This window comes from Affinundibacterium flavidum (assembly GCF_014284175.1).
Lineage (GTDB): Bacteria > Pseudomonadota > Gammaproteobacteria > Burkholderiales > Burkholderiaceae_D > Undibacterium > Undibacterium flavidum.
The window spans coordinates 1-57,671 of sequence record NZ_JACOGA010000002.1 but is presented as its reverse complement, the minus strand read 5'-3'; the positions used below and the strand labels follow the sequence as shown (position 1 = coordinate 57,671).

Annotated in this window: 40 protein-coding genes and 1 tRNA gene (1 of these 41 running past the window's edge); 25 read left to right on the top strand and 16 right to left on the bottom strand. The window is 46.4% G+C overall.

The window, feature by feature from the left end; translation table 11 throughout:
* Window positions 1-135, bottom strand: the 5' portion of a protein-coding gene (locus tag H8K55_RS02130; protein WP_230408455.1) for a chitinase C-terminal domain-containing protein. Its footprint begins 2,259 nt before the window's first position; only the first 135 of its 2,394 coding nucleotides appear in the window; its start codon is at window positions 133-135; its stop codon lies off the left edge, out of view.
* Window positions 136-699: 564 nt separating this feature from the next.
* Between H8K55_RS02130 and H8K55_RS02125 the strand changes: the two genes are divergently transcribed.
* Both H8K55_RS02125 and H8K55_RS02120 read left to right on the top strand, forming a co-directional pair.
* Entirely contained in the window at window positions 700-1,743 is a 1,044-nt protein-coding gene (locus H8K55_RS02125; RefSeq protein ID WP_186940383.1) for an isopenicillin N synthase family dioxygenase, read from the top strand.
* Complete coding sequence (locus tag H8K55_RS02120; protein WP_186940382.1) at window positions 1,731-2,390, top strand: LysE family translocator; 660 nt, start codon at window positions 1,731-1,733, stop codon at window positions 2,388-2,390. The genes H8K55_RS02125 and H8K55_RS02120 overlap by 13 nt, the downstream gene beginning before the upstream one ends.
* Window positions 2,391-2,501: 111 nt before the next feature.
* Here the strand turns inward: H8K55_RS02120 and H8K55_RS02115 are convergent, their stop codons facing one another.
* Both H8K55_RS02115 and H8K55_RS02110 read right to left on the bottom strand, forming a co-directional pair.
* A complete protein-coding gene (locus tag H8K55_RS02115; protein ID WP_186940381.1) occupies window positions 2,502-2,867 on the bottom strand; it encodes a VOC family protein in 366 nt (121 codons plus the stop codon).
* A 112-nt stretch (window positions 2,868-2,979) separates the two neighbouring features.
* A complete protein-coding gene (locus tag H8K55_RS02110; RefSeq protein WP_186940380.1) occupies window positions 2,980-3,471 on the bottom strand; it encodes a response regulator in 492 nt (163 codons plus the stop codon).
* A gap of 265 nt (window positions 3,472-3,736) precedes the next feature.
* On the opposite strand from H8K55_RS02110, the gene ybiB reads away from it, so the two are divergent.
* From ybiB to H8K55_RS02075, 7 genes are all read left to right on the top strand, one after another.
* Entirely contained in the window at window positions 3,737-4,726 is a 990-nt protein-coding gene (gene ybiB / locus H8K55_RS02105; protein WP_186940379.1) for a DNA-binding protein YbiB, read from the top strand.
* A 129-nt stretch (window positions 4,727-4,855) separates the two neighbouring features.
* On the top strand, window positions 4,856-6,076 hold the full coding sequence (locus H8K55_RS02100; protein ID WP_186940378.1) for a BaiN/RdsA family NAD(P)/FAD-dependent oxidoreductase: 1,221 nt from the start codon (window positions 4,856-4,858) through the stop codon (window positions 6,074-6,076).
* Window positions 6,077-6,285: 209 nt separating this feature from the next.
* Complete coding sequence (rpsU, locus tag H8K55_RS02095) at window positions 6,286-6,498, top strand: 30S ribosomal protein S21 (RefSeq protein ID WP_186891961.1); 213 nt, start codon at window positions 6,286-6,288, stop codon at window positions 6,496-6,498.
* Window positions 6,499-6,663: 165 nt separating this feature from the next.
* Window positions 6,664-7,110 carry a GatB/YqeY domain-containing protein gene (locus tag H8K55_RS02090; RefSeq protein ID WP_186940377.1) on the top strand — a complete coding sequence of 149 codons (447 nt, stop codon included), beginning with the start codon at window positions 6,664-6,666 and terminating at the stop codon, window positions 7,108-7,110.
* Window positions 7,111-7,195: 85 nt separating this feature from the next.
* Complete coding sequence (dnaG, locus tag H8K55_RS02085) at window positions 7,196-8,992, top strand: DNA primase (RefSeq protein ID WP_186940376.1); 1,797 nt, start codon at window positions 7,196-7,198, stop codon at window positions 8,990-8,992.
* 1,329 nt (window positions 8,993-10,321) lie between these two features.
* The gene (gene rpoD, locus H8K55_RS02080; protein WP_408057948.1) at window positions 10,322-12,490 is read left to right on the top strand and encodes an RNA polymerase sigma factor RpoD; all 2,169 of its coding nucleotides are present in this window, start codon (window positions 10,322-10,324) and stop codon (window positions 12,488-12,490) included.
* Between the two features lie 238 nt (window positions 12,491-12,728).
* Window positions 12,729-12,806: transfer RNA gene (locus tag H8K55_RS02075), tRNA-Ile, on the top strand.
* Window positions 12,807-13,115: 309 nt separating this feature from the next.
* Here H8K55_RS02075 and H8K55_RS02070 read toward each other — a convergent pair.
* Window positions 13,116-14,057, bottom strand: coding sequence for a phytanoyl-CoA dioxygenase family protein (locus H8K55_RS02070; protein ID WP_186940375.1), 942 nt, complete (start codon window positions 14,055-14,057; stop codon window positions 13,116-13,118).
* A 421-nt stretch (window positions 14,058-14,478) separates the two neighbouring features.
* Between H8K55_RS02070 and H8K55_RS02065 the strand changes: the two genes are divergently transcribed.
* Window positions 14,479-15,936: a DEAD/DEAH box helicase gene (locus tag H8K55_RS02065; RefSeq protein ID WP_230408470.1), complete on the top strand. Its 1,458-nt coding sequence runs from the start codon at window positions 14,479-14,481 to the stop codon at window positions 15,934-15,936.
* An 87-nt stretch (window positions 15,937-16,023) separates the two neighbouring features.
* Here H8K55_RS02065 and gluQRS read toward each other — a convergent pair whose 3' ends face one another.
* Complete coding sequence (gluQRS, locus tag H8K55_RS02060) at window positions 16,024-16,908, bottom strand: tRNA glutamyl-Q(34) synthetase GluQRS (protein ID WP_186940373.1); 885 nt, start codon at window positions 16,906-16,908, stop codon at window positions 16,024-16,026.
* A gap of 40 nt (window positions 16,909-16,948) precedes the next feature.
* Window positions 16,949-17,872, bottom strand: a complete 924-nt coding sequence (locus H8K55_RS02055; RefSeq protein WP_186940372.1) for a sulfurtransferase — start codon at window positions 17,870-17,872, stop codon at window positions 16,949-16,951.
* Window positions 17,873-18,424: 552 nt separating this feature from the next.
* On the opposite strand from H8K55_RS02055, the gene H8K55_RS02050 reads away from it, so the two are divergent.
* The 9 genes from H8K55_RS02050 (at window position 18,425) to H8K55_RS02010 (ending at window position 31,342) form a co-directional block, all read left to right on the top strand.
* Window positions 18,425-20,599, top strand: coding sequence for a serine/threonine-protein kinase (locus H8K55_RS02050; RefSeq protein ID WP_186940371.1), 2,175 nt, complete (start codon window positions 18,425-18,427; stop codon window positions 20,597-20,599).
* Between the two features lie 39 nt (window positions 20,600-20,638).
* Window positions 20,639-21,982, top strand: coding sequence for a hypothetical protein (locus tag H8K55_RS02045; protein WP_186940370.1), 1,344 nt, complete (start codon window positions 20,639-20,641; stop codon window positions 21,980-21,982).
* Window positions 21,983-22,077: 95 nt separating this feature from the next.
* On the top strand, window positions 22,078-22,500 hold the full coding sequence (locus H8K55_RS02040) for a hypothetical protein (RefSeq protein WP_186940369.1): 423 nt from the start codon (window positions 22,078-22,080) through the stop codon (window positions 22,498-22,500).
* A 121-nt stretch (window positions 22,501-22,621) separates the two neighbouring features.
* Entirely contained in the window at window positions 22,622-23,731 is a 1,110-nt protein-coding gene (locus H8K55_RS02035) for a phosphotransferase (protein WP_186940368.1), read from the top strand.
* A complete protein-coding gene (locus tag H8K55_RS02030) occupies window positions 23,728-24,771 on the top strand; it encodes a T3SS effector HopA1 family protein (protein ID WP_186940367.1) in 1,044 nt (347 codons plus the stop codon). Before H8K55_RS02035 ends, H8K55_RS02030 begins: the two co-directional genes overlap by 4 nt.
* Window positions 24,765-26,111 (top strand): lanthionine synthetase LanC family protein, encoded by a 1,347-nt coding sequence (locus H8K55_RS02025; RefSeq protein WP_186940366.1) that lies wholly within the window; start codon window positions 24,765-24,767, stop codon window positions 26,109-26,111. The genes H8K55_RS02030 and H8K55_RS02025 overlap by 7 nt, the downstream gene beginning before the upstream one ends.
* Before the next feature lie 138 nt (window positions 26,112-26,249).
* Complete coding sequence (locus H8K55_RS02020; protein WP_186940365.1) at window positions 26,250-28,436, top strand: protein kinase domain-containing protein; 2,187 nt, start codon at window positions 26,250-26,252, stop codon at window positions 28,434-28,436.
* Window positions 28,437-28,589: 153 nt separating this feature from the next.
* Window positions 28,590-30,779 (top strand): serine/threonine-protein kinase, encoded by a 2,190-nt coding sequence (locus H8K55_RS02015; protein ID WP_186940364.1) that lies wholly within the window; start codon window positions 28,590-28,592, stop codon window positions 30,777-30,779.
* A 113-nt stretch (window positions 30,780-30,892) separates the two neighbouring features.
* Window positions 30,893-31,342 (top strand): acyl-CoA thioesterase, encoded by a 450-nt coding sequence (locus H8K55_RS02010; RefSeq protein WP_186940363.1) that lies wholly within the window; start codon window positions 30,893-30,895, stop codon window positions 31,340-31,342.
* A gap of 137 nt (window positions 31,343-31,479) precedes the next feature.
* On the opposite strand, the gene H8K55_RS02005 is transcribed toward H8K55_RS02010, so the two are convergent.
* Window positions 31,480-33,078, bottom strand: coding sequence for a sigma 54-interacting transcriptional regulator (locus H8K55_RS02005; RefSeq protein ID WP_186940362.1), 1,599 nt, complete (start codon window positions 33,076-33,078; stop codon window positions 31,480-31,482).
* Between the two features lie 383 nt (window positions 33,079-33,461).
* Here H8K55_RS02005 and H8K55_RS02000 point away from each other — a divergent pair, with 383 nt between their 5' ends.
* From H8K55_RS02000 to H8K55_RS01980, 5 genes are all read left to right on the top strand, one after another.
* Complete coding sequence (locus tag H8K55_RS02000) at window positions 33,462-34,874, top strand: NAD(P)/FAD-dependent oxidoreductase (RefSeq protein WP_186940361.1); 1,413 nt, start codon at window positions 33,462-33,464, stop codon at window positions 34,872-34,874.
* 313 nt (window positions 34,875-35,187) lie between these two features.
* Window positions 35,188-38,619: a DNA polymerase III subunit alpha gene (gene dnaE / locus H8K55_RS01995; RefSeq protein ID WP_230408469.1), complete on the top strand. Its 3,432-nt coding sequence runs from the start codon at window positions 35,188-35,190 to the stop codon at window positions 38,617-38,619.
* 7 nt (window positions 38,620-38,626) lie between these two features.
* On the top strand, window positions 38,627-39,910 hold the full coding sequence (locus H8K55_RS01990; RefSeq protein ID WP_186940359.1) for an O-antigen ligase family protein: 1,284 nt from the start codon (window positions 38,627-38,629) through the stop codon (window positions 39,908-39,910).
* A 57-nt stretch (window positions 39,911-39,967) separates the two neighbouring features.
* On the top strand, window positions 39,968-41,728 hold the full coding sequence (gene msbA / locus H8K55_RS01985; RefSeq protein ID WP_186940358.1) for a lipid A export permease/ATP-binding protein MsbA: 1,761 nt from the start codon (window positions 39,968-39,970) through the stop codon (window positions 41,726-41,728).
* A 139-nt stretch (window positions 41,729-41,867) separates the two neighbouring features.
* Entirely contained in the window at window positions 41,868-42,884 is a 1,017-nt protein-coding gene (locus tag H8K55_RS01980) for a M28 family peptidase (protein WP_186940357.1), read from the top strand.
* Between the two features lie 20 nt (window positions 42,885-42,904).
* Here the strand turns inward: H8K55_RS01980 and H8K55_RS01975 are convergent, their stop codons facing one another.
* The 4 genes from H8K55_RS01975 to H8K55_RS01960 all read right to left on the bottom strand — a co-directional run bounded on the left by H8K55_RS01975 (window position 42,905) and on the right by H8K55_RS01960 (window position 48,871).
* On the bottom strand, window positions 42,905-43,723 hold the full coding sequence (locus tag H8K55_RS01975; protein WP_222612323.1) for a substrate-binding periplasmic protein: 819 nt from the start codon (window positions 43,721-43,723) through the stop codon (window positions 42,905-42,907).
* Between the two features lie 626 nt (window positions 43,724-44,349).
* Entirely contained in the window at window positions 44,350-45,864 is a 1,515-nt protein-coding gene (locus H8K55_RS01970) for a M61 family metallopeptidase (protein ID WP_186940355.1), read from the bottom strand.
* 179 nt (window positions 45,865-46,043) lie between these two features.
* Window positions 46,044-46,799, bottom strand: coding sequence for a substrate-binding periplasmic protein (locus H8K55_RS01965; RefSeq protein WP_186940354.1), 756 nt, complete (start codon window positions 46,797-46,799; stop codon window positions 46,044-46,046).
* Between the two features lie 242 nt (window positions 46,800-47,041).
* Window positions 47,042-48,871: a DUF885 domain-containing protein gene (locus H8K55_RS01960; protein WP_186940353.1), complete on the bottom strand. Its 1,830-nt coding sequence runs from the start codon at window positions 48,869-48,871 to the stop codon at window positions 47,042-47,044.
* A 320-nt stretch (window positions 48,872-49,191) separates the two neighbouring features.
* On the opposite strand from H8K55_RS01960, the gene H8K55_RS01955 reads away from it, so the two are divergent.
* Complete coding sequence (locus H8K55_RS01955; protein WP_222612322.1) at window positions 49,192-50,343, top strand: serine hydrolase; 1,152 nt, start codon at window positions 49,192-49,194, stop codon at window positions 50,341-50,343.
* A 32-nt stretch (window positions 50,344-50,375) separates the two neighbouring features.
* Here the strand turns inward: H8K55_RS01955 and H8K55_RS01950 are convergent, their stop codons facing one another.
* The 5 genes from H8K55_RS01950 to H8K55_RS01930 form a co-directional block, all read right to left on the bottom strand.
* Entirely contained in the window at window positions 50,376-51,833 is a 1,458-nt protein-coding gene (locus H8K55_RS01950; RefSeq protein ID WP_186940352.1) for an N-acyl-D-amino-acid deacylase family protein, read from the bottom strand.
* Between the two features lie 78 nt (window positions 51,834-51,911).
* Entirely contained in the window at window positions 51,912-53,216 is a 1,305-nt protein-coding gene (locus H8K55_RS01945) for an amino acid deaminase (RefSeq protein ID WP_186940351.1), read from the bottom strand.
* 146 nt (window positions 53,217-53,362) lie between these two features.
* Window positions 53,363-54,685, bottom strand: a complete 1,323-nt coding sequence (locus H8K55_RS01940; protein ID WP_186940350.1) for a sugar MFS transporter — start codon at window positions 54,683-54,685, stop codon at window positions 53,363-53,365.
* 729 nt (window positions 54,686-55,414) lie between these two features.
* Window positions 55,415-56,212, bottom strand: a complete 798-nt coding sequence (locus H8K55_RS01935; protein ID WP_222612321.1) for an SDR family oxidoreductase — start codon at window positions 56,210-56,212, stop codon at window positions 55,415-55,417.
* On the bottom strand, window positions 56,213-57,397 hold the full coding sequence (locus tag H8K55_RS01930) for a hypothetical protein (RefSeq protein ID WP_186940349.1): 1,185 nt from the start codon (window positions 57,395-57,397) through the stop codon (window positions 56,213-56,215).
* Window positions 57,398-57,671 lie beyond the last annotated feature (274 nt).

Below are 57,671 nucleotides of genomic sequence, written 5' to 3'. Positions count from 1 at the left end.
TTTGGTGACGTTAGCGCGACTTGTTTTGAATGGATTTTTAAGTGCGCTTGAAGCGGTATCTGTGGCTAGTGCCGAGATAGAGGTGCTGACGGCGAGCGTGAATAACGCCAGCCGGATTGTTGCTGTGTGTGTCATTTGTCTTCCCCATTTTTTGGATATATGCCTGAATTTTCGGTTCCAGACTTAACCTGAAAATTTCATCTATGACCTGTTGAATAGCTCAAGCTATTTCTATGTCCAGGCAGGATGAGAAATTTCCCTCCCCCTTTGTTGATCCCACTTTTACATTGGGTGTCACAAAGCTCTCAGGATTCACTATTTGCCTATCAATAACTTGTTGATGGCTTATTATGGTTTTGTAGTGGTATTAATTTGGTGTGAATCCAATGTGAGCCAGTTTATCGTCACACTTTCAATATGCAAGTGGTTTTTTGAAATTTGTTTATTGATTGAACTAGTAGCAACATTGTTACTATGTTTGGTTTTCATTTCCTATTTTGAAAAAGGAAAGTGGTATGGCGTACCTAATTTAGTCGCTAGGTGAAAATTGTTTTTATTCAGCTTGGATCAGGGATTTAATGCGCGGTGAATTGGGCGAAAATTGGCGCAAAGTAGAAGAACCGACTTGAATTTTTGAGCTTCCTATATGTTTTCTCTTTTTGATATCATGCTCTTTTTTCAATAAGAGAAGGGATGTATATGATTCCAGTCATTGATCTTTCTGAAGTCAGACGTTATCCAAATGATGCCACTTTGGTGAAATCCTTAGATACTGCGCTCACGCAGACTGGTTTTTGCTATTTGAAAAACCATGGCATCGCACCAGAAATGATTGCGGCTGCACAAGCCGCCGCTTTGCATTTCTTTTCGTTGTCGGAAAAATTTAAGAGTCAGTACGATATCGCGAAGGCGCCGCGACACTCGGGCTATGTCGGTTTTTCTGAGAATGGCATGTATGCCGATGAGGCAATGCGTTTATACGAAGCCTATGACATCGGCTTGGAATTGCCGGCGCAGGACAAGGATTTTTTAGAGGGAAATATTTTCTATGGCCCGAATACTTGGCCGGATTTATTGGGCTTTAAGAGAGCGGTATACAGCTATTACGAAGCGATCAGTTTCTTGGCAAAGTTATTGACGCATACGATCGAAGCCGCGCTCGATTTACGCTTCAACACCTTGACGAATATGATGCGTAAACCAACCGCACAGTTGCGTTTGATTCATTACCCAGAAAACCAAGTAGCCTGCCGTGAAGCCCATAGTCACAGCATGATGGGCGCCCATACCGATTACGAATTTTTTACCTTGCTATATCAAACCATGCCGGGTCTGCAGACGGTGAATGTGAAAGGGGAATGGCTGGACGCACCGCCGCTTCCTGATACCTTGGTGATGAATGTCGGCGACATGGCCGAAGTCATTTCTGGTGGTCGTTATCGCTCTAACCCGCACCGTGTTTTAAACACTGGTAAGGAGCGGTTCTCAATGCCATTTTTCGCTGCATTCGACTATCAGTCAGAGATACGTCCGATGGTGGCGACTTCAAGGCATGGACTGCCAAGTTTGATAGCGGGTGAGCATCTGTTGCAACAAGTGAGTCAAGACTTTTCTTACTTGCGCATGAATATCCAAGAGAAAGACACAGCCCAAGGGTTGGCCGTCCTGCCCGAAGCTGAATTGCTACAGGCAAAGCAAATGCGAAATCCATTTTTAAAAGGAAAAACGACATGGATCAACTAAGTGTAATGTTCACTGTGATCGCTGCAGGTTTATTATTGAGCGCATCACCCGGGCCTTCTATGGCCTATGTTTTATCCCGAAGCGTGCAGTTTGGTTCTGCCGGTGGTTTAGCATCATCTCTTGGCTTAGCGGTAGGGGGCATGCTGCACGCCTTATTTGCAGCCTTAGGATTGAGCTTGGTCGCCGTCAAATTTCCATGGCTATTGCAGGTGATTAAATACTTGGGCGCGGCTTATCTGGCTTATCTGGCCTACGATTCTTTGCGTGCTGCATTTGAATCGGAGACACAACAAGCGTCGACAGACGTGGAAAAAACTGAATCTCAGGCGTCAACAAATTTGATCGCACGCGAGGCCTATTGGCGCTTGTTTTTGAATGGTGTCTTGATTGAGTTGAGTAATCCAAAAACGATTATTTTTTTCTTGTCGTTCATGCCGCAATTTGTGCATCAACATTCGGCAATGGGAATGTTTTTCCTATCGTCTTTGATTCCCATTACGGCGATCCCGGCAGATTTGCTGGCGATCTTTGCGGGTGGAATTATTGCCAGTCGGGTGCGGTCACATTACTGGCTAGTGCGGGCTATTAATATTGCTGTTGCCGTCGTTTTATTGGGAATTGCGGCAATGGTACTTTTTCTGGATTGAACGTTAGAAATAGTAGCGAGGCAGGCGAACTAAACAGGTAAATCAACCAAACCAACCAAGCTAAATCAATCCGATCCATGTTGGTTGGTGGCGCAGCGGCGCGAGTAACATTCAACGCACTGCGCTAGGATCAAAATGGGGATTCTGGATAATCCCAAAACGATTGCCAAATGGATCCTGCACTGCTGCCACCAGAATTCCTCCACCTACGTCGGTGACTGCCTCTAGCGTCGTACCACCTAAACTAAGAAGGCGCTGCATCGCTTCATGTGCATCCGCCACTCCCCACAATGCTTGTGCTCCCTGTGTTCCGGCAACCGCATCCGGTATCAGTCCTAATTCGAAGCCACCGACATTGAACCCCACATAAAAAGCCTCGTCAAAATAGGGAGCTTGTCCTAATACTTCGGTGTACCAAGCTTTGCCAGCGGCGATGTCGTTGACCGGATAAATGACGGTGCGTAATCCTAATATCATGTTGTGGGTTCCTGGTTGATTTGATTTGCTGGCGCAGCCTTATTCACAACAGACGCATATTATTTCGTCATTTCGTCTATTGTGAAATAGGTAGTAGTGTCACTTCATAGTGTCACTTGACGACTGGTTTTGGTGCTTTTTCTGTCAGTACTAAGTCCAACATCTGAATGATTTTCTCGCGCGTAATTGGTTTTTCAAAACTCGCATGCACTTTGAGACCCTGAATTCGTGCAATCTTTTCCGCCAGATTTAAAATAGGCCCGTTGTAGTTGGATAGATTCCAATGCTTATCGACTGGTGGTACCAGATTGTGGCCAGAAATAATTAGAATATCAGCTTGGCATGCATCCAGCGCTAAATGGCTTAACAATTCCATTCCGCCTAATTGCGGCATACACAAGTCGCAAATGATCAAATTCGGGCGCGGATGAGCTTGTCTATAAGTATTGAGCCCCTCAAATCCATTCAGTGCGCGGGTAACAGAGCCAACACCCAAGTCACGGAGTGTTACTTGCATAAGCTCTAGCAAAAATTCGTCGTCATCAACTAAGAGCACATGCAATTTGGCATACTCGGCATTAGCATCGGGGTTTTGGGTCATCATGATCAGGCAGGTATTTGAGAAAGATGAAAACAAGTATAGCGAAAGATGACAATAAACGACAATTATTTGGGTAAATATGCGCTGCAATTTTGCCGCATGCACAGACTTCCTTTGCTAACGTTGGTTTTTGATCTTGTCTGTCGAGTTTAGGCGCGCGATGGAGGCACGGCTTATTTGAGTGGATGACAGATCCACACTTAATATTGTTCGACCTTGTCTGTTGGCGAGTCTGTTCCTAATTGCTGAGCCAGTGTAAGCTAGCGCTATGAAAAATACACAAGATAAATTGAGTGCAGAGCCCTTTCTCGCCGCTGCCTACATAAAAGAAATTGGTCGCGGCAAAGAGGGGGCGCGTAACTTGTCGCGAACCGATGCCTGTCAGCTGTACGCATCAATACTGGATGGTCGCGTATCTGATCTGGAGCTAGGTGCGATCTTAATAGCGATGCGGATCAAAAGTGAAACGATAGACGAGATTGCTGGTTTTATGGATGCAGTTGAACAGAGATTACCTCTATTGCATGCGCCACAAGAAAGTCCATTTGCGCCTATCGTGATTCCGAGCTACAACGGTGCCCGCAAGCGTCCGAATTTGACGCCTTTGTTGGCGATGTTATTGGCACGTGAGGGTGTTCCCGTATTGGTCCATGGTCTTGAACAAGATGCAGGTCGGGTCACTAGCGCAGCGATCTTCTCAGCTTTGGGAGTGGAACTGTCGTTGGATGCCAAGCATGCTGAGCAGCAGATGGCGAGTAAGCATTTGGCATTTATACCTCTGCTAGCGCTATCTCCCTCTATGCATAAGATTTTGATGTTGCGAAAAATTTTGGGTTTGCGCAATTCTACGCATACCTTGGTTAAAATTTTGCAACCATTTGAGCAAGCTGCAGTGCGCCTCAGTTCGTACACGCATCCCGAATATCAGGTGACGCTCGATGCCTATTTCAGACAATTAGCGCCAGTAGAGCGCGGTACGGCATTGTTAATGCGTGGCACAGAAGGTGAGGCTGTCGCCAGCACGGCACGCTCGCAACGTATCGATAAATACCATTCAGGCGTATGTGAAACTTTGGAAGAAACTGACACGCAATTGATTGCAGAGCCAGAAAGCCTACCCATAGATATCAGCGCGGACGCTACCGCGACGTGGATTGCCGATGTACTGGCCGGTAAGCACGCCATTCCAGTCAATATAGAAAGGCAAGTTGCACATTGCTTACGCCTTGCCAAGGAGCTCAAAGCAAGTGCAATTTAGGCTACTTTTAGGCTGCTAATAGCCCTTCGATGTCGTGTCGGTCTGAGTGATGCAGAGATATCTGCAGTTTTCTATTACAATGCGCGCCTTATTCAATTTTTATGCAATTTCCAGCATTGAAGGTACATGATGACGACAGAAAAGACCTCGCAATTTGATGTGGTCGTGATTGGTGCTGGTGCCGCGGGTATGATGTGTGCTGCGGTTGCTGGGCAAGCTGGTAAATCGGTATTGGTGATTGATCATGCCAGCAAATTAGCAGAAAAAATCCGTATTTCTGGTGGCGGGCGCTGCAACTTCACTAATATGCATGCGACCCCAAACAATTTTCTTTCTGATAATGCGCACTTTTGTAAAAGCGCATTGGCGCGCTATACACCACAAGATTTTTTGAGTTTAGTGAAGCGGTACAAAATCGCGTTTCATGAAAAGCATAAAGGGCAATTGTTTTGTGACGACAGCGCAGAAGATATTATCCGCATGTTGAAATCTGAATGCGACCTAGGGAAAGTGCAATGGCGCATGCCGTGCGCAGTCAGCGAGGTTCTTCAATCCGAGCAGGGCTTTGTCATTCATACTGACCGTGGGCCGGTGATTGCCTCAAATCTGGTCATTGCTACCGGTGGCTTATCGATTCCCAAAATTGGCGCAACGGATTTTTCCTATCGCATCGCAAAACAATTCGACTTAAAAATCGTCGAGCCCAGGCCCGCTCTGGTACCTTTGACATTTGATGCGCAGACTTGGGAGCCTTTCGTGCCTTTGTCAGGGATTTCTCTGGAAGTTGACATCGAGACTGGGGAGAAAAAGAACAAGATCGTATTTCGTGAAGATTTGCTATTTACGCATAGGGGTTTGTCAGGGCCCGCGATTTTGCAAATTTCTAGCTATTGGTCTTCAGGACAAAGCATACGTGTCAATTTATTGCCAGAGCTGGATATCGCGGAAGAGTTAATTGCTGCAAAAACAACGACAAAGAAAAATTTGGCGAATTTTCTCGCCGCTTATTTGCCTGCTCGTCTCGTGGATGGCTTATTGCTGGCCCACGGATTTGATGGCAATTTGAAGATAGCCGATATGCAGGATAAACGTTTGCGCCAACTCGGTGAAAAGTTGAATCGTTGGGAATTGGTACCTAACGGTTCAGAAGGCTATCGAAAAGCTGAAGTGACTCGTGGTGGCGTGAACACGCGTGAATTGTCTCAACAATCAATGATGGTAAATAAGGTGCCCGGTTTGTATTTTATTGGTGAGGCGGTGGATGTGACTGGTTGGCTAGGGGGATTTAATTTTCAGTGGGCTTGGGCATCTGGGGTAGCTGCAGGTAAAGCGATTGGTGAATTGAATTGAAGCTTAGTGCGCGACCTACCTATAATTACTCATAGAGCTCCTTTGCGCTCAGTAGTTAGAAAGAGTTGTCCTTTAATTCATCGAGGCATAATGCGCGTGTTCATTTGCCACACTTTTTTGCATAAGTTTTCATCAGTTGACTTCCCTATTTAGAAAAATCCTGTTATGATTTCGGTCTTCCTATAATTTTTAACTGGTTCCGAACTTACATGACCACAATTCGCCTTAAAGAAAACGAGCCGTTCGAAGTCGCCATGCGTCGCTTCAAGCGCACCATCGAAAAGACCGGTCTGTTGACCGAATTGCGCGCTCGCGAGTTTTATGAAAAACCAACTGCAGAACGCAAACGTCGTTTGGCAGCAGCTGTTAAACGTCACTACAAACGTATTCGTAGTCAGCAATTGCCTAAGAAGATGTATTAATTCTGTCTGGCATTGAGTGGTTTCATATCAACTTAATGCCTCACGGTTTTCATCTGCTTTAGGTTTGCATGCCCGCTCCGGTGTACCGCAGCGGGCTTTGTTATTTTCATTGTTTATTTCTTGTAGTTCGCTTGACTGTAAGAAAGCATAATTTCAGAGGGCATCATGAGCTTAAAAGATCAAATCACCGACGATATGAAGGCAGCAATGCGTGCCAAAGATACGGCGAAGTTGAGCGCAATTCGTTTAATCACGGCTGCGATGAAGCAAAAAGAAGTAGATGAGCGTGTTGAATTGAATGACACCATGGTGTTAGCAATCATCGAAAAGATGATCAAACAACGCAAAGATTCAATCACCCAATTTGAGGCCGGTGGACGCCAAGACTTGGCAGATATTGAAAAAGCCGAAATGGCGATTTTGTCAGCTTATATGCCAGCAGGTTTGAGTGAGGCTGAAATGCAAGCGGCAGTTAACGATGCAGTGGCAGAAGTCGGTGCAACTGGTCCACAGGATATGGGCAAACTAATGGCTGTATTGAAACCAAAATTGGCGGGGCGGGCAGATATGACCGTTGTTTCTGCTATGGTAAAGGCTGCATTAGCTAAGTAATTTCCCTTTTGTTGTTGTGTGATTGCGGCTTCGGGGTGAAATCTTTCCGAGGCCGTGTTCGTTTTTATTCCATGAGATTGTTTGCGTGATTCCACAAAGTTTTATTCAAGATTTGCTTGCCCGCGTTGATATAGTCGATGTGGTTGGTAAGTACGTGCAATTGAAAAAAGGTGGCGCTAACTACATGGGTTTGTGCCCGTTTCATAACGAAAAATCCCCTAGTTTTACGGTTAGTCCTACCAAGCAGTTTTATCATTGTTTTGGCTGTGGTGCGCATGGAACGTCCATCGGGTTCTTGATGGAGTATTCCGGTATGAATTTTGTCGATGCGGTCAAGGATTTGGCGCTCAATAGTGGCATGGTTGTGCCGGATGATGATCGCATGTTGCCAGCGCAAAGAGCGGAAGTCACTGCGAAAAGCCTGGCCTTGAGTGAAGTTATGACCAAGGCCTGTGATTATTATCGCCAACAATTACGTGGCGCGGATAAGGCAATACAGTATTTGAAAAAACGCGGGGTTACCGGCGAAATCGCTGCGCGTTTTGGTCTGGGCTATGCGCCAGATGGCTGGGATAGTTTGCGCTCGGTTTTTGTTGAATATAGTGCGCATGCGCTGGCAGAAGCTGGGATGGTGATTGATAAAAGTGATGACGAAGGTGCGCATCGTAAGCGTTATGATCGATTTCGTGATCGCATTATGTTCCCGATTCGCAATACCAAGGGGCAGGTTATCGGTTTCGGTGGGCGTATTCTGGATCAGGGTGAACCGAAGTATTTAAATTCTCCTGAGACGCCTCTCTATCAAAAAGGGCTCGAACTATACGGATTGTTCGAGGCGCGTCAGGCCATTCGTGATGCCGGTTATGTGTTGGTCACTGAAGGTTATATGGATGTGGTCGCACTGGCGCAACTTGGTTTTCCGCAAGCTGTCGCCACTTTAGGTACTGCATGTACGCCAACCCATGTGCAAAAATTATTGCGTCAGACCGATCATGTGGTGTTTAGTTTTGACGGCGATAGTGCCGGGCGGCGAGCCGCGCGGCGAGCATTGGATGCCTGCTTGGCGCATGTGAATGACAATAAGATCATAAAGTTTTTGTTTTTGCCAGTCGAGCATGATCCTGATAGTTTTGTGCGTGAATTTGGTGCTGAGGCGTTTGCTGCTGAAGTACAAAATGCCATGCCTTTGTCGCAATTTTTTATTAAGGAAGTTAGTGCTGAGAATGATTTGAGTACTGCTGAAGGGCGTGCAAAAACACAATTTGATGCTAAGCCTTTATTGCAACAAATGGCGCCGTCTGGATTGCGCTTGCAATTAGTGCGTAATTTAGCGCAGATTACGCAATCAACTGCGTCTGAAATTGAAAGCCTTTTTGAGTTAAGTCAGCCGGTTGCACGGGTAAAAATTGCTCCGCCGAAAAGTCGTCGTAGTGCACCTGTTGGTTTGGAGCGACAAGTCATGCGAATTTTGGTCGCACATCCCTCGCTGGCTGTCATGATGACTCCGGCAATGATGGAGTGTGCTGCCCGAATTGCGCCAGATGGTGCTGAAATGCTAAAACAATTAGTATTAATTGCACAGCCTATGGGCGATCAGGCGAATTTCGCGGCTTTGGCAGAAAATCTGCGGGCGACAAGTGCTGATTTTGATCCGCTAATTGCAGAAATCGCAGAGCAAACCGAGTCCGAAATTGACGTAGTTAGCATGGAGTTAGCAGGGGCTTTGCGGCAGATGCGTACACAAGTGCTAAAAATGGAAATGGAACAATTGGCGCAACGTGGTTTGCGCGATCCAGTGGATGTTGCGCGTTATCGAGAAATTATGCAATTGCAAGATGCAATTCGGCGCGAGGCTGAGGCGGAAGCGGCTGGTGGCCTGTAAGACAAAATTCGATAGAGTGTGTCGGAACTAGCCGGATTAGTTAGCCTTCAATTTAGCTGTTTGTTGGATTTGTTGTTCGGTTTTGCTCGGAAAGTGTAGAAATAGTATGACCGTTTTCTAATGGTAAGGCGTAGGCGGCTAGTGTTGATGTGCTAATTAAGGGCGCGCCGGATTGAGTAAAAGAGTGGCAAGTGATATAATTAAAGGCTTTCGATTCAAGGTCTTAGGTTGTTTTCATTCTTCGTTGTGGGCATCCAGATAATGCTTGTTAATGACAGGAATGTGTTGTTTAGGTGAGCATATGCTCCTCCGAGTAACCCAAAACACCGATGCAAAGAAAAGTTGCGTTTGAATTTAGGATAAATGCACTGTCCCGCAGTATTCACTGCTAACAAAGTGTAGTTTTATAGAATTCAAAATAGACTTCTTAGCTTCGGTTGGTTTGATTCAATGGCTAGTGCAATGAAGAAACCCGCGAAAAAACTGACATCCGTAGTTACGAAGAGCTCGACCCAAACTGCCGCCGCAAAAAAAACGGCCAGTACTTCAACGAAGGCAACTTCTAAAGTGCCCGCAAAATTAGCCAGTAAAGTGGCGACTAAAGTGGCGACTAAGTCTGCACCTAAGCCCGCAGTGAAGACAACAACTAAGCCAGCAGCGAAGGCAACAACAAAGCAAGCTGTTAAATCTCCGGTCAAAGCCGTGAATAAAGCACCAGCAAAGTCTGCAGTAAAGCCAGCCCTTAAATCTGTCGCAAAGCCAACTGGGAAAAGTGTTCCAGCAAAAGCCGCGGTAGCGAAGAAAACGGTGAAATCAGTTGCTAAAACTGCGACTAAAACAACCGTAAAATCAGTCGGCAAAAGTGCTGCTGTTGAAAAGAATCAAATCGCAACAAGTAAGTCCACTGCTACAAAATCTAAGACTGCAATTGAGGCTAGTGTGAAGCCAAAAGTCACTGAGAAAAAAGTCCTTGCGAAAGGCGCTAAACCGCCTAAAGTAGAACTGAAGCCAGCAAAATTGGCTGAGAGCAAGATTTCAAGTAAAGATGTAAAATCGACGGTCAGTAAAAAGGAAGTTGAAGTGCCAAAAACACGTGCCACAAAAAATGAACCTCAAGCGGAACCGAAGTTGAGCAAGGATGTCGAAAAGGCTGCAACGAAACAAGGGAAGCAAACTGAAACACCGTCAGCCGCAACAAAGAAAGCCTCTGTGATTACTAAAGCATCGAACGTCAGTAGCAAAGCCGAAAAGTCTGATAACGCTGAAAAAGAAGAATTAAAACCAGCAAAAAAATCGACGAAGGCGGCAAAATCCGAAAAAGCTCCAGAAGTGCAAGAGATCAAAACAGGATCTGCGCCTACTGTTAGCCAAACTACGGATGCCGCTCTGTTGGCAAGTATTGATACCTCTGGCTATGTATTGCCTGGAGTGAAGGTGCCTGGTCGTCGCGGTCGTAAGCCTAAAGAATATCAACCAGAAAATGAAGAAATGGCAGCACTCAATGCGGTAGAGCGCGCTGAGATGAAGGCGCTCGATAAAGCGAAAGCGAAAGATCGAAAAGCCAAAGAAAAAGCTTTATTGAAAGACGCTTTTTCCGCTGATCCTGAGGCTACCGCAGAGGAGTTAGAACGTCGTCGCCAACGTCTGAAAACCCTGATCAAAATGGGTAAAGATCGTGGCTACCTGACCTTCGCTGAAATCAATGATCACTTGCCAGAAAACGTCGTCGATCCAGAAGCGATTGAAGGCATCATCAGTACCTTCAATGATATGGGCGTTGCCGTCTATGAGCAGGCTCCTGATGCAGAAGCATTGCTGTTGTCAGATAATGTCGTCACCGTGGCGAGTGATGATGACGAAGTTGAGGCTGCTGCCGAAGCCGCATTGTCTACCGTTGATTCTGATTTTGGTCGCACGACCGATCCGGTTCGCATGTATATGCGTGAAATGGGTACGGTTGAGTTGTTGACGCGCGAAGGCGAAATCGTCATCGCGAAGAAAATTGAAGAAGGCCTGAAGGACATGATTCAGGCAATTTCCGCGTGCCCAACGACCATTGCAGAAATTTTAGCGCAAGCTGAACGTATCGCCAGTGATGAAATTAAAGTTGACGATATGGTTGATGGCTTGGTTGATCCAAACGCTGAAACCGAAGAAGAAAAAGCACCTATCGTCGTCGCCGAAAGTGACGAAGATGAAGAAGATGACGAAGATGAAGAAGACGAAGATGAAGAGGAAGAAGACAGCGCTGCTGTCGCCGCTGGCATCTCCGCAGAGCAATTGGAGCAATTGAAGCGCGACTCCCTCGCGAAATTTGCGACGATTTCTGAAAACTTCGACAAGATGCGTAAGTCTTTTGAAAAAGAAGGCTACAACTCTAAGAATTATATTAAAGCGCAAGAAGCAATTTCGAATGAATTATTAGGAATTCGCTTCACAGCAAAAGTTGTTGAAAAACTGTGTGACACTTTGCGTGGGCAAGTCGATGAAGTGCGTCACGTTGAGAAGCAAATTCTTGATGTGGTTGTGAATCGCTGCGGTATGCCGCGCTCACACTTCATCAAAGTTTTTCCGGGCAACGAAACCAATCTTGCATGGGTCGATGGTGAAGTGAATGCTGGGCACTCTTACAGCGCGATCTTGGGTCGTAATGTACCGACAGTGCAGCAGTTACAGCAAAAGCTGATTGACCTGCAGGCGCGTGTTGTTCTGCCATTACCTGATTTGCGTGGCATTAATAAGAAGATGTCCGCAGGTGAAATGAAAGCACGCAAAGCTAAACGTGAAATGACTGAGGCAAACTTGCGCCTGGTAATTTCTATCGCGAAAAAATACACCAATCGCGGTTTGCAATTCTTGGATTTGATCCAAGAAGGTAATATCGGTTTGATGAAGGCGGTGGATAAATTTGAATATCGTCGCGGCTATAAATTCTCAACCTATGCAACATGGTGGATTCGTCAAGCGATTACGCGCTCTATCGCGGATCAGGCGCGTACGATTCGTATTCCTGTACACATGATAGAAACGATCAATAAAATGAATCGTATTTCGCGTCAGATTTTGCAAGAAACAGGTGCAGAGCCAGATCCAGCAACTTTGGCGATCAAGATGGAAATGCCGGAAGATAAAATCCGCAAGATCATGAAAATCGCGAAAGAACCGATTTCGATGGAAACACCAATTGGTGACGACGATGATTCTCACTTAGGTGATTTTATTGAAGATAATCACACTTTGGCTCCAGCTGATGCCGCATTACATGCATCGATGCGTAATGTAGTGAAGGATGTATTGGATTCCTTAACACCGCGCGAAGCAAAAGTATTGCGTATGCGTTTTGGTGTTGAAATGTCGACCGATCATACTTTGGAAGAAGTTGGTAAGCAGTTCGACGTTACTCGCGAGCGGATACGCCAAATAGAAGCAAAAGCCTTGCGTAAGCTGCGTCACCCTTCACGTTCGGATAAGCTGAAGAGCTTCCTTGAAGGTAATTGATCAAAAGCGTGAATGCGCCAGTCGGTAGCTAACAAGCTTGTTTGTGATTGAATTTGATAAAACCGTGCAATTGAAGATTGTGCGGTTTTATTTTTTTGTGCATCTTTAAAATCGAAGTGAATCGACACTAAATAGCATGAAGAATCGCGCATTTATCCTCTGTAAGCCTTGTGTCGGTTACGTCTAATGTAATACAATGAGCGCTCATTTTCTGGGGCGCTTTGTGCTTTAGCAAATAGGGCCTCTAGCTCATGTTGGTTAGAGCAGCGGACTCATAATCCGTTGGTACCGTGTTCGACTCACGGGAGGCCCACCAAAAATACCTAATTAAAACAAGGGATTGCATTTATTTGCAGTCCCCTTTTTTTGTTTCCATGTTCTTGAACGGTGTAACGGAAGTTCAACAGGTATTGGGACGGACAGGTGGATTAAGATTGCAGGCCTATTGTAGGAATTTGGGAAGTCGTCATTCGTTTGTTGTCTTCCTCGTTTTGGAAGTTGAGTCCGACAAGAGCGTGATTAGAGTGTAGCAATAGAGTGTTATATAGTTGAAACTTCAAACGCCTTTCAATGTGACGAATCAATAATTGAAAATTGAAAGGCTGGATGGGAAATTGCAATCCACTTATTTGTGTGAATTATTCATGTGTAAAAAAGGCGTTGTATTAGGCGCTATTGCCATGGCGTTAGCGATCGCGGCAAGTTCGGGTGACAGCGGATACATGTGCTTGTATTGAAGTACTTGTTTCCCAATTAGATTCATGCGTTGTGCAAAATTGGGAATGGTGCCGGCTTGAATTAATGGCGAGTTCATAGGGGGAATATCTTTGCGTTGAAATTCAAAAGCAATACTTACACGGGCGGCTCCGCCACGCGGACTTGCGTGTGAACCCCAGTGTAAGACAGCTTGATTCCAAACGAAAAAATCACCAGGTACGGCGGGTAAAGCACGTACGTCTTGATACTCGAAACGCCAATCCTTATCGTTTGGTGTGCCATAGGTAGGATCTCTATCGGCTGGAACGACATACATACAACCATTTAAGGTGGTTGCAGCAGTTAACGGAATCCACAGAGTGACGCTTTTAGGCATGCCATCGGCTAACAATGAACCATAGCTTTTGTCACGATGTGGCTTCCAGCCGGACTCATCTTTTTGTGGATCTACATGCCACATCCAAAAATCTGGCAACATGTAGTATTCACCTCCTAGCAGCGTATTTACCACATTGCCTAGTTGGTGAGCCAGCAGCCAAAATTCCTCATAAGCCAAAGCGAATACAGGCATCAAGCCAGCGCCTTTTAACTTGACGACGACATTCACCATATCGGTCAAGGGGAGTTTCCATTGCCCGACAGATCCTTGTACATAACCTTCTTGTAAGATTAATTGGCGAATTGCGCTTTCCGATCCTGCATCCATCACCAACGGTTTAACCGCAGCATAGGGCGAGTTGCTCAAAGATAAAGACGGAGCCAGATTCTGCCACCATTCAGGACGTAAGATTGGGTTGGCGTCAACAGGATTCCCAGTCACGGAATTTTGTATCAAGGTGTCATCGTGCATTATTGTTCTTGTCCTAATATGTAAACTATTGACAGGTATCGACGTATTATAAGTGAAGTCGACTAGACTAAATACTTGAACATGCGTGATTAATAGATTATGCAATTCGTGCATTATTGAAGTGGACGTAATGTTTTTAATAAGATGCAGGTCGTCTGTCAGTGCAGCTGATGATAATTTTTGATGGCTAGTCCAATCATGGCATTTGCTGAAGAGATTGCCCTAGCAATCCATTTGAGTATTTGCTTCAAAAGTAATTTGGTGTGCGCGTGATTTCCCTTTGTTTTCAAGACTTTGCTGTGCATAGTGTTATAATGCGCGACTATTGAAATACACCCACGCCTTACTTTTGCTGACGCAACATCACGAATCCCTACACTTGATGCCGTGTTAGACGCACGGGAGGCTCACTATGCATACCATGACCGATACCCCCTTACCGACAGTCGCTGAATTAGCTGCTGATACTCTTCGCTTTGATTCCTTTGGTTTAGCGCCTGAAATTTTGCGTGCGCTGAACGATCAAGGCTATGTGCATCCGACGCCAATTCAAGCACAGGCGATTCCTGTGGTATTGCAAGGACGTGATGTGATGGGCGCGGCGCAGACAGGTACTGGCAAGACGGCGGGTTTTTCATTGCCGATTATTCAGCTCTTGATGGCACATGCGAACACCAGTGCATCGCCAGCACGTCATCCTGTGCGCGCCTTAATCTTGACGCCGACGCGCGAATTGGCGGATCAAGTCGCAGAAAATGTGAAAGCCTATTCTCGTCACACGCCTTTACGGGCGACGGTGGTGTTTGGCGGCGTTGATATGGCACCGCAGACAGCCATTTTGCGCAATGGCGTGGAGATCGTGATCGCGACACCTGGACGCCTGTTAGACCATGTGGCGCAAAAATCAGTCAATCTGTCACAGACGCAGATCTTGATTATGGACGAAGCGGATCGAATGCTGGATATGGGCTTCTTACCTGATCTGCAGCGCATCATTAATTTACTGCCTAAGCAGCGTCAAAATTTGATGTTCTCTGCAACGTTTTCGCCAGAGATCAAAAAATTATCTGCGAGCTTTTTGAATGATCCAGTGACGATAGAAGTGGCACGTAGCAATGCGACTTCAGAAAACGTCACGCAAGTTTTATACAAAGTGCAGGAAGACGAAAAGCGTGATGCGGTCGCCTTCATTATTCGTGAGCGTGGTTTAAAGCAGGTCATCGTCTTCTCTAATACTAAGATTGGTGCATCACGTGTTGCAGTCCATCTGGTCAAGCAAGGTATCAAAGCCACGGCGATTCACGGTGATAAATCGCAGCAAGAACGGATGGCAGCTTTAGAAGCCTTTAAGCGTGGCGAAGTGGAAATTCTGGTGGCTACTGACGTTGCCGCACGCGGTCTGGATATCTCTGAAATGCCATGTGTAATTAATTTTGACTTGCCGTATAACGCCGAAGATTACGTGCATCGCATAGGTCGCACTGGCCGCGCTGGTGCAAAAGGTGATGCGATTTCTTTGCATACTGATAAAGACGAGCGTCTGTTGGTCGATATCGAAAAATTGATTAAGCAAAAAATTGTACGCTTACAGTTGGCAGGATTTATTGCCACTTCTCTGCACTCTGAGCGTAAGCCAACTAGTTTTGCCGATCGCCAAGAACGCAGCCCAAGAACTTCAGATAGAACTGCCGACAGAAGCGAGCGCCCAACACGTAGTTATCAGCCACCGCGTGAAAAGGTAGATCCATGGTTCTTGAAACCTTACGAGCCTAGCGCTAGTCCCGCACCAAGTAAGCCTATGTTGAACAATGCTGCAACAGATGCCGCGAAGCCGCAAAAGAAAGCAGCTTTATTAGGTGGGTTTGTGAAAAGTAGTTAAACACAGCACAGATGCTGTGCAAGAAAAAAAGCAGAAAACAAATGTCGTTTTCTGCTTTTTTCATTTAGATGGCAATATTTTGTGAGTCTATCGTATCGCCAATTTACTAGCCCATAAGTCGGTAGCACCTGACCAAAATTCCGGGAGCGATCGCGGCATCGTAGAAAAGCTTAATCCTAAAAATTGAGCTGCGGGAATTAAGGCTTCTTGCAATAAATCATTGTCACCACGATCAAAGGCCAAAGCGCCAGTTTGCTTAGACAATTTTTCTCCTGCCTGATTCGTCACTACCGGCACATGCAAGTAACGTGGTGTGGGATAGCCTAGTAATGCTAGCAGATAAATTTGTCTAGCGCTGGAATCAAGCAAATCTGCACCGCGCACCACATCCGTGATTCCTTGCGCTGCATCGTCGACTACCACCGCTAATTGATATGCCCAAAATCCGTCGGCACGTTTTAAAACAAAATCACCGACGGCGCTACTCAAATCTTGTGTTTGGATGCCTAGCAAGCGATCTTCAAATGTGATGCAAGCCGCCACGCCATCCGGCACACGCAGGCGATAGGCGCGTGCTGCTTTGTTATTCACTATCCCTGTGCGACAAGTACCTGGATAAATCTGCGAATCAGAGAGGCCAGCACGCAAACGTGAATCGGCGATTTCTTTGCGCGAACAACTACAGGCAAACACGTGATCACCTAACTGATCGAGTGCCGTTTGATATAGTGCAGTGCGTTGACTTTGCCAGGCGACCTCTTCATCCCAATGCATGCCGCAACGCTGTAATGACTGCAAGATCGCGTGATCTGCACCCGCGATATTTCGGTCAAAGTCCACATCTTCAATGCGCACGAGCCAGCTACCGTGATGCGCTTTGGCATCCAAGTAGCTTGCCATCGCGGCCACTAGAGAACCAAAATGCAAAGGACCAGTAGGTGAGGGCGCGAAGCGACCGCGATAAGGTGACATGGCGTGATGAAGTAATCAGGCAGGCATGTTTACAACAGCTTTACTGGGATAGTGTCGCGGTGGAATGCGGTGAAGATTGAGCCGCCTCTTCGTTTGCATCTTGATCAACAGTCTCGCGCGACATCTTTTTGCAATGCGGGCAGGATTTGCCAGCGATATACCACGGTGATAATTGTTCGCGTGGTGTGACGACAGCGCGACACGCATAGCATTGGGTGGTGTCAGTTGCTTCTAATTGCGGATTTAAGGCAGTGCGATAATCGAATACAAAGCAGTCGCCATGATAATGATCGCCACCGACTTCCTCAAAGTATTTCAAAATCCCGCCTTCGAGCTGATAGACGCTTTCAAAGCCCACGTTTTGCATATGTATCGCCGCCTTTTCGCAGCGTATGCCACCGGTACAAAACGTCACGACCGTTTTGTCATTTAAGGCATCGCGATTCGCTTCGATGACAGCAGGGAATTCAGTAAACTTACTGATGCGATAATCAATCGTATTATCAAAACTACCGACATCGACTTCAAAGTCATTGCGCGTATCGACCATCACGACTGGTTTGCCATTGTCATCATGACCTTGGTCCAGCCAGCGTTTGAGAGTCTTCGCTTCGACCGCTGGTGCGCGCCCATCTTCAGGCTTAATCAAAGGCATGCGCATGGTGATGATTTCCGGTTTTATCTTTACCAGCAATTTTGTAAACGGTTGGCAATCAGAAAAACTTTCTTTAGCAATGATGTCGGCAAAACGTGGATCGCTGTGTAGCCAATCCATATACGCATCAATTTCGTGGCGCAGCCCAGCCAAAAACATATTAATCCCTTCGGGCGTCAGTAATACCGTGCCTTTGAGATTGAGCTCTTGGCACTTCGCGATAAATTCTGGGCGTTTCTCCGCAGTATCGTCGAAAGTAATAAATTTATAGGCGGAAATATTGACGTAAGGGGTAGCAGCGGCTTGCATAGGAAACTTTGTGAGGAAAAGGTGAGCTAAATAGATGAGCTGAAACTAAGCAAATGAATACATGGTTAATAGATAACTAGTCGATCATTAAGAGGACTTCAGGCGGTCTTGAATCTGAATTATGTTTGTTCGGTTTGACCGCCGTTATAGACTCAGAGGCGGTTCGCGAGGATAGCTTGATCGAGCACGATTAAGTCTTTGATTTTTCAGCATTATAAGATGAAATCATTCAATTCGTCATGATGGGAGAAGCACTTTTTGAGCGTTAGTGCTTACAACGATGTAGCTAGGCAGAGAAATACTGAGATTTTGTCAGACAGCTGAAGCGAGTCGAATGAAATTCTAGTCATAAATTTTACGTGTTAATTTAAAATTTTAATTTGTAAAAATTGTGGTTAACATGTAAAAATCTCAATTTATCTGAGATTCGATTGGAACTTTGATGGTAAAGTCGAAAACTAAGTTATAACCTAAGTTATGACTTAAGTTGCAGCCCAAGTTACACCTAAGTCACAACTCAAGCCACAAGAATAATAAGCGACAAACTTAACCATGAATTCCGCCAATTCTAAACTGCAAGCTGTGCCAGAAGGGAATGCCCCGATGCCGCAGGCGTTTAAGCACTATGAAATACGTGCTTGTCTGGATGAAAATCCCCTGGCGCCAGTTTATCAAGCTTGGGACACGAGTCTGCACAGAATGGTCGTCATTAAGCAATTGGCGAATCTCGGCAATGAATTTGAGACTCTACTCAAGCAAGCCCGCATCGCCGCAGCACTCACGCATTCTGCATTCGTCAAAATTCATGCGCTAGAAGAACACGAACAGGGCATTTATATCGTGATGGAGTTGATTAAGGGCGTTTCCTTACTCGACTGGATGCAAGAGCATCTAGGTCAAGAAAATCTGGCACTGATACACACCAAGCAAGCTGCAATGGCATTGCAGGAAGCGGATGCCGCTGGATTGATCCATGGTGATTTACAACCCGCGAATTTGATGGTGGACGCCACTGGAAAAATTCGCATTTTGAATTTGGGTTTTACGGCGCATTACAATCCCCATGCAGTGAAGAATATTGTAGAAATAGATCCGCAAGGCAGTATTGCGTATCTGGCACCCGAGCGTTTTGCTGAGCAAAGTGCAAATGCCGCAAGCGATGTTTTTGCGCTCGGTACGATCTTGTATCAGATGCTGGTTGGCGCAACGCCATTTACCAATCTGCGTGGATTAGCTTTAGTCGCAGCACAAGCGCAAACTTCTTCAGAACAATGGATGTGGCCAGATTCTATTTCGTCAGCAACGCGCGCCTTGATTTTGGACATGACCAGACGTGATGTTAGTCAGCGTTTTGATTGGCAACAGGTGCAAGACCAGTGCAAAAAACTGTCGACGAAAGAATCGTCTTCCAACAGTTTGAGTCAATCAAAAATCAATGAATTACAGACTCAGTTCGATGCGCTATCACGCCGTCGTCGTTGGCGCTATGCCATAGCGCTGGTTGGTTTGTTGGGCGTATTTGGTATCGGTATCTGGCAGGTCAAACCTAATTGGGCGCAAATTGCCAAGGCACTCAAACCGTATTCAGAATCGATAGAGTTAGAGCAAGGGATGCGAGCATTGGCGATGTACGATAAGCCGGGTAAGTTGGATGAAGCGACCGTGCATTTTAATACCGTGCTGGAGCATGATTCGAATAATGCGCGTGCGGCAGCAGGGCTTTCTATAGTTTATAACCATCGTTTTCGAGGAAGTAGTCGTGATGAAGTTTGGCGCGAGAAGGCTTTAGCTAGCTCTCAACAGGCATTGCGTTTAAACCCCGATTTGGCATTGACTCAGGTGGCATATGCCTTATCTTTGGATCCGCATCAGCAGTTTGAGATGGCAATGACAGCGGTTGCTCACGCAAAAAAATTAGAGCCGAAAAATTTGTTGGTATGGCAAACCGAAATGCGGATACTTTTATTAGCTCGTAAATATGACGAGGCTATTAGTACCGCAGATAAAGCTTTGCAGTTATTCCCTAATGACTGGTTGATATTGGTTTTGAAAGGTGTTGTTTATTTTAATCAGGCTAAATATGACATTGCAGAGCCAATTTTTAGAGCAAGCGTAAAACATAATCCTGATGTTACTTTGCCTTACAATTTTCTTGCAAAAAATTTAGATGCGATGGGTCGCAGAGTTGATTCATTACAAGTATTGCAGCAAGGTTTGCAGGTTAGATCTGATGCAACATTGTATTTGACATTAGGGCAGACCAAGTTTAGTCAGGGCGATTTTGTTGCGGCAGCAGCGGCTTTAGAAAAAGCAGCGACAATTAACCCACAAGACTATGAGATTTGGCGGTTTTTAGCGGATGCGCTGATTGAAATACCAAGTAAGCAAAATGATGCAAAGTCAGCATATTCTCGGGCACGAGAATTGCTTGAAGTGCGAATTGCGAGACGACCTAAAGATGGTTGGTTTATTGCAGTTATGGCAGTTATTGAAGTTCGATTAGGTGAAGTCGAAAAAGCAAAACGATCAATAACTAGTGCGCTTGAGTTAGCCCCCATTAATCCTGTCGTGCATTTCCAAGCGGCGAAAGTCTATGAAATTATTGGTGAAAGGGTGAATGCCCTTAGACAACTTGAAAAAGCTAAACAATTGGGTCTGGTTGAAGCTCAGATTGAGGCTGATCCATCATTTATAGGGTTGCGCAAAGATCATCGTTATTTGCATTGAGCATTTTTTTTGTTAACAGACCATGAAAATTGAATGTATATGCCTACAAACTATTATGCTAAATGTCGTTTTATCGGTTACGCGATTCCTACAGGGCCGAGTCAAGAGAAGTTAATCTTATCTAAATACTTGGTTGGCAATTATCTTGGCAATCAAGATTTGGAAGTCGATTTACAGGCTCGCATTAGCATTTTAAAAAATGCGGTCGACATAGCTAAACAAGCTTTGCCAGTAGATGAAGATGTACAGGCGGTGAATAATATTTTTTTGGCGCCTGAATTTTATTTTCATGGCGTGCTTGGGCCTTATGTGTATAGCAAAGATGAAGACGATCCGGCTCAGCGCGCGTTAGCCTTACTGGCACAAACCTTTAATGCACAGGAGTATCCAAATTGGACATTTGTGTTTGGCACGATGATTAGTGCCAAGGTTGCTGATATAGATGCCGTGTTCAAAACGCCCTCAGTGCAGATGCGTAAAAGACTGGTTGAGAGCCTCGTGCTCAATGCTGAGGCAGAGTTTGGTAATGCGCGCAGCGTCACAGAACAAATTTTGAGTTATACGCTGACTGACTTACGCGCCAATCCTGCAGTCGAAGTACGTGATCGTGCTTTGATTTTTAGTAATTTAGGATTGCAGGTGGCAGGTAAATCGCAGACGTATAGCACAATGACGTCAGAAAAATACTTTTTGTCGCCTATCGATTTCGTCTTGTTTGAAACCACCAATCAAGATGTCATCACAGAAGAAATGGTCGCTTACCCGCATATAGATTTGTCCGGCGGTGATGTGAAACAATCAGCCTACGACACCTATGCAATTTTTCAACAAAACTATGGGCAAGATAATGCGCCAGTACGTCTCACCTATGGCGTAGAAATTTGCCTTGATCATGATGATGCACGTTTGCGCAAAAATTTAGATAGTCATACTTCCGTGGACAATGCAGAAACTGGTACTGTGAATATACAATTAATACCCTCTAGCGGTTCGGCCATCGTCTTGCAAAGTGTAGTCGCAGATCGTAATGGCTTTGTGTTTAATTGTGATGGCTGGTGTGCACTGAGTGACAGTACAACTCCACAAGTGGGGAATGTTGCCGGCGTGCAGTCGGTGTACACCAATTATTTATCTGTGCAAACCGAACCACAGTATTTCGCGCATACGCAATTGGCAAGAGTGAATGTGCCTGCCAAAGGACGTGATCCTAATTTTTGCTCTGCAGATTTTCAATTTTTGAGTGCCGCTGACGTGCTTAGTATTGCCGTTGCGGAGCCAAATTTGCAGGTCGGGGTTTTTAGTGATTATTTTGCTGGTGGTGGCGGAGAAGTACATATCTATGGTGCTAAGTTGCCGTATGATTTAGAGCCTGCGCAGAATTAATGTAGTGATGATCGCTGTATCTAAGATCAATTCGTTTGTTCTTAGATACAGTGATTTTTTATTGTTGTTAATGTTGTTTTACAGGAGATATTTTGATGAATTTTTATAACTTAGCGGATTCGGTGCACGCCACAGCGAGTCCTGTATTGGAGACAGTTTTCTTGAATGGCCCCGTTACTTCTGAATCATGTACTCAAGGGTGTGAAGAAATGCCGATGTCGCCAAGCACAGGGCAAGGATGTGAGACTTCTGAGTCTTGTACTCAGGGGTGTGAAGAAATGCCAGTAGCACCAACTGCTTCAATAGATTGTCCAGGTACTTCCGAATCTTGTACCCAAGGTTGCGGAGAAATGGCAATGTCACCAATAACAGGCTATGTATGCGATATAGGTACTTCTGCTAGTTGTACTGAAGCCTGCGGACGAGAAACAACATCAGCTAACAAAAATTTCGCAGCACCACCGCAATTCCAAACTACATCATCAAGTTATCAAGCTGCACCAGAATTTTTGTGCTAATGCTTTGACCTTGCGGTGTTGGTAGGCATAACGCATAAACACCACAGACGCTTTGCAAAACCCGAAGCAAGTAATATGCTTCGGGTTTTTTATTGACATCTTTTGACTCTTCTATTTTTCTATGTTCTTAACTGCAGCAAATCTTGCGCACTATCTTACCGCCCGCGCTTATATTCAGGTCAGCGATATTGTTGATGGTCAATTTAGTGTGGTGGAGGCGGGGCAAAATAATCGAAATTTCAAAGTGCGGTGGGGAAGTCATCACGGTTGTTTTATCAAACAGGTGAAGTCATTAGAAGAGTTGCGTCGTACCTCAATACGTAGGGAAGCAACTTGTTATCGATGGGCGCAGCAATTTCCAGACTGGGCTAGATTAATACCCGCTGTCATCGATTATGATGCGGCACGCTATACCTTAATTCTGGAACTATTGCCCCATAGTCAGAATCTCCGTGAATACTATTATCAGCAGACGACTTTTTCAGAATCTATTGCCGTCTCTTTAGCTCAAGCTTTGAGCGCTTTTCATATGATAGAGCTTGATCCGCAGCCTAGTTTGCCGCTTAATAATCAAGAGCTACCAGCCTTTACAAAAAAAGTCCCTTGGATTTTTACTTATCACAAAAAATCTTATTTTGATCCTGCACATTTGAGTGGTGGTGCTGAGCAACTTGGGGTTGTGGTACGCGGCTTACCGCAATTGCAGTTGGATCTGGCGAGGTTATTTGAGATTTGGCGTTTTGAAGAAATTATTCACGCCGATATTAAATGGGACAATTGCTTGGTTTATCCAGATCAGGGCGCATTACAATTGAAAATTATTGATTGGGAAGTGGTTGATATTGGTGATGCGCGCTGGGATGTAGGATCGGTATTCCAAGCCTATTTGTCGTATTGGATTATGCGTCATTATCGCGACCTGAAACAGCAACGTCAGCAAATGGTCGATGAGACCAAGCAAAATATGCCGCAGATGTTTTCGAGTATCCAGGCATTTTGGAATAGCTATTGCTTGGCTCGTAACATTGCGGACGTGGATCGCTCCACGTACCTTACCGTTTGTTTGGAATTTGCAGCGGTGAGGATATTGCAAACCGCTTTCGAATCACTCCATTTTTGCTCTGAGATGAGCCCGCACGCGTATGCCTTGTTAGATATGAGTCAGCAAGTTTTACGTGATCCGCGCAGGGCAGCAGTGGAATTGTTTGGTTTTGCAGAGGATGCGCTATGAAACGCGATTCGATTTTACGCCAGCAACTGACGACTATTTGTCAGCGCGTGTCAATTACAAGCCCTAATGCATATGTATTTGATGGTGTTACCTATACCTTTGATGCGCCTGCAATAGCTTCTCCCGAAAAAGAAACAGAAAATACTGATGTGAATCAATTACGCGAGCATTTGAATTCCAAGTTTTACGATGAATGCTACGTCGGACATTTTCTCTCAGATGCAGATCCAGAATCGGTCGATGTTAAGTATGAAAATTTGACAAATTTATTTCATGCTGCCAATGACAACAAAGACGGTTGGGATCCGGGGTGGCGGATTTATGAGACCGGTAGCGACGGTCGCGTGTTTGTGCAGAAGGCAGATAGAAGCCGAGTCGCTATTGCAGGTGAATATTCGACCTATAAATGGCCTGGCGTTGCTCCTACTGCTGGTGATTTTGTTAGTATCCGCATGTTTGCTGGCACCACTGATGTGCAGCCAAGTTTCTTTTTTGCGTTTGGCAGAACATTGTCAGACCAGTTTGATGAGAATGCCCTTGTGCGTTTTTATTTTAATGTTGCAGCCCATGCGGCTGTCGATTTGATGGCACAAATTACTTCGACATTGAATCGTTACCATATTCCCTTTAAGTTTAAGTCTTTAGTGCAAACTAAGATGTATACGCGCGCTGACTCTGCAGTTTTGTATGTAGCAAGACGCTATTACACCTTAGTGGCATCGTTGATCATAGATATGCATAAAGGGTCAGCTATCCGTTTGCGTGAAGGAATTCCCTTGTTTACCCGTTGTTTGGTTAGCGGCGTCGGAATGGCGGAGGATTTTAAAGCCAGGACAAGTTTTGGTATGCATCGTTGTGGCTTGGTGGCAGAGGGCATAGTGCAAGCCTATCTGGCTGGTGAACGGGATGTTGAGGTGCAAGTCGACATGATAGAGCAAGTATTTCAGGCGAATGATATTTGTATTGAGAGGCCTTACCTGAATCCAAATTCAAATGATATTTTTGGACAGGCAATTTTTGACAAAGAAACACAATGGTAGAAACTACTAAATTCAGCCCTGCAAACAATCCTCTGTATCTGGAAATCGCCAATCGCCTTGGTAATCTACTGTGTCGTGATGCGGTGTGGGATCAGACGCGCTGTAACTGGTTGGGATGGGGGCAAGAGATGCACGGGCAGCGTTTGACCCCTGTGTACAAAGCTTGCGCGGCCGATTTGTATAGCGGCACCAGTGGTATCGCTTTGTTTCTGGCAGAACTATATCAATTCACGCACGACAGGCAACAACTGCGCACCATAGAAGCTGTGGTGAATCAGGCGTTGTCGGTGTATGCACGCTTGCCTGTGAATGTGCAACATGGCTTTTATGCAGGCGCTACCGGTATTGCGTTTGCTTTGATACGGATCGGTGAAATCTTGCAGCGTGATGCCTTGATAGCACGTGGTTTTTCCATGCTGAATGATTTGCGTGGCGTTCCTTTCGATGCGAAAAATATTGATGTGATTTCTGGCAGTGCCGGTGCCATTCCCGCCTTGCTGTATCTGGCTAAAAAATATCAGCGTGAAGAATTGGCAGAATTGGCGCACCTGCACGGGCGTCATTTGCTGCAATTGGCTGAGCACGACGAGCATGGTTGCTCATGGCCGACGATAGGTGGAGCTGTGCAAGCGAATTTAACAGGGCATTCACATGGCACCGCAGGCATCGCCACCGCTTTGCTGGAATTGTATAGCGTGAGCAAAGAGAAAGAATTCTTCGATTCCGCACTAGCGGCTTTACGTTATGAGCGTCATTGGTTCGATCAAGCCCAAGCGAATTGGGCAGATTTACGTCAGTTTGCACAAAGAGGGAAAACGGAACAGGGCGCGATCACCTGCAGCATGGCTTGGTGTCACGGCGCGCCGGGCATAGGTTTATCGCGTCTCAGAAACCTCCAATTATTAAATCAGACATCTGGTGCGGAAACAGTCGATACTAGCGTTACTAAAGCTATCGAAGAAGACCTAGAAGCCGCTTTGCAATCAAGCTCTGCTGCCCTGATGCAGCCTTGGTTGCCAGGCAAACTCAACTACTCTTTATGTCATGGCGCGGCGGGCAATGCAGAATTGATGATCATGGCAGCACAACAATTGCAACGCCCTACCTTAATGGAGGTTGCAGAAAAAGTCGCGCAGGATGGGCACAATTTCTATATTAAACAAGGTTTGCCCTGGCCTTGCGGAAATGGTGGTGCGGGCGATTCGCCGGGATTAATGTTAGGCACGGCAGGCATAGGCTATTTTTATTTGCGTATGTATGTGCGTACAAATTTGGGTACGAATTTGGGTACGTACAATGTGCAAAAAGTGCCATCCATTTTGTTGATTGGGGTGGAATGAGGTGTTGCTAATCGCCGCTTTCATTCCTACTTCTTAATGAAATACCGAATAGTTGTTAGCATCCGCCAATCGTCGTCCAAATTTCAGGTTAGAATCAAACGCTTGATAATCTGATCAGCGAACAGGCTGAATACACGCATGTGTGCTGCGCCGTCCCAACTCCAATTACCTGAGAATTTACAGCACTATAGAATTGATGCCTGCGTCTTGAATGCAGGTGTGCTGAGTGTTTATCAGGTTTGGGATAGTAAATTGCATCGTGCAGTGCAGATGTACATTTTTCGCCCACGCGAGGTGCATCCCTCCGGTCTGATAGCGAGCAGTGACATTAACCGGAGCGACACATATCTGCAGCAAGCGCGCAAAGCGGCCGGCCTGCAACACCCTGCTTTTATCCGTATTCATGCCTTGGAAGAATTCGACCAACAATTGGTTCTGATTACCGAAGCCGTCAGTGGTATTTCCTTGGCGGATTGGATAGGACAGCATCATGGTCAAAAAGAATTCGCACTCAAACATATGGCGCAACTTGCTGCCGCTTTACACGAAGCGCACGTCGCAGGATTGGCGCACGGCGATTTACGTTCCACTAACTTGTTGTTAGATAACGTGGGTGCTGTGCGTATTTCTAGTGTGGATTTGGTATTGCATCAACCTATGTTAGAGTCAAATCAGGGCTTGAGTGAGGATGTGTTTTCCTTGGGATTGTTGTTGTATGAAATGATGGCAGGGCGCTCGCCTGACCTCTCTAATATGTCATTGCAGGATGCAATATTTCCTTGGCATGACTGCATATCGCAGGATTTGCGTGAGCTCATTTTGGCGATGACTGATCCACAAATTAAACGACGCTTGAATTGCCAGCAGGTGATGGAGCAATGCCGGGCTTTGTTGTCGGCAGATTTTTCCTCGTCAGGTGCTGCGAATTTGAATTCGAGCAAATTGCGCTTGGAATCGCAGTTGGAAATGCAGTTAGAAATACAGTTAGAAATACAGTTAGAAATACAGTTAGAAATACAGTTAGAAATGCAACGCAAGCAGCGTCGTCGAAGGAATTTAGCCGTGACAAGTGCGCTGGTGCTTATGTTAGGGGCTGCTGGCGTATGGCAACTCAAGCCGCATTGGCCGAAAATCACGAAGTACCTGACGCCTTATTCAGAGTCACATGAGATGGCGCAGGCTGCACGTGATTTGGCGGAATACACCTACCGAACAGATGCTAAATTGCTAGATAGCGCTCAGGCGCATTTAGACAAAGTTCTTGAACGTACGCCTGATCATGCGGCCGCCGCGGCCTATATGTCGATTTTGTATTTATCGAAATATAGTGCGGAGAAGCGTGATGAAATTTGGTTTCAAAAAGCCATGGCAAGTGCGCAGCAGGCAATGGCGTTGGATGCCGAATTGGCGATTAGTCTGGTGGCGAATGCAAGAATTTTACAATGGCATCATAGGCTTGAAGAGGCACTAATAATGGTGGCGAAGGCGCGTAGCCTTGACCATGAGAACTTGTTGGCGTGGCATACGCAAGTTAGTGTTTTGTTAGAAATGCGGCGTTATTCTGAAGCGATACCTCTGGCTATGCAGGGAACGAACAAATTCTTGCTGGATCGTTATTTACTTGATTTGCAAGGCGGTATGTATTTTAGCCAAAAGAAATTTAGTGAGGCCGAGAAGGTTTTAAGAATGAGTTTGCAGAGGCAACCGGATTCGCCACTCGCCTATTCTCTATTGGCCGAAACTCTCATGAGCGAAGGCCGGGATGCCGATGCTTTACAAGTGATTCAACAAGGTTTACAGGTGCGTCCAAATGCGAATTTGTACGGCGCACTAGCCAATGCTAAATTTAGAACTGGAGATTATGTGGCCGCTGCCGACGCGTTTGCGCAGGCGGTTTCCCCCGAGCGCGGCATCGCCGGTAGTTATTTGCGGTGGTTTGAATATGCAGAATCCTTGATGTGGGTAGCGGGACGCGAGCAAGATGCCAAACGTGCCTATCAACGCGCTTTAGAGTTATTGGATCTGCGCTTGAATCGTTCGCAAGATGATGAAACGCTGCTGTCGGTGAAAAGTGTGATGATGGCGCGGATGGGCGATACTGAGCAGGCTAAGTCCTTGGCGAAACGTGCGATTGCTCGTCAATCTGAAGATCCTTACGTGCATTTTTGGTTGGCTTATGCCTTTGAGTTACTGCATAACCGAGAGCAGGCTTTGGTTGAAATGCGATTGTCCAAGCAGTTTGGATTACCGTGGCGAACGATGGAAACACATCCTGGCTTTCGACAACTGCGCGCAGATCCACGTTACGCGGACCTTAAATCTTAGAGAGTAGAGCAACTGCACATCAAGCTTGTGATTCTTGTGACTTTGCGATAGTGAAGCCTGTTGTTTCCTGAGAGTTTTAACAGTGTTTCTACAGTGAAATTCGTTTAGAATAGAGCGCGATCGCTTATTCAACAGACTTAGTATAAATTCTACATGTCAGCAAGCAAAGACAATGCCACACAACCTGAACAATTATTGCACTATCAACTAGGTAAAAGCCTGGGTGAGGGTGGGTTTGGGCATGTCTATCAAGCTTGGGATGCTAAATTGCACCGTCAGGTCGCCATCAAGTATTTAAAAAATATCGCGCCAGGCATTGACCTGATGAAAGAAGCACGTCTAGCGGCTTCGCTACAACATGCCGCGTTTGTCAAAGTGCATGCCTTGGAACAGACCGAGGAGAGTCAGGCTATCGTGATGGAACTAGTACCCGGACGCACTTTGCGACAGGTATTAGACACTCAAACGCCGAGCATTTCTCATGTGATCGATATCGTTTTACAAGTTGCCCAAGCAATGCAAGAAGCGCATGCGGCTGGATTGGTGCATGGTGATCTGAAACCATCGAATTTGATGCAAGAACCAAGCGGGATAGTGCGCATTCTTGATTTTGGCTTGGCAATTCAGGCTGATCGGGATGCGACAACATCTTTGGTGCAATCTGACCCGCAAGGTACCATCGCTTATATGGCGCCTGAGGTGCTAACGGGAGCAACTTTGCGTCCGAGTTCGGATATTTATGCGCTAGGTGTGATCTTGTATGAATTGCTGACGGGCGCGCGACCGTTTGCCAATTTGTCTGGACTGGCATTGGCTGCTGCTGTGATTCAATCAAATTCTGACCAATGGCCGTGGCCGGATCATCTCCCGCAAATATTGCGACAATTAGTGCGCGCCATGACTGCACGGCAAATTGAACGACGCATAGGAAGCATGCAAGGGGTCGCGGCACAGTGTGCGAAGATAGCCGCTATTGATGCCCCTTCACTTAATTCTGGGACCTTTAATTTGGCCGCACTCAATTTGATGTTGGCGCCATTGCCAGCGCCAATTCGCGATCGATACAATTGGCGACAAGAAATAAGAAAATGGCGACTGACCTTCTTCATATTATGTTGCATAGCAGGGGCGGGTGCAATTTGGTATTCCCAGCCATACTGGACTCAGCTACAAGCCAAGATGGAACCTTACTCGGAAGCCAAAGAAATGCAACTGGGTTTGGAAGCACTTAGTAATTTTGATCGTTTTGAAATGCTCAATCGTGCGGAACAGCATTTCGCTGAAATTTTGCGGCATTCGCCACAACATGCTGCGGCATCTGCCAGTTTGTCACTGGTGTATAGCCAGCGCTATTTGCATGACGAAAAGAATAATGCATGGCTAATGAAAGCTATTAGCTACGCCAAAGATGCTGTGAAATTCAATGATTTTCTCGCGCTTAGTCATATCGCAAACGCTAAAGTGTTGGGTTTGCAAGAACAATTTGAATCGGCTTTTGTGGATGTAGATCGCGCTTTGGCATTGGATCCGAACAGTGCGCAAGCATTGAGCGTGAAAATAGAATTATTGATCCAGGCACGTCGTTTTGAGGAAGCACTGACTCTGGCACAACAGGGAGCCAAACGATTTCCTTCGGAGCGAATTTTTGCCGATCAGTCTGGGCAGATTTATATGTTGACAGAGGCTTACCGAGCAGCGGAGGTTGCTTACGGTTTGAGCTTGCAAATGAAGCGGGATGGAACAACTGCGTATGTTGGATTGTCGAATGCGATACTCAAACAAAATCGGCTTGAAGATAGTGTGCAAGTGCTGCAAGATGGTTTGAAAATAAAACCTGGTGCTGAGTTATATGTCGCCCTCGGAAATAGTCTGGCTGGACGTGGTGATTATGTTGGGGCTGCTGGCGCCTACGAAAATGCGGTGGCAGAAGCTAACGGTAATCCTAATGATTACCTAGCGTGGGCGAAGCTAGGTGAAATGATGTCGTGGTTGCCTGGTAAAGTTGATGTGGCCAAATTAGCCTATGACAAAGCACGAATGCTGTTGCAGCCTCGACTAAGAAGTAATCCACACGTGGCGATTTTAAACGCCCGTATGGGACTATATTCCGCCAAGTTAGGGGACAATGCAGAAGCACTGATCTATGTAGAAAAATCATTAGATTTAGCGCCGAATAGTGCGGAAATTCAATTTCTCGCGGGAGTCAGTTATGAGATGATTGACATGCGTATGCAAGCGTTGGCGGCAATTGCCAAAGCCAGAGAATTTGGTTACTCCACCAAATTAATAGAAGCCGAACCTGAATTGGTGGGATTGCGGCGTGATCCTAAATATTTGCGTTAGACCATACTTGTGGCGATGCATAACTTTCCTGATTTGATTCAACAGGTCGGGAGCGAAAGCACATAATTCTCCTGCTACACTATCGATTTCTCACTGATATGTGAAGGTGTTCTATGTCAGAGCAAATCAATCCGGAAGCACAAGCGCTTCAACTACAACAGCATTTTAGTATCGTATTGCAGGTACGTGATTACGAATGTGACCAGGGTGGCGTCGTCAATAATGCCGTGTATTTCAACTATTGTGAACACGCGAGGCATGAGTTTCTTAAGACTTTGGGAATCGATTTTGCAGAATTTGCCCGACGTCAAATTAATTTCGTCGTGGTTCGCTCCGAGCTTGACTACAAAGCTTCTTTAGTTAGTGGCGATGTGTTCGAGGTGAATGTCAGCTTTGAACGCGTGTCGCGCTTGCGCTTTGTATTCCACCAAGCCATACGATTACGAGATTCGCAGAAAATAATTTGTGAAGCCAAAATATTTGGCGCCATAGTCGATGCTAACGGCCGACCATGTATGCCAGATGAAATTGCCAAATTAGTTGGTCCCGTGCCAGCAAAATGATGAGAGCCTAACTAAGTAGTGCTGAATGTTAGGGGTGAATATTGGTGTTGAGTCGATTCAAGGGTGTATATTCAGAAGGAAGTCGCAGACACTGCCTGCGACTTCCATACTTAAGTTGTTGTTGGTTCGCGTGTCGACTAAGCGATCCAGCCCAATCCTTTTAGATGTCTGCGCAAGGCTTCACTAGGTGTTTTTAGACTTGCTGCACATTGCTCAACCAGATAATTTGCTGCGTCGAGATGCTCACGGATTTCTTCCGCAGGAATTTGCTCGACACGTCGTATCTGTGAGTTTGCATCAATCAATTTATACATCGACGGGCGAGAAATTCCCAGATCGTCTGCGGCATATTGAATAGTCCAGTCATGCCTATGCATCGCCTCAATCACATCTTGTTCAGTTAAGTCGCGTAATTTCTTGCGCTCAATCGGATTAGTGATTTCATTTGCCCCCTCAGTTGCTTCACGGGACGCAGATGACGTCAATGGGACTTCGATCTTGGACGGGGGAGTAGCGCTTCCAGTGAACGAAGCTTTACGTAATTCTGCACTGGCCATGACCGTGACTTTTGGTGCTTCAACCATATTCGCTAGCTGCGGATACTCTCCCATTTGCAGTGACAAAAGTGTGCGCTTTAAGACATTGCTTAGTTGACGTATATTTCCTGGCCATTCGAAATTGAGCATGTCACTGATCAGTCCTGGAGGAATCAAACCAAGGTTCACTTGTGCAAAGTCGTTTCTTTGCGCGAGGTGGCAAATCAGTAGTCCTATATCTTCGCGTCGTGCGCGCAGTGGCGGAATGCGAATAATAAAACTTTCCAAACGACGTACCAAAGCATGATTAAAATTGGTGTGGTACAGATCTTGATCGGTTGCTGTAATCAGGCGCGCAGATGAGCGTGCATCGCGGGTTGCGCCAAGTGGCCGATATTCTCCATTTTCTAGGACGCGCAATAGCATCGGCTGCACGGTTGAAGGCGTGTTGCCAATTTCATCCAAAAAGAGTGTGGAGTTTTGTGCTTCGCTAAAGTAGCCTTCGCGGCTACTTTGGGCACCGGTGTAGGCACCTTTGCTGGCGCCAAAGAGATCTGCTGCAGCGAGAGATTCATTGAGTGCAGCCATATTCACTGAGACCATTCTTGAGGCTGAACGTTTGCTCAAGTTATGAATCGCCTGGGCAGCAACTTCTTTACCCGTCCCTGTTTCGCCGAGTAATAAAACGGTGTTGTCATTGGTCGCAGCGAGTCGTATTAAGTCGCGCGTGAAAATCGCATTGCTGCCTACTCCTAAGAAGTTATCGACGGGGTTATGTTTGGGTAAGCAACGCATCCAATGAATACATACAAAAACTGCTCGCCCTAAGGCAATGATCGTACCAAGATCAATTTGTTCGGCACTGAAATGTCGTGGCTCTCGTATTTCTTCGCCATTAATTTCTACGACCATACGGCTATTGGGCGGGCAAATCGTGATGCCATCGTGCGCATCACGCACGATGCGTAGTGGATCGCGAGAAATGCCGCTATAACCTACTGGCAATGGATCGCCATTGACCGCACTAAATGCTGGAGTGAACCGACTAAGCTCTATCGTCCCTGCTTCGGTTGTGCCGACAAATTGTTCACCGATGCGATTGGTGTCAGGATGCCAAGCAATGGTTAAGCCTAGTAATGGACGGCTATTGGTCGCAGTGAAGGCTAGAGGAGAAGTGATTGTGTAATCAGCGTTAGACATTTGTACTTAACGTAAGAAATTCGATTAAAGAATTCGATGAAAGAATCCGGCTAAAAATTCGAACAATAAAATTACGTGTAAGGAAATAATTTACACGTAATTTTGTTTTGTGTCGTGCGGTTGGTGCGAGCTCTGTTCAATTTTTTTATGGCGCCACATTGTCGCGCATTAAATTTTATTTAATTTTGTGTGAGTCTTGCGCAATTCTTCTAAGCATTTTAGCGGCATCGTAAGCATATTTCATGCCTTTACTATAAAAACGACACTTTTTTTATGTAAAGTGAAGCTGGCACGTGATTTGCAGTTGTCTATGCATATTCATTGAAATGATCGAAGAAGGTGAAGTGGTCATTCAATTTCTGCTGACAAAAAAGGCAAATGCTATGGAAGCGCAAAATAAAGATAACACACAGTTTCTGGATGTGTTGATATTGGGAGGTGGTCCTTCTGGCATCGCCGCTGGTATTGCATTGCTAAAACGTGGCGATGTTGATGTCATGATCGTCGAGCGTGGCGACTATTCCGAATATAAGTATGGTGAGTCGTTATCATCTGGCGTACGCTCTACTCTGGAATATCTCGACGTTTGGGATGACTTTGCGCAGGTTCAGAACCTGAGTCCTTATTACAGCCAAGTAAATTGGGGGGATGATGCGCAACGTCAACTAGGTTATATGTTTACACCGCATGGTACGGGTTGGAATCTTGATCGCTTAGCGTTTGACAAATTATTGGCCAATGCCTTCGTCAATCGTGGCGGAAAACTACAATGTGATAGTCAGGTGATTACCTGTGAACATCAAGCCTACCGTGGGTGGCGCGTTCTAGTAAAATCAAAAGATCAACAAATGCAGACGATTGTCTGCAAATACATTATCGATGCATCAGGTCGCCGTGGTGTGATGCGTACCAATTTGAACCTAGCATTGACTGTTTACGATCGATTGATTGGCGTTTCCTGTATTGGAAAATTGCCAGCAAATGGGGCGCCAGTCTTGGATCATCAGGTTGAGGCCTGCAAGTACGGATGGTGGCATCTTTCACCGATGCCAGATAATCAGGTCTCCGTGGTGCTGATGACAGACCCAGACATCGCACATAAGATGCAAGCATGTCATCCTGATGTTTGGCGTGGCTTGCTCAAAGAGTTGCCATTTCTAGGAAAGGCGGTTGAAGGGGCGATTTTCTCTGATCACCCACGCTCCTTCCCTTGCTTTTCATCCTATTTGAAAGATGCTGGTGGTAAAGATTGGGTGGCCGTCGGTGATGCTGTTGCTTCTTATGACCCGATTTCGTCCTCAGGAATTCCGCGCGCACTAGCGAATGGTATTCATGGGGCTTTTATGGCAGTCGATGGCTTATTTTCTAGTGGCGATTTGTTGACGACGTATTCCGATTCGATAGCACAAGATTTCAAACAATATTTGCAAACGCAATGGCAGTACTATCAACGTGAAACACGCTGGCCCGATGCCGTATTTTGGGCGCGCCGTCGCGCTGTGGTAGCGATTTCGAAAGACGCCATCGTTCATGCTACTCATTATTTCGAGCAAAAACTCACGCGAGCACCAATTCATCTGAAATCGAATGAATTACAAGACTTATGGCTGTTTTGCGAATTGGGCAAACCGGTACGCGAAATAATTGAAAAGTTTTCTCAGCGGCATCTACATTTGCCTGAACAAAAGATTTTATTGGGTTTGCAAGAATTGATAGAAACCGGCTACGTAGACATCATGGTGGAGGAGGAAGAAGACAGCATTTTCCTGAACACGGACAGGATGTTTTTTGATTGAAACATGATAAATATATTACTTAATATTATGCAACACGACTAAAGAATATGGAGTTTGGTAGCGAAAGCTATACACATTTATTTGTCTGGATTGTCCGTCACTGTGCGGCTGCATGCTGTGAATGCACTTCGTTACTAGAGTGATCGATACCATAGTGATCGATACTTGAGCAGGTTTGCCTTCCAAGCACGCGGCAACACGGTAAAATAGCGGGATGAATACAGAACTCGCTATCCCATCCCCCATTTCGTCCAATTCCTCCGCACACGCTAACAGCGTTGTTTACCCTTATCCCCACTTTGTGCATTTGCGCATGCACTCAGAATATTCCATTGTCGATGGCTTGGTCAGAATTGATGATGTCGTGAAAGCGGCGGTCAAAGATAAGCAAGCCGCGCTCGCTTTGACTGATTTGGGCAATCTATTTGGATTGGTGAAATTTTATAAAGCAATGCGCGGCAAAGGCATCAAACCTGTCGCTGGTTGTGATGTGTGGATTACCAATGATAACGATAGAGATAAACCATCGCGACTACTATTATTGGTGAAATCACGTCACGGCTATTTGCGTCTATGTGAATTGCTAGCACGTGCCTGGCTGGAAAATCAGCATCGTGGTCGCGCCGAGATTAAATTTGAATGGTTACAAGAACTGTTTGAAAACGACAGCGAGCAGGGCTTGATTGCCTTGTCTGGTGCGCATTTTGGTGATGTTGGTATCGCCATCGATAACGGTAATGTTGAATTGGCGGAACGCAATGCCCAGCGTTGGGCGAGTATTTTCCCGAATCACTTTTATATCGAAATCCAAAGAGCGGGCCAGCCAAATATGGAGCCGCACGTCAAGCAAGCGGTGAAGTTAGCGCAGCGTTTGGGTTTGCCGGTGGTTGCCACGCACCCTATCCAATTTTTGAGCAAAGATGATTTCACCGCGCACGAAGCACGAACCTGTATTGCCGAAGGTGAAATGCTAGCGAACGGCAGACGTGCCCGTAAATTCAATGATCAGCAATGCTTCAAGTCGCGCGAAGAAATGTTGGCCTTGTTTGCCGACATCCCCGGTGCACTTGCTAACTCCGTAGAAATCGCTAAACGTTGCAATTTGAAATTGGAACTCGGCAAACCGAAGTTGCCAGATTTCCCTACGCCTGAGGGCATGACGATTAATGATTTTCTGGTGTATGAAGCCAAGCGGGGTTTGGAATTCCGTTTAGAAAATCTTTTCCCCAATCCAGAAAAGCGCGAACAACACCGCGAGCGTTACGAAGCGCGTTTGAAGTTTGAAACCGACACCATTATCAAGATGGGTTTCCCCGGTTACTTCCTGATTGTTGCGGACTTTATTCAATGGGCAAAAAATAACGGCGTACCCGTAGGCCCTGGTCGTGGTTCTGGTGCGGGCTCTTTGGTTGCTTACGCGCTCTTGATTACTGATCTTGATCCGCTCCAATATAACTTGCTGTTCGAACGTTTCTTAAATCCAGAACGTGTTTCCATGCCCGACTTTGATATTGACTTCTGTCAGGAAGGTCGTGATCGTGTGATTCAATACGTGAAAGATCGCTACGGTAAAGAAGCAGTCTCACAGATTGCGACCTTCGGAACCATGGCGGCCAAAGGCGCGATTCGTGACGTCGGTCGCGTGCTCGATTTTGGTTATATGTTTTGCGATGGCGTATCGAAATTAATTCCGTTTAAGCCGGGCAAGCAAGTCACGATTGCAGAAGCGATTGTGGAAGAACCTTTGCTAGCGGAGCGCCAAGAAAACGAAGAAGAAGTCAAAACCCTACTCGATCTGGCGCAACAAGTTGAAGGCATTACCCGTAACATCGGTATGCATGCAGGTGGTGTTTTGATTGCGCCGGGTAAGCTCACTGACTTTTGTCCACTCTATACGCAGGGTGGCGATTCTGGCGTGGTTTCGCAATACGATAAAGATGACGTTGAGGCCGTTGGTCTGGTGAAGTTCGACTTTTTGGGCTTGACCACTTTAACGATACTTGATCGTGCGGTGCGCTACATCAAAATGCTGGATCCGGCATTGGCTGATTTTGATTTGTCTAAATTGCCACTGGACGATAGAGCTTCTTATGAACTGTTGACTAAAGCGAAAACTGTCGCCGTCTTCCAGCTAGAAAGCCGCGGCATGCAAGGCATGTTAAAAGATGCGCGCCCTGATCGATTCGAGGACATTATTGCGCTGGTGGCTTTGTATCGTCCAGGTCCTATGGATTTGATTCCTGACTTCTGTAAGCGTAAGCACGGCGAAAAGTTTGATTACCCTGACCCACGTACCGAAGGTATTTTGTCCGAAACCTACGGCATTATGGTGTATCAGGAACAGGTTATGCAGATGGCGCAGGTGGTCGGTGGCTACTCACTTGGTGGCGCGGATTTACTGCGTCGTGCCATGGGTAAAAAGAAGGCCGAAGAGATGGCGGAGCACCGCCAGATTTTCCGCGATGGTGCAGCGAAAGATGGCTTGCCGCAAGAAAAAGCCGATGAAATTTTCGACTTGATGGAAAAATTCGCGGGCTATGGTTTTAATAAATCCCATGCTGCCGCGTATGCTTTACTGTCGTATCACACTGCATATCTGAAAGCCCATCATCCGGCTGCGTTTATGGCAGCGAATATGTCGCTCGCCATGGATGATACCGACAAGGTAAAAATTCTGGTTGAAGATGCGATTGATATCTGCAAGCTGAAAATGCTGGCACCTGATATTAATCAATCTGACTATCGCTTTATGCCAGTCGGCGAGACTGGTAAGAGAGCTACGCAAATTCGTTACGGCTTAGGTGCAGTCAAAGGCTCTGGTCAAAATGCGATTGAAAGCATAGTTACCGCCCGCAAAAATGGTGGTCCGTTCACGGATATTTTCGACTTCTGCAAACGCGTCGATAAACGTCAGGTCAATCGCCGCACCATAGAATCCTTGATCCGCGCTGGTGCGATGGATTGTCTGAAACAAGACCGCGCTGTTTTATTGGCGACGGTTGATTTCGCGTTGGAAGTTGCCGAACAGGCAGAAGCCTCGGCGAACCAAGTCAGCTTATTTGGTGACGACGATGACATGATCCCCCCACCGGAATATGTGAAGGCCGAACATTGGTCAGATCGACAGCGTCTGCTCGAAGAAAAACAGGCACTTGGTTTCTATTTGTCCGGACATTTATTCGATGCCTACGCACCTGAAGTGCGGCAGTTTATCAAGACGACATTGGCTAAAGTTGAACCATCGCGTGACTTGCGTTTGATCGGTGGCGTGATCGCTGGATTACGCACGCAAATGACGCAGCGTGGACGTTTGCTGATCGTCACTCTAGATGACGGTACGGCAGTCGTCGAAGTCACTGTGTATGGCGAATTGGCAGAAGAATTCAAAGGCATTTTTAAAGAAGATGAATTCCTCGCAGTGATGGGCAAAGTCTCGGAAGATCGATTTAACGGCGGCTTGCGTATTACCGCAGAACGTGTGATGGATATCGGTCGGGCACGCGTACAGTTTTCTCAGGGTTTGCGTGTCAAGCTTGATGCCAAGGCAGACACCAAGAAACTCGCAGAGATCTTGCAAGCGCATTTGAACAATGACGGTTGTCCGGTGTTGATCGCTTATGCAAATCAAACCGCAGCAGCCGAATTGTATTTGTCTGATACTTGGCGAGTGAATCCCGATGATCAATTGCGTAAAAAACTCGGTGATTGGCTGGGCCCAGCAAACGTGAAGATTGAATACAACTAATATGACTATGCTAAGAACAATCGCGAATCCTGATTGGCGTCAGCAATTGCCGGCGCAGATCTTAAGTTATTTGCCGCTCACGCTATTTTTTCAAGTGGGCTTGATGTATGCAGGATTAGCAGTGTTTTTGTTGGCATGGTTTGTGTCCGGTGATTGGCAGAATAAGTTGGCGCGGATTAAATCATCGGCCTTGCTCTGGCCAGTGATAAGTTTAAGTTTGATATCTGTGGTGATTAGTCTTATTCATGCGCATCCGGTGGGTGAATTTGCTACGGCTTTTTCGCACTACCAGACGTACTGGTTTTTGTTTCCTATGCTGAGTGTGGGTAGCGGTGCATGGCAGCAAAAAGCGGTTCACAATTTTTTCTTGGGCGCTGTGATCGCAGCCAGTTTGTTTTATCTGAATAGTCTGGGTGTCCTGCCCGATATCAAACTGTTTAAGAGTTATGTCTTATACGAAGGTAACAAGTCCATCTTATTGGGATTGTTACTCGCAATTGCAGCGGCATGGATGTTGCACGAATGGCGACTACATAAAAACTTCAGGCTATGGCGTGCGTTGAGTTTTGTGTATGTGCTTATCGCCTTGGTGCTCTGCACTAAATCACGCACGGCGAGTTTGCTGTTTGTACTCTTGTGTGGCATGTTGGTGTTCCGTAATTTTAGTTTCCGCTGGTGGCAATTGGGTGCTGTGGCAAGTCTATTGTTGCTCGCTGGTTTTTCAATTTCGCGTGTAGCACAAATGCCTGCTCCAACTACTTGCTTAACAAAAGAAATGCACGAAGTGTATAAGATGAGTGGTGCGCAGATTTTGCTTAATCGCGGTATTTGCACCGTGCATCAGGTTCGTGATTTTGGTCAAGCTAAACAAGTTACACAAGATGGCATGCGCTTAGAACTCTATGTGATTACCTGGCAAATGATTAGCCAGAGCCCGTGGATAGGACATGGCATCGGTAATTGGCTACCTATGTACCAGCAAAAGGCACAGGGGCAGATTAGCGAAAAAATGACGACGCCGCACAATGATTATTTGCTGTATTGGTTTGAACTCGGCGTGACCGGTTTGTTGGCCTTGTTAGCGATTTGGGGAACGCAATTGCGGATCGCACGTCAAATGGTCGCGGGAGTGCATAGCGAACGTGCGATGTTATTGGCGATGCTGACGGTGGGGATGATATTCGCGGCCTGTTTTAATGCGATTCTGCGCGATGGTGTGTTTGCCTTTGCGATGTTGATTTTGCTGGCGATACCTCTAGCCGGTGTGCATACAATGCATAAGGATGCATAAGACTGCAAAAGCGCAGAACTAACATGATAAGCATAAAAAATACTCTCATAAGAATTCATGGCACAAATTAATAAATCTATTTTACGGCGCTTGTGGACTTCAGTGATCCAATACCGTGCCTATTTGGCGCTGACGGTGTTGACGATGTGCGGTACTGCATTGACGGAAGTTGCCTTGCCTTGGGGTTTGGGCATGTTGCTCGATAACGGTTTTGGTCGCAGTACGCCGAATGGTCCAGTAACGCAGACTGTGGATTTTCCTCTGTGGTATGTACCGGCAATACTCATCGGTATTTTTGTGATTCGCGGTGTATGCACTTTCACTACGAGTTATCTGATGAGCCGCATTTCGGTGAACTTGCTCAACGAATTGAGAGCCAAAGTATTCGATAAGTTATTGCACGTGCCGGTCGGGTTTTATCACGCCGAATCAAGTGGGCGCATCATTAATACTATTATGTTTGAAGCCCAGCAAATTGTTGAAATGGTGAAAGTGTCGATCACGACTTTGTTCCGTGATTCGCTAACAGTGGCCGTGTTGATGGGGTATCTGATTTGGTTGAATTGGAAATTGACATTGGTGACGCTGATTTTGATTCCGGGCATGACGATCCTGGTGCGCGGTGTCAGCAAACGTCTGCGTAAGCTCAATCACCAGTCTTTAGAAGTCAGCGGCGAATTGACGCAGGTGATAGAAGAAACCACCCGTGCGCATCAAGTGATACGCATTTTCGGTGGTCAAAAGTACGAACAGCAACGCTTCGAAGCGAAGAACAAGAAGTTGGGTAGTTACTCGATGAAGAGTACGGTAGCGGTGTCTTTCACTACACCCCTGACGCAGATTTTGGCCTCGGTGGCAGTCGCGATTGTGATTATGTTGGCGTTGGCACAAGCGCGCAAAGATGCGACGACGGTGGGTGATTTTGTGACCTTCATTACCGCCATGATGATGCTGTTGACGCCGTTGAAGCGATTAGCTGATTTGAATGGCCCTTTGCAACGCGGTATGGCTGCAGCCGAATCGGTGTACAGCATGGTCGATGCAATTCCTGAAGTGGAGAGCGGGCAGGAAATCGCAGGACGTGCCACAGGTCAGTTGGAATTTAAGAATGTCAACTTCACTTACTCAGGACAAGAACAGCCAGCACTGACCGATATCAATTTGCAAGTGCAGGCTGGCGAAACGATTGCTTTGGTAGGCATGTCCGGCGGTGGTAAGACTTCCTTGGTGAATTTGGTTCCCCGGTTTTATGAGCCTGCAAGTGGCGCGATTTTATTGGACGGCGTCGTGCTTGGAGATATTTCCCTGAAGAGTTTGCGTCAGCAAATCGCGATGGTGAGCCAGAATGTGATTTTGTTTGACGATACGATAGCTGCGAATATCGCATACGGAGATGCTAGTCCCGATTCAGCTCGTATCGCGTATGCGATTCAGGCTGCACATTTGCAAGACGTGGTGAGCGAAATGCCTGATGGCATCCAGACCATGATAGGCGATAACGGTATGCGCTTGTCTGGCGGCCAACGACAACGCTTGGCAATTGCCCGTGCGATCTATAAAAACGCCCCGATCTTGATTTTGGATGAGGCTACCTCAGCCTTAGATAGTGAGTCCGAGCGCGCCGTGCAGGCGGCTTTAGATGAGTTGATGCAAGGTCGTACCACTCTGGTGATTGCACATCGTTTATCAACAATTGAACGCGCTAGCCGGATTGTGGTCTTAGTCGAAGGTAAGATTGTTGAAGTGGGCACGCATGCCGAATTATTGGCAAAAGAGGCAGCCTATGCGAATCTGTATCGCTTGCAGTTCGCAGTCTGATTGAGCTTGGTGCTTGGTTTTTGATACTTAGTAATTGATGTTGATGTTGAGTTTGATGCTGATGTTGAGTTTAATGATTTGATGCTTAGTGCATGATGCGAACGAAATCGCAAAACCGCTTGTTCTGATTGGAGTGTGCATGTCTACGTTGTCCCGTACCTTGTTAGCTGCTTTGTTTAGTACATCTGCATTTGCTTGTGCCTGCGCTACTGCTTCGCCATTTGATGAGAGCAAGAACAAAGCTGATTTTAGTGTCGAGAATATCGATCAGGCGATGAGGCGATTCACGCGTGCACCGCATCCGATGGCAAGTGCTGAACAAAAAAAATTGGCACAAGAAATTAAAGCCGGTTTAAGCAAGCAAGGCTGGCAAGTGCAGAGTCAAAAGTTCAGCACAAAAATCCCCAACTTAGCGCACGTGAAACTCGGTGGCAAAGATAAAAACGCCACGCCAGTGAAAGAGGTCGAAGGTGAAAACATCGTCGCAATCTCGAAAGGCAGCGAGCGTTGCCTGATTTTAATCGGCGGTCACTACGATACTAAGATTTATCAACAATTTAAATTTGTCGGCGCGAATGATGGCGGTTCCTCGACTGCAGCAATGCAAGAACTCGGACGTGTCATCAATGTATTGCGTAGTCAGGAAAAGGCTGCGAAACAAGAAGGCGGGCGTTATTTAGATTGCAGTATCGCACTGGCTTTTTTTGACGGCGAAGAAGCGACTTTACCAGAGTGGAGTGACGGTGAACGTCTAGTCGGTATCCAAGATAATATCCACGGATCGCGCGCCTTGGCGGCCACGATGTCGCGTCAGTTTGAAGGCATACTGTATCAAAACCTGCCCGTCAAAGCGGTCTTGGTGCTAGACATGATAGGTCACAAAAATCAAAACCTGTTTATTACGACAGGCTCTAATCAGCAATTAGCACAAAAGTTTTTGGGGCAGAAAACTAGTACCAAAATATTTGCAGCGAATATTGCGATAGAGGATGACCATTTACCATTTGCGCAGCTAGGTATCCCTTTGCTGCATATTATTGATTGGACGAATTTATCGGAATGGCATACAGCCCAAGATACGACGGCAATTATTTCAAATAAAAATATTGCTGACTTTGGCGATATGTTAGTGCGTTTTTTGAAGCAGAAACGCTAGTTCATTAAGAGCATTAGTGTCTATTTGACTGGCGAAAGTATGCGTGTGATCTCGCCAGTTTTTTTGCCACGCGCAATAGCGAGATTCAAGCGTTTGATTAGTTCACCATGCTTATTTAATGGTGCTGCGAAATGTAGTTCATCTACTCTGAGTGGTTTGTTCAGTACGGTGAAATCAATTTCAGAAGCATCTAAGACATGTGATTTATCGACACCTTGCATGTGCCTGAGTAAGGCATGTACCTCGTTTGGATCTGCTTGCCGCGCTCCGAAGAGCATCACATCCATTCGTCGCATAGAAAGTTTCTTTAGTCGTGCCACATGTGATGCAGTATCTTCCTCGACTCTGAATGCTTCATTTTTTCTCTGATCGAATTCGTCACCATAGCTGACACCACGAATCACGCCTACCGTCTTGCCCTTCAAGTCATCGATATGATTGAATGTAAATTGACGTGTTCTAGGCGTCACCAGCCATACATAATTGGCGTAGATGAAATCTGAGAACTGCATGCTTTCTAGCCGTTCGCTATTTTTTGATAGTCCAAACGCGATACCTTCACCGTTTTTGACATTGTTGAGCAGGCGCGTCATTGGGTAGTAGCGTACCTCAAAGCTGACGTTGGCTTCGCGTTCAAAGTACAAAAACAATTGGCGGATGTCGTCTTTGACAGGAATAATTTCGCCCTGATCATTGCGTAGTTCGCGTACTAATAATGGAATTTTTTCGATCTCGGCGGCGGCTACCGGAGTTTGTATGCAGACGCAAAGTAACAGGCATGCGGCAGCATGAAGTTGACTGATGATGCGAAGATGCCGGCGAAAGAATGGAGCGATCATCATAAACTTTGGATCTAAGCTTTCATACTAAGTATTGACACAAGCCAGTTGGAAAGTAATTGTCTAAATTGTCTGAGTTTTCTATATTGTGCTCGGATTTCTTATCAAATATGCCGTCAAAGCAGCAGTACTATGTAATGTCTAAAGTCGGTCGTCATCTGATGCTGGAGAAGACGCGCTATCGCACTTTTTGTTATGTGCAAGCGATGATTATCTGTGAAGTATCGTATACATGTTTATCTGTAGGAAAGTATAGACGCGTTTCCCTACTAAACCAACGAATATTGAGTGTATGAAATGCGTGTTGAGGAAAAAAAACGTCATCTCAGGTTAGCCTGAGATGACGGAAAAGGGAGGTTGAAACAATGAGTACGTCCAACATCGATTCTTTGTACCATTGAGACCTGTCTAGTGTGCAAGTCTTGCTCTGACTATGCAAATACTTTGGGATGAACGGTGGCTTTTACGGTGCGGAATGCAGGAAAGTTGGGATCATATTGTTGAAATTAATTTTTAACCTAGTATTTTTATTACACGTTCAATTGGCCATCCATTACCGTTATTCGCCATTTAAATCGCTGAGCAGCTAATTATGCAGCTCACTAAGCTGCTCACTAAGCAGTCTATTATTCAAAGCCAAACCCAAATATGGCTTTGAATCGCGCTTTTTCGATCGCTGATGCCTGGGGATTTTTTAGTAAGCTGTGTTCTAGGAGTAGATATTGTTCTAGCTGTAAACCGATTGCAGCAAAAATTGGAGACAATTCAACTGCCTGTTTATTTTCGACCAGATTGCGCAGTAGCGGATAGAAGTCCTTGCCCGTTAATTGTTGTGCTGCCAGCGCGATATCTTTGAGTTGGTATTTTTTTCCTTGTAGGGCGAAATCGCGATACAACACTTGCATGAGTTGGCTCAAACCGATTTTGTCGGCGGATGCGCGACGTAGTTCTATATCCAATGCAAGCCCGGCGATACTGCCACCACCATAAACTAACAACCAGTTTTGATGCTTATTCTTGGCGGCATCGCGCACACTTTCTTGTATACCTTGCGCACGTCGCGCAACCATTTGCCCACGACTGAGATTTTCTAGCCATTGCTGTACATGAGCATGACTAATTAAGCGATTTTGCGACATGCTGACGATAGTTAAATAATCAGTGACGCCTTCCTTAAACCATTCTTCCTGGTCATTCTCTGGTACCAAAGATAATCCATTCCAAAAGTGAAGTAATTCGTGGGCTAATACCCGACCCCAAATTGGGCGCGTACGTAATTCTGCATCAGCACGTAGGAATTGGCTGAAGCTGCCCGAGAATGCACCGCCATCACCAGTGTCACCTTGATTGATAATAATCAGGTAACGTGCAGCGAGTGGCTTTGCCCCGAACATGGGTAAGTAGGATTTCAATTGCTGGCGTAATAGGTCTTCAAATAACTGACGTTGCGGCCAATAGCGTTTTCCTAGCACTATGGAAAGCTGTATACCTCCTGCTTGTAATTGAGTGGATTTTGCGCTGCCAAAGAACATGGCATTATTTACGAGTTCACGCCGACTGTGTGCTATAAAGCTCGTTGTGACTGTACTGTCGCTTGCGGTAGGTGGATGCTGCAGAGTTTGCATCGCGGTGTTGGCTAGCCAGCCGTTTGGTAAAATGAAATCGACCTGGGTGTCGCCACTCATCTTTTCTGCTGGCACCAGAAATAGGGCATAACCAGTCATCATGATGCCTTCATCGGTGTGATACAAAACTTCTTCATTGCCAGCTGGCCAATTTAATTTATCGTGCTCTAATCGCACCTCGTAACTGAGGTGGATAGCCTGATTTCCAGCCGATGCCAATTCAAAATCACCTTCGCCTTTGTTGATGAGTTTGATAGTTTCGCCACTTTTATTGGTGACTAAAATATTCTCCAGAAAATCTGCCTGACCATTTGGAAAACCTGGCATGGGATTGACATTAAACAGGCTGAGTTGATTACCTTCTAGTTGTATATCGGCTTCCACATGGGCGCGATTTTTTTGAGCATCGATCCGAACTTTGTAATGATGTGGCGAATTAGATGTAGTGCTATTTTGAGCGTGAGATTGTGGACTTACGAGTGCGAACACAAGCGTCGTTAGGATAAGATATTTCATATGAGCTCCTCCATGGGCAAATTTGTTTTAATTTTTGCGAGCATTGTTTATTGAAGGCCAGACTGTAAGCAAGTAGTTCAGGTGCGCCAAGCGATTTGCGATGAAATGTCAGAAAAGGGGAATAGCCTGCAATGCCTGTAAGCTTTGTTTGCTGGTGGAAATAAAGCGCAGGTATGAACTTATTTGTAGCTATCAATAATCTTTTGATAGGTGGCGCTAGTACGAATTCTCTTCAGGCCCTCATTGAATTGCTGGCGCAGATTCGCATCATTAAAAGCGACACTATAGGGCGTTTTTGTTTTGATTACATCGTGATAGGTGAGTGCGACGCTAGTATCAAACTCAGTTGCTAGTTGGCGCTTATTATGTTCAAAAATTGTTTTGTCGATGATGATGATTTGCACACGATCTGCCCAAAACATTTTGTTTTGGCTTAATTGATTAAACGCTTGATTGTAGTTTTTGGGGAAAATGCCATTCGCATCGGGGCGGTAAGTCGCTTCAAATTCGGGGCCGAGATTTCTCCAGCCATCTTGCCAAATAATAAAACTATAATTTTTGAGATCTGGCAAATTGTTCAGCTGAATTTTATGCAAGCTTTTGCTAATAGCGACATTTTGAAACTCTAAATACGGATCAGAAAAATACAGATTGCTGTCTTTATTGTCTTGTACTGTCGCTGCGGCGTCGACTTCTTTATCCCTCACAGCTTTGATCAGGCGAATTTTGGGTATCGTCACGATTTTGATCGTATGCCCAGCTTGTGCCATGATCAAGCGCAGCAATTCAATTTCAATTCCTTGATCTAGATTATCTTTGCGAAAGCAATAAGGTGGGCGGTCACTGGCGAAAGCAATACTCAATTCCAACGCCGAGGCCGGAAAAGCGACGAGTAGCAGGTACAGACTCAGTAGTAATGCAAGAATTAGTTTCATGCCTGGTCTTCAAGTTTGCCTGTAGGCGTTAATTGATGTATCTGCGCTTAAGCTGATGTATCTGTTTAGTTCTGCAGCTAAATCTGTAGCTAAGTTAGTAGCCAAATCAGCGGAGACCGTTCTAGACACAAAGGATGAACTATTCATTTCATCTGGGTCAGCGAAGGTATCCGCCTTGTTTCGCGCTTTTCTTCAGCATAAAAGAGTGAAAGATCTCACTCCCTAATGGCAATGTAACCAACTTACTTGTTTTTTGCAATCCACTTTTCTACCTGCGTCTCCAGGATAGGCATAGGCAAAGTACCGTCGCCGATCACAATTTCATGAAACTTAGGCAGCGTAAATTTTGAACCCAAAGCTTGTTGTGCGCGGGCGCGCAGATCCAATATCTTACGTGCACCGATTTTGTAGCTCAACGCCTGACCTGGAAGAACCATGTAACGCTCGATTTGATTCTTTGCCTTCGCTTCGGTGTAACCCAGATTTTTCTGCATATAGGCGATCGCTGCTTCACGGCTCCAGCCTTTGGCGTGTATGCCAGTGTCGACGACCAAGCGTACTGCCCGCATTAATTCGTCATTCAAATGGCCGAAATAGGCTTCTGGATTATCGTAGAAACCGAGCTCATGCCCCAGTGTTTCTGAATACAAAGCCCAACCTTCAGTGAAGGCTGCACTGTTCAAATTCTCTGTATTGAATTTTCTGTACTTCGGTAAATCCATTTCTTTCAATAATGCCGCGTGCAAATGATGTCCGGGCTGACCTTCGTGCAAAAATAAGGTCACCATGCCTACCCGGCTATACTTCTTAGGGTCATTCACGACCGGCCAAAATACGCCGGGATGTGAGCCGTCGGCAGACGGCGGTGTGTAGTGGTCAGAAGCAGTGGCTCGACTCAGCTCAGGTTCTAATTGCAGTTCGAGTTTTCCTTTTGGAAGCAGGCTAAACAGTTCGGGCAATTTGCTTTGTACCTTGGCATCGATCTGACGATAGGCGTCGAGGATTTCTGTATCCGTGTTGAAGGATTTAAATTTGTCTTGATTGCTGACCCAAACCGGTAAATCGATTGCTGGTCCGGTGTAGCCTAACTTAGGGCCTAAGGCTTCCCATTGCTGTTGAATTCGAGCGACTTCTTGCAAACCGAGGGTGTGGATTTGATCTGGCGTTAAATCTGTTGTGGTGTGATCCTTAATTCGCATCTGGTACCAGGCAGCACCGTTGGGTAGGGCGCTGTAGCCACTGGTATCGCGACCAGCGTTCAAGTAATCAGTCTCCAGAAAATGCACAAGCCTTTGCAATGATGGCGTCAGTTTCGCCCGTATCGTCATGTTGTAGGCTTTGCTCAGTTTTTGCTTATCTGCTGCAGAAAACTGCGCTGGTAGATTCTTGATCGGCGTATAAAAAATGCTGGCTTCAGCATTCGCGTTTGGCAAGGCTTTAAATTGCGGGAGCATGGCGAGCGTGATGGCTTTCGGCTGTACTATGCCCAAGCGTATGCCTTCACGCATATTCTTGATCGCCTGATCGATCCAAGCTGGCAAAGCGTTTAGACGTGCCAGATAAGCATAGTATTGTGCGACTGTGCCAAGTGGCTGTGAGCCATCACCACCAGCAAAATTGGCTAAGGTGCTCGGCACATTATCCATCTGATTGAGAGGCAACAGGTGTTCGGGGAAATGCTCAAAATGCAGTGCACTATCAAGTTCATACGCGAGCAAGTCGTAGTTCAACTGGTCTTTGTCACCTAACTGCTGGCGAGAGATTTGCTTCATGCGTTGCTGCATTTTATGCATATCAGCAAAGTATTTTTGTCGATTCTTCGGCGCGATACTAATACCTAATTGTGCATCGTAACGGCTATCACCATTGATCGTTGCAAATAAGAGCGGATCAAATCGAACCCGTGTTTCATAAAATAGTTCAGCCAATTGATCTAATTGCTTCTTAGCTTGTGGTTGACTTTTTTGTTCAGTGTTGGTGGCTGCCATACTTATTTGTGGTGCCAGAATGACAGACCCGGCAACCAGTGCAGTGGTCAGAGTGGTCAGTTGCAAGTATTTTTTGAAAGACATAGACATATCCTGTGAGGTTAGACGACCAAGCGAATGATAGTAGAGTCTAGAATACCGTAAATTCGGCTCGATGGCATTGTTGGAGGTGCAAGATTGGTGCGCTGATTGCACACAGCGCACAGAGTGTTTGACTGGTAATGAAATGTGATGCTCTGTAAATTTTTGTAATAAGTTGATTTGAGCTAAGCGACTCGCCTTACATTGACGACTTCAGTCTTCAATTTCTGTTGGCACTTTCCAATAGCATTTCTTGTCGACACCTCTTGTCTATATTTTCCATAGACATTTAAAGGCACTAGACCTACATAGCGAGGATTATTATGCGAATCGAATCACCCGCCTTATTCAGCAAGTTTCCTGTCCTGTTTTCTCCAGCCATGTCTAGATTAACTGTAAGCCTGTTACTCGGGAGTCTTTGTAGCGCTTGCGGTGGCAGTTCAGGTGCATCTGGCACAGCGCCTGACAGCAGCAAGCCTGGTAATTCAAGTACGCTGTGTTCAGTAACGCAATTAGAAACAGAGATGAATAATCAACTCACGCAGATCAGTACTGATACCGATTTCTCTTTCGCTGTGGAACGTGAAGACGGGCGACGTTATTCCTATCAACGTGGCAGTTCACGCATGCAAACATTGTATGAATCTGCATCCACGTCGAAGTTAGTCAGTGCAGTGATTATTTTGAGACTGGTTGAGCAAGGCTATTTGAAATTAGAAGATAGACCGCAAGAGCGCATCAGCAATTGGCCGATTGCGTCGAACTCGCCGCTCGCCGCGATGAACTTGGCAAATCTGCTGAGCTTCACTTCTGGATTGACCGACGAGCCTTTATGTATCAATGCAGGTTTCATGAATTTTGAATCATGTGTGAATACGATTGCGAGCACAAATTCGAATAATCAAATTGTGCCCGGCACGGAATTTTATTACGCCAGCACCCACTTACAAGTCGCTGGCTTAATGGCGATCAAAGCCCGCGGTGTCGCCTCATGGCAGGAAATTTTCAGCGAATTTAAGCAGCAAACCGGTCTATTCAAAAATGCTAGCTACGACTTACCATCATTGAATAATCCGCGCCTCGCGGGTGGCATGCATTGGAGTGGCGAAGAGTATTTAGATTTTTTATCCGCTTTGAAAAAAGGGCGACTATTAAACGCTGCATCAATGACGCAATTACTGACGGATCGCACTGCCAACGCAAAACTTGTGTACTCGCCAGCTGCTGCATTGGGCGAAGTCTGGCATTACGGCTTCGGCTCTTGGCACGAATGCCAAAGCAGCAGTTTTAACTGTGCGCCAGCAACGCGTATTTCCAGCCCGGGTGCATATGGCGCTTATCCTTACTGGGATAGAAACAAATCCTATGTAGGCATTCTTGCGCGTCAGGGAGACTTAGGAACGTTCACCAAAGGCGTCGCTGTTGAACGGGCGATACGACCTAAGGTGGAGGCTTGGTTGGCTTGTCTTGGTTGATTTAATCGGTAACTGATTAGGTGACTGGTTGGCTAGACATAGCGTTCGGCGTGGCGGTCTAATAAACGACCGTGTCGTTTGACATTGATCGTACCATTTGCCAACGCAATCGCACCATTGACCAAGACCCAATGTATGCCAGTAGCAGCTTGTTTGGGTGAGGCAAATGTGGCTTGATCCGAGATCGTGGCTGGATCAAATACGACCAGATCAGCCCAGCAATTGAGTGCAATTCTACCGCGCTGTTTTAATCCGAAATGATCGGCAGAGAGCGTGGTCATGCGGCGTACGGCTTCTGCTAAAGTGAATAATTTTCTCTCCCGACTGTAATGCCCCAATACGCGTGGAAATGCGCCCCATAAACGTGGATGCGGATGGCTATCATGTGGCAAGCCGTCTGAACCTATCATCGTGTGTGGATAGCTTAAAACGCGTTCCACATCATCTTCGCGCATTTGGAAATACACCGCGCCAGCCGGATGCAAACGTCGCGCGGCTTCTTTTTGATCAACTTGCCATTCTGCTGCGATGTCAGAGAGATCGCGCCCTTGCATTTCTGGATATGGTTGAGAAAAGCTGATCATGATGCGGATGATGCCATCGACATAATCAGGGTCGAGTACGGTAGAACCTGCAGTGTAAGGATAAGCGTCGAGACCGACTGCTTGTGTTTTACGGCGTTCGCTGACGTAGGCCAAGGTTTCTGTCGTGCGCCCCCAATTGGCTGGCCCCGCGCATTTGTGATGCGACAAGATGACGGGTAATTGCGCTTCTTTGCCGGCATCGCAGGCTTCCGCTAAGGCATCGAGCACGCCATTGTATTCATCGCGGATATGCGAGGTGTACACGCCACCTGCAGCGGCACTGATTTTGGCTAAGGCGATGACTTCGGCATTGTCGGCCGCTTTGCTGGTTTGATAAAACAAGCCTGAGCTAAAACCCAAAGCACCCGCATGCATGCCTTCGGCTAACAAGTCTTGCATGATTTTGATTTCATCTGAGGTCGCACCGCGCTGTAAATCTGCTACCGCATTTACACGTAGAGTGGAGTGGCCGATCAGTATCCCGACATTGACCGCAGGTTGTGCTTGTTTCACAGCTTTGGCGTAGTCTTGTACGCTGGCGTAGCGGTAGTCTTTTTGTGTGCCGATTAAACTTAAAGGTGCTGGCGGTGCTTTATCTGCCAGCCATGGCGATAAGCTGATGCCGCAATTGCCCGTGATGACCGTGGTCACGCCTTGCGTTAGTTTTGGTAGCATCGTTGGTGTATCGATGACTTCTCTATCGTCGTGGGTGTGGACGTCGATAAAGCCAGGTGCGACCGCTAGACCGGTGGCATCGAGAATTTGATTCCCATGCAAACTCAGTGCTGGCGCAATCGCGACGATTTTTTGGTCGGCGATCGCGATGTCGGCACGATACGGTGCGGTGCCGCTGCCGTCGATAACGTCGGCGTTGCGGATGATGATGTCGTAGGTTTGCGTTTGCATGGTTTTTGTAGGGCGGGTGCAACCCGCGCAGTAAAGGTCAATTAATTTTGGCGGCGCGTGTTTCACCCGCCCTACAGTTTAGAAGAATGTGTTGATAGCGGATTGCACTTGGTACTGATCATCGACCACTAGAATCAACGGCCATTTATCGAAAGTTGTACACGGATGCGAAATACCGCAAGCAATCAAATCACCTACTTGCAGAGTTTCGCAGATCGCACTGTCTTTGGGTAAGCGCAAATACGCGTGCTGGTCGTTCATTTTTTCTATCTTACAGCCTGCGGGTAAATCGACTGGAGCGGATGCGCTGCCGGGTCTGTGCGTTTGTACCGGGAAGGGTAAATCAATGTCGTATGAAGCATCGCGTTTGCCCATGCTTAGAATCGCCAGATCTGGTTCTGGGCGTGATTGCACCATACTCCACACTTCTAAGGCAGGGCGCAAATTATCCATGTCGACTGCGCTTTCACGTGTCTGCATTTCATGCAATAAATGGTGGTAAAAACCGTGATCATGCGTGACATAACAGCCGCTGCGTAAGATGGCAGTGACGGGGCGTGAGAGTTGCAAAGTCTGCTCAAAGCCGCGTCCCACCAAATCAAAATACGCTGAGCCGCCAGCGGATAATAAGATGTTCTCGCTACCAAATAGACCTTCAGTATCGGCTTGTTTGGTGAGTGTGATCAAATCATTGATGAAAGCCTTGACGGCGATCAGATCTTGATCTCTATGCTTGCCGACTAGCAGACCTTCATAGCCTTCTATGCCTGCCAGTTGCAAGTAGGGGCTTTGATGAATTGCGCGTGCAACAGCTAAAGCATCTTCTTGGCTGCGGCAACCAGTACGACCACCAGCGAAGCCCAATTCGACCAATAAAGGCAAGGGACGATTCAAACCAGATGCCTGCACTTGTTCTGCCATGCGCTGCACACCTTCCAGCGAATCAGTCAAGGCGAAAAATTCAAATTGCGGATCCGCTTTCATTAATGCCAGCACCGCTTGCGTATCACTGCGACTGATGAGCTGATTCGCCAGTAATACACGTTGCACGCCGAAGCGATGGGCGATCAAAGCTTGGTTTACGGTCGCGAGCGTAATTCCCCATGCGCCATTTTCTAATTGCATATCAAATAGTTGCGGCGACATCGTGGTCTTGCCATGCGGTGCAAGTACGACGTTCATGGTGGTACAGAATTTTTTCATCCATTGCAGATTGTGTTGCAAGGCAGTTTGCTTCAGCACGGCGACCGGGAAACTGGTGTCGGCGTTCAATACATTCCAATGTTGTTGAGCGATGTCTCGTTGCTGCAAAGGCTGGCTTAATGCCAAGCCTTTGGTGCCGGGTAACAGGGTTTGTTGAGCTAATGCGCTGAGATTTAACATGATGCTTAAATTGAATGAAGTAAAAAGTGAGAGAGATTTAGGACTTACGCAAAATTGCGCTGACTAGGCGCGGAGCCGAAGACAGTACAATTGTACGGCGAGGCGAAGGCAACGACGTCAGCGTCTGTTTTGCGTAAGTCCTAAGATTATTTCCAACTACTGATTTTGTGACCTTTGAACGCATAAAACAAGATCATCGCATAACAAGGCAACATCACCCAATATGCACTTTGCGCACCGCTAGTGTCAGAGAAGTGACCGTAAGCCATAGGCAAAATCGCGCCACCGGCAATGCCCATGATCAGCAAGGCAGAGCCAGCCGCGGTGTATTTGCCCAAACCTTCGAGCGCTAAAGGCCAGACCGCTGGCCAGACTAGTGCGTTGGCGAAACCTAGCATGGCGAGGAACATGACTGAGTTCGGTACTACAGGTACGCCAGCCCAACCTAGCAAAGCTTGTGCGATGCTGCTGTCTGTGGAGGAGCTATTGATGACACCAAGAACAAAAAAGAGGCCGCACACTGCAGATAAAATGAGGGCGTTTTTCTGTGACAAGAGCTTGGGAATAGCCACTACACCTATTAAGTAGCCCAAGACCATAAAGCCCATGGTATAGGACGTCAATTCTACGAAGTTCTGCACGCCGAGATGTTGACCATAAAGTCCAATGGTATCGCCTGCGATGACTTCGACTCCAACATAAGCAAACAAAGTCAGCGCTCCCAGTACTAGTTGTGGGAATTGCAGTACGCCAAAACGTGTAGTGTCATTTTTCTTTTCATCTTGTAATTCCAATTCGGGTAAAGAAGAGAAGTGAATGATTGCCATGAAGATTAATAAGCCCATGGTCATGATGAGATATGGCGTAACCAATCGTGATGCTAAATCAGCGCGTAGTGCTTCGCGTGCGATTTGATCCATCGCTGCCAATGCAGATGTTGAAGTTGAACTTTGGCTAATGCCAGCTAAAATGAAAATAGCAAACACCTTTGGCACGACGACTCCAGCACCCTTATTGAATAAACCCATAATGCTGATACGCATCGCCGCACTGTCGCGTGAGCCTATGCAAACGATGTAAGGATTGATCGCCGTTTGCATTAGTGTCATGCCAGTTGCAAGGGTGAATAGTGCGAGTAGGAAGAGGCCGTAGTAACTGGTTTTTGCCGCGGGAATAAACATCAAAGCACCCACTGCCATGACACCGAGGCTGGCGGTCATGCCGTTTTTGTAGCCTATGCGACTGAGTACCGCAGCGGATGGTAGTGCCATTACGGTGTAAGCGATGTAGAAAGCGAACGTGACCCACAGTGCTTGGAAGTCATTTAGGTTACAAACTATTTTGAGGAAAGGGATGAGCGAGCCGTTAAGCCAGGTGACGAAGCCGAGGATGAAGAAGAGTAGAGCGATGAAGAACATGGCGACTACGACTTGTTTTTTTGATTGAGATGCTGGTGCGTTGTTGGTCATGGTTTTTCCGTTTTTTGTTTATGGCTCTCGGTGAGTTGAGAGTGTCTCTTTTGGGTTTGCTTAAATCTTATTTCTCGTCATCGTCGGGGTGGGCTTTTTGTTAGCGTAACCAACCATTCATTGATTTTTTAATTATCTTCTCTGTGAATCACCGTTCACAGGTCGGGTGTGGCCCGACAGCCAATTACCTTTTTTGCTTCGCCAAAAAAGGTAATCCAAAAAAGGCGACCGTAGACTCGCCCCTGCGGGGTGCTTACGCTACGCTGCAGCATAATTTGTGCATCCCAAAAAATGGGAAAGTGTCGAAACTCGCTTCGCTCAAACAACGCCACTTTCTTATCCATTTTCTGTGACGCACAAATTACATCGTCTCAAACGGGGCAAGTCAAAATCAACAACAAAATCAAAAACAACGACCTACAACTTACGATAGAAAAGTGGAGGTCTATCGGTACTGCATGTTTTGATTTTGCTTTTGTTTTTGTTTTTGACTTTCATCCACTTCTGACACTGCCAATTGTGCTGGACAGAAAATGGATAAAGAAAGTGGCGTTGTTTGAGCGAAGCGAGTTTCGACACTTTCCCATTTTTTGTCCTGCACAATTGGGAACCCGAAGGGCAGTGGCAGCGTGGTCGCCTTCTTTTGCTTACTTTTCTTGGCGAAGCAAGAAAAGTGAGTGGCTGTCGGGCCACCCCCGACCTACAGACCGCAAAATTAACCGGAAAAACCTAAATGTCCTCCTGCGTCAATTCCCGAGCAAACACCTGATTCCCCGCCATCAACCCACCATCCACCGGCAACACCACCCCAGTAATCACCCGCGCAGCATCCGAAGCCAAAAATAGAACAGCATCCGCGATATCCTCAGGCGTAGCAAAATCCCGCAGCGGATACCACTTCTTCAAATCTTCAAATACCTGCGGATTTTTATCCACGCGCGCTTGCCAGGCTTGGGTCTTCACCGTACCAGGGCAAACCATATTTGCCCGTATCCCAAACTTGCCAAACTCCATCGCCAAGGCTTTGGTATAACTGATTAAGCCCGCTTTCGCGACGCTATACGCTGGATGTCCGAATGAAGTCATGCCATTCACGCTGCCGATAATCACGATATTACCTTTGCCCGCATTTTGCATCGCAGGACGTACGGCTTCGACTGTATGGAAAGTCCCATTCAAGTTGAGATCCATATCTAACTTCCAGCTTTCTTCCGTCGTGCTTTGCAAAGTCAATGCCTGCGCTGCGCCAGCATTGGCGACCAAAACATGCACCTCGCCGTGTGTCGCAACGACGCTGCTTAAGGCTTGTTTAAGTTGATTGGCATCAGTGATATCGGCCACTACCGCGCTGCATTTATCCGCACCTAGATGCGCGACCAATTCTGCTAATTGCGCAGCCTCGCGATCTTGTACAAAGACGTGATCGCCGGCATTCACAAACGCTTGGCAAAGTGCGCGACCGATGCCGCCGCAGGCGCCGGTGATGAGGATGTTGCGTGCCACCGTATTCGTCACTGTGGTTACCATTTATGTGCTTTCCTTTAAAGTCTTTGCCAGATGATCAAGCTGATATTGCGGTAGCAAGCCATAGTTGTAAAACGCAAAATCCTTGATGCCTAATGCTTGTATTCCAGTCATCGCTGCGCCTAGTTCTGCACCTTGATTGAGGTCAGGCAAACCCGGTCGCAAAATGGCGCGTACTTTTTCTGGATTGCCGATTTGACGCAAGCTTTCCCAGGCATCGGCAATCGCACGATTGGCGTTGGGTTCGTAGAATGGGATTTCGATGTAATCTGCCACTTCAGAGAGGGCTTTCAGATCACTGCCTTCAGTCCAGCAAGCGGAGGTGGGTCTTTGTACTGTCGGGATCACAGCGAGCTCACAAGTGGCAGGAATCGCTGCCCGAATTTCTGCTACTAATTGTGTGACGCGGTCTTGGCGCATGCTGATGAATGCCAGTAAATCCGCATCGCTGAGTAAATCCGATTGCGTCCAGCTGGCTGCTTGATCGGCATTCGCATCGGCAGGTAATGCCAGGTAGTTTTTAATATTGTCTTGTATACGTGTTTGCAAAGCATCGACCTGTATACCTTTGTCTTTCGCCGAAGCTTTGCAGGCATCGCAAAAACACATCCCCAGCATATTGTCTAACCACGCATTCGTAGCGACTTGGGCGAACTCGTGATGATAGCCGTGACCATATGGTTGCCAACCTGGCGATTCTAAGACGATGCTACTGATTGCATGTTGATGAGTGAGGTCTGCACATAGATTGACGGCGTAATCGAACACGGCAGTTTGCATAGGGCAGAGGCTATACACATAGCTATCACCGAAGGCATTCTTGACCGTGTATTGGGGAAACGCCGTGCCGAGGCGTGTGTTGTGCAAGAGCACAGTCCAGCCATGCACTTTGACTCTGCCGTCTTGTAATAAAGCCGGTAATACAGCACGAATCGCATCGGTGCTGTGGGCTTGCGGTTTGATCTCGCCGTAACGCCAGAAATCAGGATCGAAGTAAGTTACACCATCTTCAGGAAAAATCACGCGCGGTGGATTTTTTGCATGAGGGCGGATAAATTTACCAGCGTGATAAGCGGTCGCCAAGCTCACATCGGTGATGCCCATGGCAAGCACTTCATCAACAAATTGCGTGACGCCTATGTCGGCGATATCCCATGCGTAGGTGTAGAGTGAACGGTAAGCGGGCATTGTTATGGCATCCTTGAAAAAGCATGAGCGCTATAAACGGTAGAGTGCGTCATCCTCACCGTATTCTAAAAAAAACTGACTTTTCAGTTTCATCTCAGATGTGATCCTCAGATTTATCTGAATATCTTCATTAATAGAAGTAGTTTAAAGCTCCCTTCTCCCGCAAGCGGGAGAAGCAACTGTGTTTGGAGTCAAGGATTTTTGATTAAATATTCGTCGTCCCATGGTTTTCCTGATTTCATTATGGCGTTCAAAATGGTCAGTAACTTATGCA

Coding starts and splice junctions, on each gene's coding strand:
- H8K55_RS02125 (WP_186940383.1), top strand. CDS start 700: ATGATTCCAGTCATTGATCTTTCTGAAGTCAGACGTTATCCAAATGAT.
- H8K55_RS02120 (WP_186940382.1), top strand. CDS start 1,731: ATGGATCAACTAAGTGTAATGTTCACTGTGATCGCTGCAGGTTTATTA.
- H8K55_RS02115 (WP_186940381.1), bottom strand. CDS start 2,867: ATGATATTAGGATTACGCACCGTCATTTATCCGGTCAACGACATCGCC.
- H8K55_RS02110 (WP_186940380.1), bottom strand. CDS start 3,471: ATGATGACCCAAAACCCCGATGCTAATGCCGAGTATGCCAAATTGCAT.
- ybiB (WP_186940379.1), top strand. CDS start 3,737: ATGAAAAATACACAAGATAAATTGAGTGCAGAGCCCTTTCTCGCCGCT.
- H8K55_RS02100 (WP_186940378.1), top strand. CDS start 4,856: ATGACGACAGAAAAGACCTCGCAATTTGATGTGGTCGTGATTGGTGCT.
- rpsU (WP_186891961.1), top strand. CDS start 6,286: ATGACCACAATTCGCCTTAAAGAAAACGAGCCGTTCGAAGTCGCCATG.
- H8K55_RS02090 (WP_186940377.1), top strand. CDS start 6,664: ATGAGCTTAAAAGATCAAATCACCGACGATATGAAGGCAGCAATGCGT.
- H8K55_RS02070 (WP_186940375.1), bottom strand. CDS start 14,057: ATGCACGATGACACCTTGATACAAAATTCCGTGACTGGGAATCCTGTT.
- H8K55_RS02065 (WP_230408470.1), top strand. CDS start 14,479: ATGACCGATACCCCCTTACCGACAGTCGCTGAATTAGCTGCTGATACT.
- gluQRS (WP_186940373.1), bottom strand. CDS start 16,908: ATGTCACCTTATCGCGGTCGCTTCGCGCCCTCACCTACTGGTCCTTTG.
- H8K55_RS02055 (WP_186940372.1), bottom strand. CDS start 17,872: ATGCAAGCCGCTGCTACCCCTTACGTCAATATTTCCGCCTATAAATTT.
- H8K55_RS02050 (WP_186940371.1), top strand. CDS start 18,425: ATGAATTCCGCCAATTCTAAACTGCAAGCTGTGCCAGAAGGGAATGCC.
- H8K55_RS02045 (WP_186940370.1), top strand. CDS start 20,639: ATGCCTACAAACTATTATGCTAAATGTCGTTTTATCGGTTACGCGATT.
- H8K55_RS02040 (WP_186940369.1), top strand. CDS start 22,078: ATGAATTTTTATAACTTAGCGGATTCGGTGCACGCCACAGCGAGTCCT.
- H8K55_RS02035 (WP_186940368.1), top strand. CDS start 22,622: ATGTTCTTAACTGCAGCAAATCTTGCGCACTATCTTACCGCCCGCGCT.
- H8K55_RS02030 (WP_186940367.1), top strand. CDS start 23,728: ATGAAACGCGATTCGATTTTACGCCAGCAACTGACGACTATTTGTCAG.
- H8K55_RS02025 (WP_186940366.1), top strand. CDS start 24,765: ATGGTAGAAACTACTAAATTCAGCCCTGCAAACAATCCTCTGTATCTG.
- H8K55_RS02020 (WP_186940365.1), top strand. CDS start 26,250: ATGTGTGCTGCGCCGTCCCAACTCCAATTACCTGAGAATTTACAGCAC.
- H8K55_RS02015 (WP_186940364.1), top strand. CDS start 28,590: ATGTCAGCAAGCAAAGACAATGCCACACAACCTGAACAATTATTGCAC.
- H8K55_RS02010 (WP_186940363.1), top strand. CDS start 30,893: ATGTCAGAGCAAATCAATCCGGAAGCACAAGCGCTTCAACTACAACAG.
- H8K55_RS02005 (WP_186940362.1), bottom strand. CDS start 33,078: ATGTCTAACGCTGATTACACAATCACTTCTCCTCTAGCCTTCACTGCG.
- H8K55_RS02000 (WP_186940361.1), top strand. CDS start 33,462: ATGGAAGCGCAAAATAAAGATAACACACAGTTTCTGGATGTGTTGATA.
- dnaE (WP_230408469.1), top strand. CDS start 35,188: ATGCACTCAGAATATTCCATTGTCGATGGCTTGGTCAGAATTGATGAT.
- H8K55_RS01990 (WP_186940359.1), top strand. CDS start 38,627: ATGCTAAGAACAATCGCGAATCCTGATTGGCGTCAGCAATTGCCGGCG.
- msbA (WP_186940358.1), top strand. CDS start 39,968: ATGGCACAAATTAATAAATCTATTTTACGGCGCTTGTGGACTTCAGTG.
- H8K55_RS01980 (WP_186940357.1), top strand. CDS start 41,868: ATGTCTACGTTGTCCCGTACCTTGTTAGCTGCTTTGTTTAGTACATCT.
- H8K55_RS01975 (WP_222612323.1), bottom strand. CDS start 43,723: ATGATCGCTCCATTCTTTCGCCGGCATCTTCGCATCATCAGTCAACTT.
- H8K55_RS01970 (WP_186940355.1), bottom strand. CDS start 45,864: ATGAAATATCTTATCCTAACGACGCTTGTGTTCGCACTCGTAAGTCCA.
- H8K55_RS01965 (WP_186940354.1), bottom strand. CDS start 46,799: ATGAAACTAATTCTTGCATTACTACTGAGTCTGTACCTGCTACTCGTC.
- H8K55_RS01960 (WP_186940353.1), bottom strand. CDS start 48,871: ATGTCTTTCAAAAAATACTTGCAACTGACCACTCTGACCACTGCACTG.
- H8K55_RS01955 (WP_222612322.1), top strand. CDS start 49,192: ATGCGAATCGAATCACCCGCCTTATTCAGCAAGTTTCCTGTCCTGTTT.
- H8K55_RS01950 (WP_186940352.1), bottom strand. CDS start 51,833: ATGCAAACGCAAACCTACGACATCATCATCCGCAACGCCGACGTTATC.
- H8K55_RS01945 (WP_186940351.1), bottom strand. CDS start 53,216: ATGTTAAATCTCAGCGCATTAGCTCAACAAACCCTGTTACCCGGCACC.
- H8K55_RS01940 (WP_186940350.1), bottom strand. CDS start 54,685: ATGACCAACAACGCACCAGCATCTCAATCAAAAAAACAAGTCGTAGTC.
- H8K55_RS01935 (WP_222612321.1), bottom strand. CDS start 56,212: ATGGTAACCACAGTGACGAATACGGTGGCACGCAACATCCTCATCACC.
- H8K55_RS01930 (WP_186940349.1), bottom strand. CDS start 57,397: ATGCCCGCTTACCGTTCACTCTACACCTACGCATGGGATATCGCCGAC.